The organism is Nonomuraea sp. NPDC049141 (assembly GCF_040648415.1).
In the GTDB taxonomy this organism is placed as follows: domain Bacteria; phylum Actinomycetota; class Actinomycetes; order Streptosporangiales; family Streptosporangiaceae; genus Nonomuraea.
In genome coordinates this window covers 1-57,268 of record NZ_JBEZDR010000019.1, presented here as the reverse complement: position 1 = coordinate 57,268, position 57,268 = coordinate 1, and the positions used below count along the sequence as shown (strand labels likewise).

48 protein-coding genes (1 of these 48 cut by a window edge) are annotated in these 57,268 nt (G+C 69.7%); 29 read left to right on the top strand and 19 right to left on the bottom strand.

Features of this window, described 5'->3' with window-relative positions:
• Positions 1–43, bottom strand: the start of a protein-coding gene (locus AB0B91_RS44045; RefSeq protein ID WP_358333779.1) for an amidohydrolase. It extends 1,241 nt beyond the left edge of the window; 43 of the gene's 1,284 nt are visible here — the first part of the coding sequence; its start codon is at positions 41–43; the stop codon falls past the left edge of the window.
• 146 nt (positions 44–189) lie between these two features.
• Positions 190–1,218, bottom strand: coding sequence for an Lrp/AsnC family transcriptional regulator (locus tag AB0B91_RS44040; protein WP_358333776.1), 1,029 nt, complete (start codon positions 1,216–1,218; stop codon positions 190–192).
• Positions 1,219–1,478: 260 nt separating this feature from the next.
• On the opposite strand from AB0B91_RS44040, the gene AB0B91_RS44035 reads away from it, so the two are divergent.
• The 6 genes from AB0B91_RS44035 (at position 1,479) to AB0B91_RS44010 (ending at position 8,743) form a co-directional block, all read left to right on the top strand.
• Positions 1,479–3,017 carry an ABC transporter substrate-binding protein gene (locus AB0B91_RS44035; protein ID WP_358333773.1) on the top strand — a complete coding sequence of 513 codons (1,539 nt, stop codon included), beginning with the start codon at positions 1,479–1,481 and terminating at the stop codon, positions 3,015–3,017.
• Between the two features lie 18 nt (positions 3,018–3,035).
• A complete protein-coding gene (locus tag AB0B91_RS44030; protein WP_358333769.1) occupies positions 3,036–4,091 on the top strand; it encodes an ABC transporter permease in 1,056 nt (351 codons plus the stop codon).
• The gene (locus AB0B91_RS44025; protein ID WP_358333766.1) at positions 4,078–5,781 is read left to right on the top strand and encodes a dipeptide/oligopeptide/nickel ABC transporter permease/ATP-binding protein; all 1,704 of its coding nucleotides are present in this window, start codon (positions 4,078–4,080) and stop codon (positions 5,779–5,781) included. The genes AB0B91_RS44030 and AB0B91_RS44025 overlap by 14 nt, the downstream gene beginning before the upstream one ends.
• A complete protein-coding gene (locus AB0B91_RS44020; protein WP_358333763.1) occupies positions 5,774–6,583 on the top strand; it encodes an ABC transporter ATP-binding protein in 810 nt (269 codons plus the stop codon). The genes AB0B91_RS44025 and AB0B91_RS44020 overlap by 8 nt, the downstream gene beginning before the upstream one ends.
• Positions 6,580–7,836 (top strand): amidohydrolase family protein, encoded by a 1,257-nt coding sequence (locus AB0B91_RS44015; protein WP_358333760.1) that lies wholly within the window; start codon positions 6,580–6,582, stop codon positions 7,834–7,836. Before AB0B91_RS44020 ends, AB0B91_RS44015 begins: the two co-directional genes overlap by 4 nt.
• 451 nt (positions 7,837–8,287) lie before the next feature.
• Positions 8,288–8,743, top strand: a complete 456-nt coding sequence (locus AB0B91_RS44010) for a hypothetical protein (RefSeq protein WP_358333757.1) — start codon at positions 8,288–8,290, stop codon at positions 8,741–8,743.
• Positions 8,744–9,087: 344 nt separating this feature from the next.
• On the opposite strand, the gene AB0B91_RS44005 is transcribed toward AB0B91_RS44010, so the two are convergent.
• Together AB0B91_RS44005 and AB0B91_RS44000 are read right to left on the bottom strand one after the other, a co-directional pair.
• A complete protein-coding gene (locus AB0B91_RS44005; RefSeq protein WP_358333754.1) occupies positions 9,088–9,342 on the bottom strand; it encodes a hypothetical protein in 255 nt (84 codons plus the stop codon).
• A gap of 871 nt (positions 9,343–10,213) precedes the next feature.
• Positions 10,214–10,588 (bottom strand): nuclear transport factor 2 family protein, encoded by a 375-nt coding sequence (locus AB0B91_RS44000; RefSeq protein ID WP_358333751.1) that lies wholly within the window; start codon positions 10,586–10,588, stop codon positions 10,214–10,216.
• A gap of 65 nt (positions 10,589–10,653) precedes the next feature.
• Here AB0B91_RS44000 and AB0B91_RS43995 point away from each other — a divergent pair, with 65 nt between their 5' ends.
• The 3 genes from AB0B91_RS43995 to AB0B91_RS43985 are packed head-to-tail and all read left to right on the top strand — an operon-like array spanning position 10,654 to position 13,162.
• On the top strand, positions 10,654–11,586 hold the full coding sequence (locus AB0B91_RS43995; RefSeq protein ID WP_358333748.1) for an ATP-binding cassette domain-containing protein: 933 nt from the start codon (positions 10,654–10,656) through the stop codon (positions 11,584–11,586).
• Complete coding sequence (locus AB0B91_RS43990; RefSeq protein WP_358333745.1) at positions 11,586–12,344, top strand: ABC transporter permease; 759 nt, start codon at positions 11,586–11,588, stop codon at positions 12,342–12,344. Before AB0B91_RS43995 ends, AB0B91_RS43990 begins: the two co-directional genes overlap by 1 nt.
• A complete protein-coding gene (locus AB0B91_RS43985; protein WP_358333743.1) occupies positions 12,344–13,162 on the top strand; it encodes an ABC transporter permease in 819 nt (272 codons plus the stop codon). The genes AB0B91_RS43990 and AB0B91_RS43985 overlap by 1 nt, the downstream gene beginning before the upstream one ends.
• 10 nt (positions 13,163–13,172) lie before the next feature.
• Here the strand turns inward: AB0B91_RS43985 and AB0B91_RS43980 are convergent, their stop codons facing one another.
• Positions 13,173–13,475 (bottom strand): DUF952 domain-containing protein, encoded by a 303-nt coding sequence (locus tag AB0B91_RS43980; RefSeq protein ID WP_358333740.1) that lies wholly within the window; start codon positions 13,473–13,475, stop codon positions 13,173–13,175.
• Positions 13,463–14,017, bottom strand: coding sequence for a GNAT family N-acetyltransferase (locus tag AB0B91_RS43975; RefSeq protein ID WP_358333737.1), 555 nt, complete (start codon positions 14,015–14,017; stop codon positions 13,463–13,465). The genes AB0B91_RS43980 and AB0B91_RS43975 overlap by 13 nt, the downstream gene beginning before the upstream one ends.
• A 328-nt stretch (positions 14,018–14,345) precedes the next feature.
• On the opposite strand from AB0B91_RS43975, the gene AB0B91_RS43970 reads away from it, so the two are divergent.
• On the top strand, positions 14,346–16,457 hold the full coding sequence (locus tag AB0B91_RS43970; protein ID WP_358333734.1) for a DPP IV N-terminal domain-containing protein: 2,112 nt from the start codon (positions 14,346–14,348) through the stop codon (positions 16,455–16,457).
• A gap of 484 nt (positions 16,458–16,941) precedes the next feature.
• Here the strand turns inward: AB0B91_RS43970 and AB0B91_RS43965 are convergent, their stop codons facing one another.
• The 3 genes from AB0B91_RS43965 to AB0B91_RS43955 all read right to left on the bottom strand — a co-directional run bounded on the left by AB0B91_RS43965 (position 16,942) and on the right by AB0B91_RS43955 (position 22,064).
• The gene (locus tag AB0B91_RS43965) at positions 16,942–20,157 is read right to left on the bottom strand and encodes a BTAD domain-containing putative transcriptional regulator (protein WP_358333731.1); all 3,216 of its coding nucleotides are present in this window, start codon (positions 20,155–20,157) and stop codon (positions 16,942–16,944) included.
• A gap of 182 nt (positions 20,158–20,339) precedes the next feature.
• On the bottom strand, positions 20,340–21,026 hold the full coding sequence (locus tag AB0B91_RS43960) for an SDR family oxidoreductase (protein ID WP_358333728.1): 687 nt from the start codon (positions 21,024–21,026) through the stop codon (positions 20,340–20,342).
• Positions 21,027–21,212: 186 nt separating this feature from the next.
• Positions 21,213–22,064: a helix-turn-helix transcriptional regulator gene (locus AB0B91_RS43955; protein ID WP_358333725.1), complete on the bottom strand. Its 852-nt coding sequence runs from the start codon at positions 22,062–22,064 to the stop codon at positions 21,213–21,215.
• A 125-nt stretch (positions 22,065–22,189) separates the two neighbouring features.
• Here AB0B91_RS43955 and AB0B91_RS43950 point away from each other — a divergent pair, with 125 nt between their 5' ends.
• The 3 genes from AB0B91_RS43950 (at position 22,190) to AB0B91_RS43940 (ending at position 25,290) form a co-directional block, all read left to right on the top strand.
• A complete protein-coding gene (locus AB0B91_RS43950) occupies positions 22,190–23,032 on the top strand; it encodes a helix-turn-helix transcriptional regulator (RefSeq protein WP_358333722.1) in 843 nt (280 codons plus the stop codon).
• A 107-nt stretch (positions 23,033–23,139) separates the two neighbouring features.
• On the top strand, positions 23,140–24,531 hold the full coding sequence (locus tag AB0B91_RS43945; protein ID WP_358333719.1) for an amidohydrolase family protein: 1,392 nt from the start codon (positions 23,140–23,142) through the stop codon (positions 24,529–24,531).
• Positions 24,532–24,561: 30 nt separating this feature from the next.
• Positions 24,562–25,290 carry an Atu4866 domain-containing protein gene (locus AB0B91_RS43940; protein WP_358333717.1) on the top strand — a complete coding sequence of 243 codons (729 nt, stop codon included), beginning with the start codon at positions 24,562–24,564 and terminating at the stop codon, positions 25,288–25,290.
• On the opposite strand, the gene AB0B91_RS43935 is transcribed toward AB0B91_RS43940, so the two are convergent.
• A complete protein-coding gene (locus AB0B91_RS43935) occupies positions 25,268–25,591 on the bottom strand; it encodes a multidrug efflux SMR transporter (protein ID WP_358334278.1) in 324 nt (107 codons plus the stop codon). The two genes, AB0B91_RS43940 and AB0B91_RS43935, sit on opposite strands and share 23 nt — an antisense overlap.
• 138 nt (positions 25,592–25,729) lie before the next feature.
• Here AB0B91_RS43935 and AB0B91_RS43930 point away from each other — a divergent pair, with 138 nt between their 5' ends.
• The 3 genes from AB0B91_RS43930 (at position 25,730) to AB0B91_RS43920 (ending at position 30,145) form a co-directional block, all read left to right on the top strand.
• Positions 25,730–26,659 (top strand): radical SAM protein, encoded by a 930-nt coding sequence (locus AB0B91_RS43930; protein WP_358333714.1) that lies wholly within the window; start codon positions 25,730–25,732, stop codon positions 26,657–26,659.
• A 69-nt stretch (positions 26,660–26,728) separates the two neighbouring features.
• Positions 26,729–27,940, top strand: a complete 1,212-nt coding sequence (locus AB0B91_RS43925; RefSeq protein ID WP_358333711.1) for a cytochrome P450 — start codon at positions 26,729–26,731, stop codon at positions 27,938–27,940.
• A 93-nt stretch (positions 27,941–28,033) separates the two neighbouring features.
• Complete coding sequence (locus AB0B91_RS43920; protein ID WP_358333708.1) at positions 28,034–30,145, top strand: transglycosylase domain-containing protein; 2,112 nt, start codon at positions 28,034–28,036, stop codon at positions 30,143–30,145.
• A 2-nt stretch (positions 30,146–30,147) separates the two neighbouring features.
• Here AB0B91_RS43920 and AB0B91_RS43915 read toward each other — a convergent pair whose 3' ends face one another.
• Positions 30,148–30,756, bottom strand: coding sequence for a TauD/TfdA family dioxygenase (locus AB0B91_RS43915; protein WP_358333705.1), 609 nt, complete (start codon positions 30,754–30,756; stop codon positions 30,148–30,150).
• Between the two features lie 431 nt (positions 30,757–31,187).
• Between AB0B91_RS43915 and AB0B91_RS43910 the strand changes: the two genes are divergently transcribed.
• From AB0B91_RS43910 to AB0B91_RS43900, 3 genes are all read left to right on the top strand, one after another.
• Positions 31,188–31,817, top strand: a complete 630-nt coding sequence (locus AB0B91_RS43910) for a class I SAM-dependent methyltransferase (RefSeq protein ID WP_358333702.1) — start codon at positions 31,188–31,190, stop codon at positions 31,815–31,817.
• Between the two features lie 42 nt (positions 31,818–31,859).
• Entirely contained in the window at positions 31,860–32,567 is a 708-nt protein-coding gene (locus AB0B91_RS43905) for a hypothetical protein (protein WP_358333699.1), read from the top strand.
• Between the two features lie 92 nt (positions 32,568–32,659).
• Positions 32,660–33,391, top strand: a complete 732-nt coding sequence (locus AB0B91_RS43900; protein WP_358333696.1) for a TetR/AcrR family transcriptional regulator — start codon at positions 32,660–32,662, stop codon at positions 33,389–33,391.
• Between the two features lie 7 nt (positions 33,392–33,398).
• On the opposite strand, the gene AB0B91_RS43895 is transcribed toward AB0B91_RS43900, so the two are convergent.
• From AB0B91_RS43895 to AB0B91_RS43885, 3 genes are all read right to left on the bottom strand, one after another.
• On the bottom strand, positions 33,399–34,580 hold the full coding sequence (locus AB0B91_RS43895) for an Ig-like domain-containing protein (RefSeq protein WP_358333693.1): 1,182 nt from the start codon (positions 34,578–34,580) through the stop codon (positions 33,399–33,401).
• Between the two features lie 160 nt (positions 34,581–34,740).
• Positions 34,741–36,954 (bottom strand): ATP-dependent RecD-like DNA helicase, encoded by a 2,214-nt coding sequence (locus AB0B91_RS43890; RefSeq protein ID WP_358333690.1) that lies wholly within the window; start codon positions 36,952–36,954, stop codon positions 34,741–34,743.
• Positions 36,955–37,398: 444 nt separating this feature from the next.
• Positions 37,399–37,953, bottom strand: coding sequence for a hypothetical protein (locus tag AB0B91_RS43885; RefSeq protein ID WP_358333686.1), 555 nt, complete (start codon positions 37,951–37,953; stop codon positions 37,399–37,401).
• 224 nt (positions 37,954–38,177) lie between these two features.
• Here AB0B91_RS43885 and AB0B91_RS43880 point away from each other — a divergent pair, with 224 nt between their 5' ends.
• The 3 genes from AB0B91_RS43880 to AB0B91_RS43870 all read left to right on the top strand — a co-directional run bounded on the left by AB0B91_RS43880 (position 38,178) and on the right by AB0B91_RS43870 (position 40,591).
• On the top strand, positions 38,178–39,332 hold the full coding sequence (locus tag AB0B91_RS43880; RefSeq protein WP_358333683.1) for an RtcB family protein: 1,155 nt from the start codon (positions 38,178–38,180) through the stop codon (positions 39,330–39,332).
• A gap of 559 nt (positions 39,333–39,891) precedes the next feature.
• Positions 39,892–40,206, top strand: coding sequence for a hypothetical protein (locus AB0B91_RS43875; protein ID WP_358333680.1), 315 nt, complete (start codon positions 39,892–39,894; stop codon positions 40,204–40,206).
• Between the two features lie 25 nt (positions 40,207–40,231).
• The gene (locus AB0B91_RS43870; RefSeq protein ID WP_358333677.1) at positions 40,232–40,591 is read left to right on the top strand and encodes a YbaB/EbfC family nucleoid-associated protein; all 360 of its coding nucleotides are present in this window, start codon (positions 40,232–40,234) and stop codon (positions 40,589–40,591) included.
• Positions 40,592–40,635: 44 nt separating this feature from the next.
• Here the strand turns inward: AB0B91_RS43870 and AB0B91_RS43865 are convergent, their stop codons facing one another.
• Positions 40,636–41,574 (bottom strand): hypothetical protein, encoded by a 939-nt coding sequence (locus AB0B91_RS43865; protein ID WP_358333674.1) that lies wholly within the window; start codon positions 41,572–41,574, stop codon positions 40,636–40,638.
• Positions 41,575–42,093: 519 nt separating this feature from the next.
• Between AB0B91_RS43865 and AB0B91_RS43860 the strand changes: the two genes are divergently transcribed.
• The 5 genes from AB0B91_RS43860 to AB0B91_RS43840 all read left to right on the top strand — a co-directional run bounded on the left by AB0B91_RS43860 (position 42,094) and on the right by AB0B91_RS43840 (position 50,756).
• Complete coding sequence (locus AB0B91_RS43860) at positions 42,094–42,462, top strand: hypothetical protein (protein ID WP_358333671.1); 369 nt, start codon at positions 42,094–42,096, stop codon at positions 42,460–42,462.
• Between the two features lie 109 nt (positions 42,463–42,571).
• Entirely contained in the window at positions 42,572–43,516 is a 945-nt protein-coding gene (locus AB0B91_RS43855) for a hypothetical protein (protein ID WP_358333668.1), read from the top strand.
• 116 nt (positions 43,517–43,632) lie between these two features.
• Positions 43,633–45,180 (top strand): hypothetical protein, encoded by a 1,548-nt coding sequence (locus tag AB0B91_RS43850; protein WP_358333665.1) that lies wholly within the window; start codon positions 43,633–43,635, stop codon positions 45,178–45,180.
• An 18-nt stretch (positions 45,181–45,198) separates the two neighbouring features.
• Entirely contained in the window at positions 45,199–46,548 is a 1,350-nt protein-coding gene (locus tag AB0B91_RS43845) for a serine hydrolase domain-containing protein (protein WP_358333662.1), read from the top strand.
• A gap of 320 nt (positions 46,549–46,868) precedes the next feature.
• On the top strand, positions 46,869–50,756 hold the full coding sequence (locus tag AB0B91_RS43840) for a BTAD domain-containing putative transcriptional regulator (protein ID WP_358333659.1): 3,888 nt from the start codon (positions 46,869–46,871) through the stop codon (positions 50,754–50,756).
• A 77-nt stretch (positions 50,757–50,833) separates the two neighbouring features.
• Here AB0B91_RS43840 and AB0B91_RS43835 read toward each other — a convergent pair whose 3' ends face one another.
• The 3 genes from AB0B91_RS43835 to AB0B91_RS43825 are packed head-to-tail and all read right to left on the bottom strand — an operon-like array spanning position 50,834 to position 53,490.
• A complete protein-coding gene (locus tag AB0B91_RS43835) occupies positions 50,834–51,643 on the bottom strand; it encodes an ABC transporter permease (protein WP_358333656.1) in 810 nt (269 codons plus the stop codon).
• Positions 51,640–52,587, bottom strand: a complete 948-nt coding sequence (locus AB0B91_RS43830) for an ATP-binding cassette domain-containing protein (protein WP_358333653.1) — start codon at positions 52,585–52,587, stop codon at positions 51,640–51,642. The genes AB0B91_RS43835 and AB0B91_RS43830 overlap by 4 nt, the downstream gene beginning before the upstream one ends.
• 48 nt (positions 52,588–52,635) lie before the next feature.
• Positions 52,636–53,490, bottom strand: coding sequence for a LysR family transcriptional regulator (locus AB0B91_RS43825; protein ID WP_358333650.1), 855 nt, complete (start codon positions 53,488–53,490; stop codon positions 52,636–52,638).
• 70 nt (positions 53,491–53,560) lie between these two features.
• Here AB0B91_RS43825 and AB0B91_RS43820 point away from each other — a divergent pair, with 70 nt between their 5' ends.
• Entirely contained in the window at positions 53,561–54,280 is a 720-nt protein-coding gene (locus AB0B91_RS43820; protein WP_358333647.1) for a hypothetical protein, read from the top strand.
• On the opposite strand, the gene AB0B91_RS43815 is transcribed toward AB0B91_RS43820, so the two are convergent.
• Complete coding sequence (locus AB0B91_RS43815; protein WP_358333644.1) at positions 54,228–55,265, bottom strand: hypothetical protein; 1,038 nt, start codon at positions 55,263–55,265, stop codon at positions 54,228–54,230. The genes AB0B91_RS43820 and AB0B91_RS43815 overlap by 53 nt on opposite strands.
• A 238-nt stretch (positions 55,266–55,503) precedes the next feature.
• Here AB0B91_RS43815 and ctaD point away from each other — a divergent pair.
• Positions 55,504–57,268: cytochrome c oxidase subunit I (gene ctaD, locus AB0B91_RS43810; protein WP_358333641.1), on the top strand; the 1,765-nt coding region annotated here is incomplete at its 3' end.

Genomic DNA, 57,268 nt, shown 5'->3' with positions numbered 1-57,268 from the left:
GGTGCAGTTCTCGCCTGAACGCCTTGAGCTGCGCGAAGTCCACGAGACCTCTTTCTCTTCCACGATGATCAGCGGCCCGGCGGTCGCCTCGCACATGCTAGGTACGGTGCCGCAGACCGGGGCTCATCGCGCGCGATCCTGCATGAAACACCCGATTTCCGAGCAGGGTCCGCATGAAGTCGCCCGGTGCTAGTCCTCGAACACCGGCTGGCCGCCGACCGGCACGTACCGAAGGCGCCGGCTGTCCAGGTCGAGGATGTAGCCCGTGCGCTTGGCGATCCTTGGCACGATCCACCGGTCCTTGACCAGCACCTTCGGGAACGCCGAGGCCACCCTGCCCTCGATCTCGTCCAGCTCCTGCAGGTTGTGCAGCCACAGGAAGACCGCCAGGTTCGCCTCGCCGGTCACCGACGCGCACATCCGCACGTGGTGGAGCGAGCGCAGCGAGGAGACGAGGCGTTCCAGGTCGTGGTGCTGGACGTCGAGCCACAGCACCGCCGCCGCCGACCAGCCCATCAGGGTGTGGGCGAAGTCGACGCGCCATCTGACCCAGTTCGCCGCGAGCAGCGCGTCGATGTCGCGGGAGATCACCGTGATCGAGCGGCCCAGCTCGCGCTGCATGTCGGCGGCGGTACGGCGCACGTCCGTGCTGAGCGCGGCGACGACGTCGCGGTAGGCGGGCTTGCGTTGTTCGGGCGGTTCGGAGGGCCGCAGCAGGCGCAGCGCCTCGGCCTGGTCGTCGGAGAGCATGTTGAGCCGCCAGCCCGAGCCTTCGAGGAAGATCCGCCGCAGGTAGTGGGTCCGGGTGCCGACGATGCCGGGGATCACGGCGATGTGCTCGTCGATGTAGCGATCCATGGACAGCAGGCTGTGCGTGGAGATCATGACGTAGAGGTCGCGGGGACCCGAGGTGCAGTGCACGCTGAAGATCGGCCCCTGCCGGCCGAGCTCGGCGATCACGTCGGCGCGCCGGCCCGGGGTGCACCGGATCTCCACCAGCGCCGAGATCTCCCGCTCGGCCGAGCGCGGCCCGTCGCCCTCGAAGCAACTCGTCCACGCCTGCCGCTGCTGCGTGAGCGCCGACCAGCGGCGGGAGATCGTCGACGGGTCGACCCGCAAGATCCTGCCCAGATGGGCCCAGGAGACCCGCGGATGGATCTGCAGTGCGTTGATGATCTGAAAGTCGAGCCCGTCCACCATGCCGTCTATCATGCACATAAAGGGACGATGTGCCCACAATCGTGCATACCGTCGCAGGTGTCGCCACCCGATCACCCGGCGGCAGACGGCCCTCCATCGTTCGCCACCTGTTCGCCGCCTCTTCCTCTTTTGGCAGACAGGCGGACTTGCCGGGCAGGATCGTGCGGGCAAAGCGCCCCAGCATCCAATTCCTTGCGCGGTGACCCTCAAAAGGCCCCTGACCGGCGCACACGACTAGGCTCGGCGCCATTCTTTCCGCGGTTGCACCTGGAGGATTGGTGTTTCGCAAAACGATTCTGGCGCTGACGGCCATCGCCGCAGCGGGACTGGGCGCGGCCGCCTGCGGCACGGCCGCAAGCACCACCGACGCCGTCAACATGTCCCTGAACACCGATCCCGCCACCTTCGACCCAGCACTGGCCAAGGGCGGCGACGACTTCACCATGGCCCGCCTGCTGTTCGACACCGTGGTACGCAAAGACTCAGGCAACGCCCTGGCAGGCGGCATCGCCTCCTCCTGGAAGGCCCAGGACGCCGCGCACTACACCTTCACCATCCGCAGCGGACTGACCTGCTCCGACAAAACCCCCATCACGCCGTCCGTGGTCGCAGCCTCCCTCACCCGGTTCGCGGCCAAGGAGACAGGCTCCTCCGCCCGCACCCTCACCCTCGGACCGGCCACCGCGACCTTCACCGCCGACGACAAAGCAGGCACCGTACAAGCCACACTGTCAGCCCCCTGGTCGGACTTCCTCACCGGACTCGCACTGCCCCAAGCCGGCATCATCTGCCCGGCAGGCCTCAAAGACGCCAAAGCCCTCGCCGCAGGCAAAGTCACCGGCGCCTTCTCCGGCCCCTACACCCTCACCGCATCACAACCCGCCGTCTCCTACCAGCTGACCCTGCGCGACGGCTACAACGCCTGGCCCACCTTCGCCAAACCCCTGCAAGGCGAACCCGCCAAACAACTCACCCTCACCCCCATCACCGACTACGCCACGATCGCCACCCAACTGCTCGCCGGCAGCCTGGACGTCGGCGTGATCATCGACGAGAACGTCGCCCGCTTCGACGGCAACCCCGCCTTCACCACCTCAAGCACCTCCAACACCACCACCTACCTGCTGTTCAACGAACGCCCCGGCACCGTGTTCGCCGACCGGCCGGACCTACGCGCCGCCGTCGCCCAAGCCATCGACCCCCAAGCCTTCAGCGACATCATCAGCGGCAAACGAGGCAGCACCATCCTGTCGGTCGGATCAGCCAAACTCGCCTGCGCCAACACCGACAAGACCCTGCTGAAAACCCCCGACCCCGCCGCCGCCAAGAAACTCGCCGGAGTCCGCTTCCGCATCGTCGGCACCACCCTGCTGCAAGGCGGCAACGACTACATCGCCGAAGCCCTGCGCAACGCCGGCGCCGACGTGAAAGTCGACTCCCTCGACAACGCCAACTGGGCCACCCTGACCACCGCCGGCGGCAAGGACTGGGACATCAACGTCCAAGGCGACAACAACCAGATGGGCACCCTCACCTCCTCCCTGCTGCGCGTCATGGGCCCCGCCACCGAAGACGGCGGCCGCAACAAGACCGGACAGATCAACAAGGAGGGCTACGGCTTCGTCACCAAAGCCATGGGCGAGATCAACCGCGACGCCCAATGCACCGCCCTGCAGTCCGCACAGAAATCCTTCCTGCAGCGCGTCGACGCCATCCCGCTGTCGACCCTGCCCAACACCACCGTCGTCGCCAAGGGATTCAGCATCCGCACCTTCGACGAATACCTCGACCCCGCCACCCTCCGCATCGTCAAATAGCCAGAAGGCGCCCCCGTCATGGCCTCACTCACATCCCCGCACGCTCCAGGCGCCCCGCCGCCGGAGCCCCCCACCGCATCCCGGTCAAAGCGGCTGCGGATCTCCTCCGCCTGGCTGCGGTTCGCCGTGCGGCGCCTGGCCAGCCTCGTGGCGATCTTCGCAGCCCTGCTCATCGTCTCCTTCCTCATCGTCCAGCTCATCCCCGGCGACCCCGCCGTCGGCATCGCCGGAGCCAACGCCGACCTCGCCGACATCCAGCGCATCAGAACCGAACTCGGCCTCGACCGCCCCATCTGGCCACGCTTCCTCGACCACGTCAGCGGAGTCCTGACCGGCGACCTCGGCACCTCCTTCATGTACCGCCAGCCGGTCGAGACCATCATCGCCAACCGCCTGCCCTTCACCGCCACCATCGCCACCACCGCGATGCTCGCCGTCCTGCTCATCTCCATCCCCCTGGGCATGGCCATCGGCGTCCTCACCCGCGGCGGCCGGCGCAAATGGCTCGACGTCGCCTTCGGCATGCTCACCGGATTCCTCGACTCCATCCCCGGCTACATCATGGCCTCCTTCCTCGTCGTGATGTTCGCCCTCGGCATCGGCCTGCTCCCGCTCTTCCCACCCGCCTACACCCCCCGCTTCGGAGCAGCCTCCTTCGTCCTGCCCGTCGCGGCCATCGCCATCGGCCCGATCTGCACCATCTCCCGCGTCGTCCGCCGCGAAACAGCCGTCGTCCTCGACACCGACTACATGCGCACAGCCCGAGGCTGGCGCCTGCCCGCCCTGCGACGCCACATCCGCTGGGCACTGCCGAACCTGCTCACCACCACCCTCACCCTCAGCGGACTGATCCTCACCGGCATGATCGGCGGCGCCATCATCATCGAATCGGTGTTCGCCCTACCCGGCCTCGGCAGCGGCATCATCAAAGCCATCCTCGACCGCGACTATCCCGTCATCCAAGGCATGGTCCTGGTCATCGGCATGATCGCGGCACTCGTCAACCTCCTCGTCGACATCCTGCTCGGACTCATCGACCCACGGACCCTCGGAGGACCCCATGTCTCCGCATAACCGGTCCCGCCACGTCAACCCCGGCCTCATCCTCGGCCTGGCCCTGCTCGCCATCATCATCCTCATCGCCGCACTGGCCCCCCTCCTGTTCACCACCCCGGCCAACGCACTCGGCCCCAGATTCGCCCCACCCTCACCCGAACACTGGCTCGGCACCGACGCCACCGGCCACGACGTCCTGCTCCGCAGCCTCGTCGCCACCCGCCTCACCCTGCTCCTCACCGCCGGAGCCACCGCCATCGCCGTCATCTCCGGCATCGTCCTGGGCACCGGCGTCTGGCTCCTACGACCCTGGGCCAGAGAAACCTTCCTGCGCGTCATCGACGCCATGGTCGCCTTCCCCGGACTCCTGCTCGCCCTCGTCGTAGCCGCCGTACTCGGCGCCGGCGGCTCCTCCGCACTGATCGCCATCGGCCTGTCCGGCATCCCCTACTTCGCCCGCCTCACCGCCAACCTCGCCGCGAAAATCTCCCAGCAGGAGTACGTCTCCACCGCCCGCCTGCTCGGCGTCAACAACACCCGGATCGCCATCAGGCACATGCTGCCGAACATGGCCGAACCCCTGCTCGTCCTGGCCGCATCGACCTTCGCGGCCACACTCACCGCCATCTCCGCCCTGTCCTTCGTCGGACTCGGAGTCCAGTCACCCGCCTACGACTGGGGCAAACTCCTCAACGAAGCCCTCCCATCCCTCCTGGCCAACCGCCCCTACCAAATGGCCGGCCCAGCCGCCCTCATCGTCCTGACCGGCCTGGCCGCCGTCCTCATCGGCGACGGACTCGCCAGCGCCGCAAACCCACGACGACACCACACACCCAGCCAGAACCGACCCCACCCCACCACCCCAGACCAAGCGGCAACCCCCAGCGAACACCTCGCCGACATCCGCGACCTGTGGATCCACTCCGGCGACACACCCCTGGTCAAAGGCATCTCCTTCCACATCCGACACGGCGAGATCCTCGGCATCGTCGGCGAAAGCGGCTCCGGCAAAACCCTCACCGCCATGGCCCTGGCCCAACTCCTGCCCGACGGCCTCACCTCCACCGCCACCCGCATGTCCATCAACGACCTGGACCTGCGCCGCCCCGCACCCCCCACCGCCATGACCGAAGCCATCAGCCTCATCTACCAAGACCCCGGCTCCACCTTCAACCCCGCCCTGCGCATGGGCACCCAGCTCACCGAAGTACTGCGCACCCACAAACACCTCACCACCAAAGCGGCCACCCAGCGCGTACTCGACGCCCTGCGCACCGTCCACATGACCAGACCCGAACACCGCCTCAAACAGCACCCCCACGAACTGTCAGGCGGCATGCGGCAACGCGCCATGATCGCCACCGCCCTCACCGTCCAGCCACGCCTGATCATCGCCGACGAACCCACCACAGCCCTCGACGTCACCGTCCAAGCCGAAATCCTGCGCGAACTCAAACGCGTCAACAACGAATACAACGCCTCGATCATGTTCATCTCCCACGACATCGGCGTCGTCCGCGCACTCTGCGACCGCGTCATCGTCATGTACCACGGCGAAATCGTCGAACAGATCGCCGCCCACGACCTCACCGTCGAATCCGCCCAACACCCCTACACCCAAACCCTCCTGCGAGCCACCCCCGACATCGACGGCCCCCCAGGCGACCTGCCCACCCCGCAGCCCGCGCAGGAGCACACCCATGGATGAACAGATCGCCGTCCAGGTCAGCGACCTGCGAGCCGGCTACGGCTGGGGCGCCAACGCCACACCCATCCTGCACGGCATCACCATGAACGTCGCCCGAGGCACCACCGTCGGCATCGTCGGCGAATCAGGCTCCGGCAAATCCACCCTCGCCAAAGCACTCGTCGGCATCATCCGCCCCACAGCCGGCAGCGTCACCATCGGCGGCGTACCCGTCTCCGCCGCACGAGGCGCCGACCGCCACGCGCTGCGACGCAAAGTCCAGATGATCCCCCAAGACCCCTACTCCTCACTCGACCCCCGCCGCACCATCGGCCAAGCACTCGCCGAAGCCGTCGACCCGCGCCGCGCGAACGTCAGCAAACACACCGACGAGATCATCCACTGGCTCGAAACCGTCAAGATGCCCGCCGACACCATCAACCGCTACCCCCACGAATGCTCCGGAGGACAACGCCAGCGCATCGCCATCGCCCGAGGCCTCATGATCGGCCCCGAAGTCGTGATCGCCGACGAGATCACCTCCGCACTCGACGTCTCCGTCCAAGCCGAGATCCTCAACCTCCTGGCCAAGCTACGCCGCGAACTCAACCTGACCATGGTCTTCATCTCCCACAACCTCGCCGTCGTCCGCCACGTCAGCGACGAAGTCGTCGTCCTCTACAACGGCGACATCGTCGAACAAGCCCCAGCCGCCCACCTCTACCAAAACCCCCAGCACCCCTACACCCGCACACTGCTCGACTCGGTCCCAGGCGCACCAGGCTTCACCATCGAACACCGCCCGCGGAAGGACGCTGCGTGACCCCCGACCGAAACCTCCGCCTCAGCAACGCCACGATCATCGACGGCACCGGAGCACCACCCCTCCACGACGGCGTACTCGACATCACCCCCGACGGCCTCATCGCCTACGTCGGCACCGCCGCCGACGCCCCCCACAACCACAACGCCGACGAACGCGACCTGCACGGCGCAACACTGCTACCCGGATTCATCGACTGCCACGTCCACCTGGGATTCACCCTCGCCAACGGACCCTTCCACACCCTCCAGAACGACCCAGCCCTCATCGTCCTGGAATCCGTCGCCCGCATCCGCGCCACCCTCGACGCCGGCATCACCAGCGCACGCGACCTCGGCGGCCTGTCCCAAGGCTTCCGCGAAGCCATCGACCAACAACTGATCCCCGGCCCCCGCCTCAAACTCGCCGTCAGCCCGATCAGCCACACCGCCGGCCACGGCGACATGCACCTGCACGGCGGCACACTCGCCCCCACCATCCCCGAACTCATCGAGATAGCCGACACCGTCGACGAAGTCCGCAAAGCAACACGCCGCATACTCCGCCAAGGAGCCGACCTCATCAAGATCTGCACAACCGGCGGCATGGGCAGCAGACACGACCACCCCGACGACGAAGGCCTGCGCCTGGACGAAGTACGCGCCATCCACGACGAACTCGACCGACACGGCGGCAAACCCATCGCCGCCCACGCACAAGGCCGCAAAGGCATCCTCACCGCCATCCGCGGCGGCGTGACCAGCGTCGAACACGGCTACGGCATCGACGACGAAGGCCTCGACCTCCTCGAAGAACGCGGCGCCTTCCTCGTCCCGACCCTGTCGACCGTGTTCTCGATCGACAAGAAGACCATGCAGCCCTACCACTACGCCAAAAAAGTGAAGTGGTCCGAGATCACGAAGAAGAACATCGGCCACGCCATCGCACGCGGAGCGAAGATCGCCCTCGGAACCGACGCCGGCGTCTGCCCCCACGGGCAGAACCTGCGCGAACTCGGACACCTCGTCGACCTCGGCATGTCCCCGATGAACGCCCTCATCGCCGGAACCCGGACCGCATCCGAACTGCTCGGCATCTCCGACCAAGTCGGCACCCTGGAAACCGGCAAACTCGCCGATCTCGTAGCCACCGACGCCGATCCGCTCCAGGACATACACGCACTGGCTGATCCCTCGCGCATACAGATCGTGATGAAAGCCGGCGCCTTCATGAAAGACCTCGCAAAGACCGCCCCCCAGACGACACCCGTCTGACCGAAACCGGCGGCAACCGACCGAACCAGCGGGAGACCGAGCCCCTGAGGCCGACCGCGCCGGCGGGGGAGAGGCCGGCCCCGCGACCGCGCAGCCCCACCTGCCCCCACTGGGCGATGAGGCAGCAGACGCTTCCACATGGCCGCGCAGCCAAGCGCCGCGAGACGAGGTCACGACGCTGCCCAAGACGACGCTCGACGTACGGGAACGCCGCGCGACCATCGCGCCGCAGGCGGAACTCGTACGGTTCGAGGACCGCGTGTCGCTGCGCGTGGGGGAGTGCCATACCCGGCGCCGTGGAAGTGCCCTTGGCCCTGGACGCACGCCTTGCCGCCGCCGTCGGACAACTCACCAGGCCTACGCCTGCATCGAACTCGGCGACGTGGCCACCAGCACACCCACCGTTCGCCGGCCCGGCTCAGCCGAACGACCCGTCCCGGAATACGACGTAGTGATCACAGACGACGACGATCGCCCGCAATCGGCAGGACAAATCGGACAGACCCCGAGCACAGTCGATCACCTTCAGCGGCGACGACGCCGCCACAGGGGAGTCCTGCGCGACGGATGGTTCAGGACAGAGGATCGGGGCCGGCTCGATGGGGACGGCTTCCGCTACTTCGCCGCTCGCCGCGCCGACGTCATCAGACGACACGGCGAGAACATCGCCACCTGGGACGTGGAGCAGGTGCCGGCCGCGATGCCCGGCGTCCTGGACGCGGCCGCGACACGCGTGCCCTCAGAGCTGACCGAGGAAGACGTGTTCGTGGCCGTGAGCGTGACACCCGAAAGCACGCTGACCGCGCCGCAGGCGCGTGCCTGGTGTCTCGAGCGGCTCCCACGCCACGCCGTCCCTCGATGCGTGCGGGTGATCGACGACCTGCCCAGGAACGCCGCCACAAAGTGATCAAGGGGGAGCTGCGCGTTGTGCCGTCGGACGCGTGGGACGCCTGTACATAGCCCGGGCCGCATCGCGGTGAACGGGCTCAGCAAGATCGGTCCCGGCTCGAGAGGACCCGCCGGGGTGATGGCCTCACCCCCACCGCCACCCGCATGTCCATCAGCGACGTGCGCGACGCCGTTCCTCAGGCCAATGAGCGCGTTGCCGAAGGCGGCCGCGTCGGCTTGCGGGTCATGTGTCGACGACGCCGTTCCTCAGTGGCCGCGTTCTGGCAGGCTGGGAACTATAGGCGATACCGAACAGAATCCACCTTCTGTCCGGTATCGGGTTTTTTGGGTGATTAGGGGTGGTTAGAGGCGGTTGACGAAGCGGGCGGCGGCGCGCTGGCTCATGCCGGTCTCGCCGCGTACGAGGAAGACGGCTTCTTGGAGCTGGCCGAGCGCCTTCATCTGGCGCGCCTGGTCGACCAGGTCGGGGCTGGGGCTGGGGCGGTTACGGGGGTTCCTGGTCAGCCGGGCGGCCAGGATGATCAGATAGATGATCAGGGCGGTGACGACGACGGTGAGCGCGACGAGGCCCCCGGTGGAGATCGCCAGGCTGTGCATGTCTCGATCGTAACGCGACTCGCTGGTGATCAGCGGCGTCAATCGGCTTCGCCGGCGGCGATGGGTGCGATGATCAGGGCCGCGACGCTGAGAATCATGCATCCTCGGTTCGCCATATTTGCGGGTGTAGGCGGACATGTCTGGTTGCTTGATAATGAACATTATGTCAAGTAGCACTCTTCTCGCTTGGGAGGGGTCCTGACTCCCGGGGTGGAGCGGCGTGCGCGTGTGGTGACGTTGGTCACCTTGGATGCCGCCCCGCCGGGCGGTGGCGGACACGTCCAGGTCCGGTGGTGTTACAGGAGGTGACGGCCGCCGCCGATGGCCTGGCCCGGCTCTTGATCATTACGGTGGGTGAGGCCGGAATGTTCTGACCAGCGGGTTGACCTTCGGTTGATTCACTGTCCTTGCTGGCCTGGGCGGCTTAGGGTGGGAAATCTGCTATCGCGCCGCGAGAGGAGCAGCACGTGGGGAACCAGTCGATGTTATGTGCAGTGTGTCAGGGAGTTCTGCCCGCTTCTGGACGGGAGTCCTATACGACCCTGCGGGGACGCCTGATCGTCACGAACGGTTACTGCGCAGGTGGTTGCGCCGAGCGGCGGACCGCGATGGAGCAGACGCAGCAGATGTCGCGTCCTTCGGCTCCGGTTGCGCAGTCCGCTCCCCCGGTGGCTCCTGAGGTCGTTTCCGCTGATGCGTATCTGGCCTCCGCCGTCGGCCCGATTCGGGCGCGGGTGGCGGGCTGACCGTTTGTGTGCCGGGGTTCGGGCCGGCGCGGCGTTGAGCGCCGTGCCGGTTTTCGTGCCGGTTGTGGGTTGGTGGGTGCCGTGTCACGCCGGGGTGGGGCGCGATGCGGTGGCCGGGCCGCCGGTCATTGGTGGCCGTTTGTGGTGTGCCAGTAGTCGCGGGTCTGTACGGCCAGGCCGTCGGTGTCGAAGCGGGCGATGACGCAGCCTGCGAGGGTGATGGGTGTGCCGTCGTCGGTGGCGTGGACGCGGAATTCGATGACCGCCTGGTCGCCGTCCACGATGGGGGTGGCGAAGGTGACCTGGGGTGCGGTTTCGGTGCTGAAGGACCAGCGGATGTAGTCGGTGATGGCGCCTCTCCCCCGGTGTGGTGGCCGGAAGGGCATGGAGGTGTGGACGGCGTCGTGGCTGTAGAGGGTGGCGATGCGGTCGGCGTCGTGGTGGGTCCAGCCGTGTTGCCAGGTGTCGGCGAAGTGCTGGGCGGCTGTTCGGGTGTCCATGGGTTCCAGTGTGGCGGCGTTTAACCGGTCGATTCTGTCGGTGGCGTTGGTTATGGTCTGGGCTCGTGTCTGGTGTGCTGCCGCTGGTTCACGCGCGTGGGCTGGTGAAACGGTTCGGGGATTTCGTCGCGGTTGACGGGATCGATATTGATGTGGCGCCTGGTGAGGCGTTTGGCTTCCTGGGTCCCAATGGTGCGGGTAAGTCGTCGACGATGCGGATGATCAGTTGCGTGTCGATGCCGTCCGCGGGTGAGTTGCGGATCTTCGGGATGGATCCGGCGCGGGAGGGGCCGCGGATCCGGGGGCGGCTGGGTGTCTGCCCGCAGCTGGATAACTTGGATCCCGATCTGACGGTTCGCGAGAATTTGACGACGTACGCTCGCTATTTCGGTTTGTCGCGGGCGCAGGCGCGGGCGCGGGCCGAGGAGCTGCTGGAGTTCGCGCAGCTGCGTGAGCGGGCCTCGAGCCGGGTGGAGCCGCTGTCGGGCGGGATGAAGCGGCGGCTGACGATCGCGCGGGCGATGGTGAACGAGCCGGATCTGGTGCTGCTGGACGAGCCGACGACGGGGCTGGATCCGCAGGCGCGTCATCTGCTGTGGGAGCGGTTGTTCCGGTTGAAGCAGCGGGGTGTGACGCTGGTGCTGACCACGCATTACATGGATGAGGCCGAGCAGTTGTGCGATCGGCTGGTGGTGATGGACGGCGGGCGGATCGTGGCCGAGGGGTCGCCGCGTTCGCTGATCGAGTCCTATTCCTCGCCGGAGGTGGTGGAGTTGCGTTTCGGCGGGCAGGAGCTGGCGGGTTTCGTGGCGCCGCTGGACGGGGTGGGTGATCGGGTGGATGTGCTGCCGGATCGGATCTTGCTGTATGCCAAGGACGGTGACGCGGCGGTGTCGGAGGTGCATCGTCGTGAGCTGGTGCCCTCCAGTGTGCTGGTGCGCAGGTCGTCGCTGGAGGATGTGTTCCTTCATCTGACGGGCCGGACGTTGGTGGAGTGATGGCGCATCCGGCGGTGGCGGTGCTGGAGCGGCACCTGACGTTGTACAAGCGGTTGTGGCGGGCGTCGTTGTTCTCGTCGTTCGTGTTGCCGGTGCTGTTCTTGGCCAGCATCGGGCTGGGGGTGGGCGGTTACGTCGGCGAGGTGGGTGGCGTGCCGTACGTGGAGTGGATCGTGCCGGGTGTGCTGGCTTCGACGGTGTTTCAGATGGCGGTCGGCGAGTGCACGTACGCGGTGTTCGGGGAGTTCCGGTGGAATCGCGGGGCGCACGCGATGTTCGCGACGCGGGTGTCGGTGTGGGACATGATCGGCGGCTGGCTGCTGTACATCGTGTTCAGGGTCGAGATCGCGGTGGTGGTGTTCCTGCTGGTGGTGGCGGCGTTCGGGGTGTTGTCCTCGCCGTGGGTGGTGGTGACGCCGTTGGTGGCGGCGTTGCTGGCGGTGGCGGTCGCGGCGCCGGTGACGGCGTTTTCGGCGACGATCGATCACGACAGTTATTTCGCGTTGCTGTTTCGGTTCGTGATGCTGCCTTCGACGTTGTTCGCGGGGGTGTTCTTCCCGGTGGAGCAGTTGCCGCTGGTGGTGCGGCCGCTGGCTTATGTCTCGCCGTTGTGGCATGGGGTGGAGCTTGCGCGGGCGGCGACGTCGGGGGCCGCTCCCCCGTGGCCGGTGTGGGCGCATGCCGGGTGTTTGCTGGTGTTCGCGGTGGGTGGGGTGTGGTGGGCGGGTTGGGCGTTTCGTAGGCGACTTCAGGACTGATGATGGTGACGTTGGCGGTGGCTCGGCTGGTGTCGGGCCGGGTTTCGGTGGGCCGGGTGGGTGCGGTCGTGGGCCGCAATGTGGGTGCGTTGCGTTCGGGTGCTTCGTACTGGCTGGTGCTGGTGTCGGGGTTCTTCGAGCCGTTGCTGTATCTGCTGTCGATCGGTGTGGGTGTGGGGGCGCTGGTGGGGCGGATCCCGGTGGGTGATGGCCGGGTGGTGTCGTACGCGGTGTTCGTGGCGCCGGCGATGCTGGCGGTTTCGGCGATGAACGGGGCGTTGTCGGAGACGACGTTCAACTTCTTTTTCAAGATGCGTTACGCCAAGACGTTCGAGGCGGTGCTGGCGACGCCGGTGCGGCCGATCGAGGTGGCGCTGGGTGAGTTGAGCTGGGCGATGGTGCGCAGCGGTGTGTACACGGCGTTGTTCTTGGTGGTGATGGTGGTGTTGCGGCTGGCCGAGCCGGTGTGGGCGCTGGCGGCGTTTCCGGCGACGATGCTGGTGGGGTTGTCGTTCGGGGCGCTGGGGATGGCGGTGTCGACGCTGCTGCGTGGCTGGCAGGATTTCGACCTGATGACGGCGGCGCAGTTGTCGTTGTTCCTGTTTTCCGGGACCTTCTCCCCCGTGGCGGATTATCCGGGGGTGTTGGAGGTGGTGGTGCGTCTGACGCCGCTGTATCACTCGGTGGAGTTGGTGCGGGGTCTGGCTTCGGGGGTGCCGCAGTGGGGGTTGCTGGGGCATGCGGGTTATCTGGTGGTGATGGCGGTGGCGGGGGTGTGGTTCGCGGCGCGCCGGATTGAGCGGGTGTTGTGCGCGTAGTGCGGGTGTGTCAGGTGTAGGGCTGTGCGGCGGTGACCGAGGTGGTGGGGAGCGGGCCGTACAGGTGGGGGAAGCCGTTTTCGAGGCGGATGTCGAGTCCGGTGGGGTCGATCTCGAGGATGAGCAGTGGTTGGGTGAGGTGGCTGTAGAAGGCGGCGTGTACACCGTGGAGTTGGTCGAGGTCGCGGCTGCAGTGGATGAAGCCTTCTTCTTCGAGGGTGCGGCCGAGGGTGGAGATGCGGTACTCCCCTGCCGGCTGGGCGGCGGCCCAGTCGGCGTGTAGGGCGAGGTGCAGGATGTTTATGGTGTCCATTCTGATTCGAGCATGGCGTAGATGACCTCGGAGGTCCATTCGCCTTTGACCTGTTCGTTGTCGATGAGGTGGGCTTCGCGGCGCATGCCGAGTTTCTCCAGGACGCGGGCGGAGGCGGAGTTGCGGGCGTCGATGCGGCCGGTGATGCGGTGCAGGTGGAGTTCTTCGAAGCCGAGGCGGAGCAGTTCGCGGGCGGCTTCGGGGGCGTAGCCGTGGCGGTGGTGGTCGGGGTGCAGGATGTAGCCGATCTCGCCTTGGCGGTGTTGCTTGCTGGTCCAGATCAGGACGCCGTTGCCGATGAGTTCGCCGCTTTCGCGCAGGGTGATGGCGATGTCGAGGGCGTCTCCTTCGTCGAGGAGGGCGACGCGGGTGATCTTCTTTTCGAGGAAGGTGCGGACGGTGTCGAGGTCGCGGGGTTCCCAGTAGAGGTAGCGGGCGACTTCTGGCCGGGATTCGTAGGCGTGCAGCGCGTGGAGGTCGTCGGGGGTGAAGGGGCGCAGCAGGAGGCGGCTGGTGATGATCGGGTAGTGGGGTTTGAGCACGTGGGCAGTGTAGAGAACCCCCCTTTGGGGCGCGAGGCGTTTTCGTCTGGTCCCTTGCTGGTGGTGGTCTTTCGGTGTGTCAACGATCTGTCAGCGGGGGCTCAAGGGGGTGTCAGCGGGGTGCGGGATGGTCGCGGCGTTCCAGTTTTTCGACGGGAGGCGACAGATGACGACGACGCGACTCGATGCCGGGGCTTATCGGGCGGCCGAGCGGTTGCTGCGGGACAACCGCGGGAGTCTGGTGCTCGGGGACAAGGTCAGTCCGCGGTGGATCGAGGGGGGTGCCCGGTTCTGGTACGCGGTGGACACCGCTGAGGGGCGCAGGTTCGTGCTGGTCGATCCGGTGGCGGGCAGCCGCGGAGCGGCCTTCGATCAGGAGAAGGTGGCGGCCGCGTTGGCGGCGGCGTCGGGGCGGCAGGTGGATGCGGCGGCGCTGCCGTTGAGTGGTGTGGAGTTCAGTGGTGAGGGGGTGGAGTTCGACGCGTTCGGCGGGCGCTGGCGGTGCCGGTTGGACGGCTCCGTGTGTGAGGAGGTCGCGGGGGTGGCGCCGGTCGGTCCGGTGGAGGTGGCTTCGCCGGATGGCCGGCTGGTGGCGTTCCGGCGGGGGCACGATGTGTGGGTGCGTTCGCTGGAGGATGGCCGGGAGTGGGCTCTGACGGCTGATGGGGATGCGGACCACGACTACGGGGCGAGTCCTGATTTTTTCATGTATTCAACGTTGTTGAAGAAGATGGGGCTCCCCCACGCGCCGCCTGCCGTGTGCTGGTCGCCGGATTCGCGGCGGGTGCTGACGCACCGTACCGATCAGCGGGGGGTGCGGCGGGCGCATCTGGTGGAGTCCATGCCGGACGACGGCGGCGTGCCCGGGCTGGTGACGTTGCGGCAGCCGTTTCCCGGTGATGAGCGGCTGCCGCTGGCCGCGTTCGTGGTGCTGGACGTCGCGGGCGGTACGGCGGTGGCGGCGCGGGCGGAGCCGGTGGAGATGCCGACGATTTCGCCGATCTTCATGAAGTGGGCGTGGTGGTCGGAGGACGGCTCGGCGGTCTACTACCTCGATCGCTCGCGTGATGGGCGGACGCTGCGGCTGCATCGGCTCGATCCGGTCAGCGGCGAGGTGGTGAGCGTGCTGGGTGAGACCGGAAAGACCCGGGTGGAGCCGGCGCAGCAGCTGGGGCAGGCTCCGATGGTCAGGGTTTTGCGGGGCGGGCAGGAGGTGTTGTGGTATTCCCAGCGTGATGGGTGGGGTCATCTCTACCTGTATGACGTGTGCGGTGGTGAGCCGCGCGGGCAGGTGACGTCGGGGGCGTGGGCGGTGCAGGAGATCCTGCACGTCGATGAGGTGGCGCGGGTGGTGTACTTCGTCGCTTCGGGGCTGGTGGCGGCCGATCCGTATCGCCGGTCGGTGTGCCGGGCCGGGTTGGACGGGTCGGGGTTCGAGCGGATCACCGATGATGATCTGGATCATGTCGTCATCGTGGCCGGCGACAAGGGCTCCTTCATCGACTCGGCGTCCACGACCGTGACGCCGCCGTCGGTGACGGTGCGCGGCTGGGACGGTCGGGTGCTGGTGGAGCTGGAGCGCGCCGATGTCAGCCGGCTCATGGCGGCGGGCTGGACTCCCCCGGAACGCTTCTGTGTGAAGGCGGCCGACGGGCAGAGTGACGTCTATGGGGTGCTGTATCGGCCTCATGGGTTCGATCCGGGCCGGAGTTATCCGGTCGTCGATCATGTCTATCCCTTTCCCGCGGTGCACCGGGTGAGCCCGTCCTTCGATGCCGGGTGGCATGGTTATGACGCCGAGGTGGTGGCCGCGCTCGGGTTCGTCGTGGTCGCCGTGGACGGGCGGGGCACGCCGGGGCGCGACAAGGCCTTCCATGACGCCTCCTATGGGCGGCTGGACGAGGCGGGGCTGGCTGATCACGTCGCGGCGCTGGAGCAGCTGGGGGCGGAGCGGCCGTGGATGGATCTGGACCGGGTGGGGATCTTCGGTCTGTCGGCGGGCGGGTTCGCGGCTGTGCGGGCGATGCTGGACTTTCCTGAGGTGTTCAAGGTCGGTGTCGCCGAATCGGGGATGCATGATCTGCGCTACGGCGATCCGGGCAGCGCCGAGGCCTATCATGGGCCGTTCGATGCGCAGAGGTATGCGCGTGCGTCGAATGTGGATCTCGCCGATCGGCTGGCGGGCCGGCTGCTGCTGGTGCATGGCGGGTTGGACACTCAGGTGTTGCCTGATGTGACGTTGCGGCTGGTCGATCGTCTCATCGCGGCGGACAAGGACTTCGAGTTGCTGCTCGTGCCGCGGGCCGAGCATGTCTATGTCGGGTTCGAGTATTACGTCAATCGCCGTAAGTGGGATTTCCTGGTGCGTCATCTGCTGGGGGTGGAGCCGCCGGAGGGTTATCGCCTGTCCAGGGTTCCCCTCGGTGCCGGGGATGCGTGAGCTGAGCGGGTGAGGCGACGCGCCGGGTCCGTCCGTTGCTCGGCGCGGTCGCGCGGGCGCAGGAGGTTTCGCCCCCGACGTCGCCCTGCGCAACCGGCGCGCCAGGGTACGCGCGAGGGCCGCGCCGGCACCTCTCCCTTGCTCGCCTCGCCTGAGGCGCTGGCTGGCTGGCAGGAAGGACGCGACCCGGCGTCTTGCCGGGGGTGACGAAGCGCAGCGTCTCGGAGATCACGCTGCGTTACTGGGCGCCTGGGGACACGTTCGGGAAAAGGCCCCGGCTCGGTGGGTGAGCTGATTCGGCGGGTGAGCCGAGGCCTGATCGGCTGGCTCGCGGTCGCGCTGCGTACTCGCGGCGGACCGACGGGCTGGCTGGCGGGCTGGCCGGACCGAAACAGTGACGGCGTCCCGGTTGGCTGAGCTGCTGAGCGGCGGGCTGGCCGGGCCGGCTGAGCCCGCCGATCGGCTTAGCCTGGCCGGCCGGGGTTCAGGGGGCGAGGGTGAGGACGGCGATTTCGCTGACCGTGGCGATGGTGGCGTCCTGGCCGCGCTGGGTCGCCTCGGCGTGTTCGTGGTCGCTGAGGGCGGCTCTGGTGGCCGCTTGGACGCGGCGGGCGTCGGGGTGGGACAGGTCGGGTGTGCCGCGTACCGCGTCGCCGGCCGCCAGCAGGCGGGTGGCTTGCCGCGGGTGGCCTTGGTGCAGGGCGAGGTTGGCGATGCCGACCAGTGTCTGGCTGATCGTGGAGGCGTTCATGGAGCGCAGGGCCCAGGTCAGGGCGTCGGCGTGGTGGGTGCGGGCGGCGTTCAGGTCGCCTTCCAGTACGTCGAGGTATCCGTGGGAGTCCAGGACCATGGCGCGGAATGGCCAGTTGACGGTGATGTGCTGGGCCAGTGTCTCGGCGTGGGTCAGGTGGGTGCGGGCTGTGGTGGGGTCGCCGTTCCAGCGGGCGAGGTCGGCTTTGAGGTAGGCGATGGCGACCAGTGTGTCGGGCAGGGCGATCTGCTCGGTGTCGCGTTCGACGTCGGCGATGGCGGCGGCGCTGCCTTCGGTGTCGCCGTGGAGCCAGCGCAGCTGGGCCAGTTTGAGGCGCATCAGCCATGCGTCTTGGCTGTCGACGGCTTCGGTGATGACGGCGATGGCCTGTTCGTAGCAGGTGATCGCGGTGGTCAGGTCGCCGCGCCAGGCGGCCAGGCCGGCCAGTGCGGTGAGGGAGGAGGTGATGCCCCATCGCTCGCCGAGGGCGCGGAACTCGGTCAGGGCGGTCTGGAGGTCGCTGTGCGCCTCGGGGTGCGGGCGGCCGACGTTGATGAGGGTGAGGGCGCGGTTGAGCCGGGCCATCGCCCGTACCCAGGGGTCTTCGTCGGTGAACAGCTCTTTCATCTCGGCCGGCGGGTCGGTGGAGGCGCGGGCGTCGGCCAGCATCCGTTCGAGGGGGCCGATGAGTCGTACGACGGGGTGGGGGTGCTTGATGTTCGCGGTGAGTTGTTGTGCGGTGGTGATCCAGTCTTTGGCTTGGTGTTCGTCGCCGAGGCCGTTGAATTCGAACTGGGCGGCGATCGCGCAGGCGGTCGCTCGTACGTTGTCGTCGACCGGGCCCGGCAGGGCGAGTGCTTGGGCGGCCAGGTGGGCGCCTTCGGCCTTGTGGCCGCTGAGGGCCCAGTGCAGCCACCAGTACCAGCCGGTCGCGGCGACCAGTCGCAGGGCGGTCTGTGCGTCGCCGGCGGCGATGGCGGCGCGGGTGGCGGCGTTGAGGTTGTCGTGGTCGGTGGCGAGCCGGTGGAGCCAGCGTAGTTGTCCGGCGCGGCGCAGGTGCGGGTCGGCGGTTTCGGCGAGTTCGGCGAAGTAGGTGGCGTGGGCGTGGCGGATGCGGTCGCGTTCGCCGGCCTCGTCGAGGCGTTCCTGGCTGTAGGCCTTGATGGTCTCCAGCATCCGGTAGTGCGGTGTGGTGTCGTCGGGAGGCAGCAGGAGGGATTTGTCGGTCAGTGCGGTGAGTAGGTCGAGTACGTGGTCGGCTGGGATGGTGGATTCGGGCGGTTGTGCTGTGGCGGGGTTGTCCGCGCATACGTGCTCGGCCGCCTCGAGCGTGGCGCCGCCGGAGAATGTCGTGAGGCGGCGCAGGAGTGCGCGTTCGTGTTCGGACAGCAGGTTCCAGCTCCAGTCGATCACGGCTCGCAGGGTCTGGTGCCGGGGTGGTGCGGTGCGGCTGCCGCCGGTCAGGAGGTGGAAGCGGTCGTGGAGCTGGCCGGCCAGGTGCTGGGGGGTCATGGTGCGTAGCCGGGCGGCGGCCAGTTCGATGGCCAGGGGTATGCCGTCCAGTGCGCGGCAGATGCGTACGACGTCTGAGGTGGTGTGTTCGGTGACGGTGAAGCCGGGGCGGGCGGTGCCGGCTCGGTCGGTGAGGAGTTGGACGGCGGCGCTGGACATGGCTGTGGTGAGGTCGGCGTCCTCGGGTGGCAGGGTGAGGGGTTCGACGGGCCACAGGGCCTCGCCGGTGATGGCGAGTGGTTCTCGGCTGGTGGCCAGGATGCGCAGGTGGGGGCAGGTGCCGAGGAGCTGGTCGGCCAGGGTGGCGGCCGGGCCGATGAGGTGTTCGCAGTTGTCGAGTACGAGGAGTGCGTCGCGGGTGCGTAGTGCGGCCGTGAGCCGGTCGATCGGCTCGCCCGCCGAGGTGTGGCCGCGGATGCCCAGCGCGGTCAGTATCGTCTGCGGCAGGTCGGTGTCGTCGCTGATCGGGGCGAGGTCGGCCAGCCAGACGCCGCCGGTCAGCTGGTGGAGCAGGGTGCGGGCGGTCTCGGTGGCCAGCCGGGTCTTTCCCGATCCGCCGGGGCCGATGAGGGTGGTGAGCCGGTGCCGGCCGATCAGCTGGCTGATCTGGGTGAGTTCGTGGTCGCGGCCGACGAAGCTGGTCAGTGGGGCGCGCAGGTTCGTGGGTGGTGCTGTGGCGGTGTCGTGTCTTTGCGGTGGGGTGGGGTTCATCTGTCCGCGCAGGATCGCGGTGTGCAGGGCGGACAGCTGTGGTGAGGGGTCGGCGCCGAGAGTCTCGGCGAGTGCGTGTCGTGTGCGTTCGTAGGCTGTCAGTGCCTCGGTGGGGCGTCCGGTCGCGCACAGTGCCCGCATCAGGGCGGCTGCCAGTCGTTCGCGCAGGGGGTGTTCGGCGATCAGTGCGGTCAGTTCGGTGGTCAGTTCGCCGGCGCGGCCTAGGTGGAGATCGGCCTCGATGCGGTCTTCCGTGGCGCTCAGCCGCAGGTGTGACAGGTGGGTGCGTGATGCTTGGAAGAAATCGGTGTCGGCCACGTCCAGCAGGGCTGGGCCGCGCCACAGGTTGAGGGCTTCGCGCAGGGTGCGGGCGGCTGTGGCGGGGTCGTGGGCCAGGGCGGAGTGCCCGGCGGCGGCGAGGCGTTCGAAGCGGGTCACGTCCACCGCGTCGGGGGTGAGTGCCAGCCGGTAGCCGGCCGGATGGGGTTCGATGCGGGCCTGCGGTAGTGCGCGGCGCAGGCGTGAGACGAGTGCCTGTACGGCGTTGACGGCTCCTGCCGGTGGGTGGTGGCCCCAGATGCCGTCGATCAGGCGGGTCATGGGGACGACGCGGTCCGCCTGGAGCGCCAGGACGATCAGGAGGGTCCGCAGGCGGGCGCCGGCCACCTCCACGGGGTTGCCGTCGTCGGCCCGGACTTCCAGCGGTCCCAGCATCGCGATCCACACGCAACCGATTGTGCCGGGCCGTGGGCTTGGCCAGGACAGGTGATCAAGGAGTGTGAGCGTGATCGCCTTCCTGGCGCCGGAATCCGGGGTGGAGAACCCGGTGGAGGGGTGTCCGGAATCGGAAAGGGGCTTGCCATGATGCGGTGGCGGCTACGCGTCGCGGGTGAGGTATTGCCATGTGGTCATGCGGTCGCGCAGGTCGATGGTGTCGGCGTTGGCGGAGAAGGTGCCGTTGCCACGATGGTGGAACTCGCCCGCTCCTCGTTTGCCGGCGTCGAACCAGGCGCGCTCGCCGCGCAGGATCCCGAGCTGGCGTCCAGGAAGTCGGTGCGCAGTACGCCCGGCTCGACGACCATGGACTGGATGCCGAACGGCGACATCTCCGCGGCGAGGGCTTCGCTGATCCCGGCGACGGCGAACTTGGAGGCGCTGTACAGGCTGACTCCCGGCTCGCCTTCGAATCCGGAGCGCGAACCGATGTTGACGATCTTTCCTGAGCCCTGGCGGCGCATGCCGGGCAGCACGGCTCTGGTCATGTTGATCAGGCCGAACACGTTGAGGTCGAACAGGGAGCGGGCCTCGTCGTCGCCGATCTCTTCCAGGGCGCCCAGCAGGCCGCGGCCGGCGTTGTTGACCAGGACGTCGATGCCGCCGAAGCGCTCTGTCGCGGTCTGGACGGCGGCGGGGATGGCGCCGCTGTCGGTGACGTCCAGGGCGACGGCGAGGACCTGGCCGGAGCTCTGCAGGTCATCGGGCAGCCGGTCGGGGTTGCGGACGGCGACGACCACGTTGTCTCCGCCTTTGAGCGCGGCTCGGGCGATCTCGGCGCCGAGCCCGCGGGAAGCGCCGGTGATGAACCAGGTAGTCATGATGTCGTCTCTTTCCTTTGTGTGCCTGTTGCTGACAGATTCGAGTCTGTGCAGCTCGCGGGCAGGGATGAAGGCCGGGGCTTTCCTGGGAGGCACACACCTAGGAGGGAAGGCCGGGCTCGGGAAAGAGGCGGTACGAGCTGGGCGTGTGTGGGCCACGCCTGTGATGCGGTGCGGTGGCGGCGGTCAGACAGCGTCGCTGTTGTGCGGCGTCCTTGCCGTCGCCCGCGCGGCTGAGGAGCGCAACTGCTCGAACGCGGCCGCGGTCGCCGAGGCGGGCTGGGCCTGGTAGACGACGAGTTGCTGGTGCGGGGCGCCGTTGACGGTGAAGGCGGAGAACTGGATGTGCAGGTCGCCCACGCGTGGGTGGCGCAGGTGCTTGCCCTCTTGCGACTTCGACTTCACCTCGTGGCGGGCCCACAGCTCGGCGAACGTCGGGCTGGCCGAGCAGAGCTCGTCGACGAGCTGGTTGACGCGCGCGGAGTGCGGGTCGTGGCCGTAGGAGGCCCGCAGCTCGGCCACGCAGGAGTGCGCGGCCCGCTCCCAGTCCCGGTAGAACTCCCGCCCTGCGGGGTCGGTGAACACCATGCGGGCCAGGTTGTCGGTGGCGGTGAATCCTTCGTGCAGGGCGGTGGCCATCGTGTTGGCGGCCAGGATGTCCAGTGCGGGGCCGAGCACGAACGCCGGGGAGGTGGGCCAGCTGTCCATCAGCTGCAGCAGGTGCGGGCTGACCTGGTCGTCGGCGGCGGCTCGGCGCCGGGCGGAGGGCCGGATCAGGCGGTGCAGGTGCTCGGTGGCCTCCTCGTCCAGGCTCAGGGCGCGTGCCACCGCCTCGACCACCTGCGGCGAAGGGCTCGACTCCCGGCCCTGCTCGAGTCGCACGTAGTAGTCGCTGCTCATGCCCGCCAGCATCGCCACTTCCTCGCGGCGCAGGCCCTTGACGCGGCGTCGCCCGTACTCCGGCAGGCCGACGTCCTGCGGTGTGAGAGCCTCGCGACGGGCTCGGAGGAACTCTCCCAACGGCGTGCTTGAGTGCATTGAGCCAGGCTAGATGTCAAATGCCCGATGGGCCACGATGCGATGGGTTGGAGGTGGTTTCCTAGGAAAAGTTCGCCCTGGCGGTGGTGATCCCTTTGCCGCCGCTCTCGCCTAGCCTCGGTGCCATGGACGGTGCCGACACGAGCAACGCCCTGGGGCGGTTCCTCCGCCGCCACCGCGCGTTGACACACCCTGACCAGGCAGGGCCGCAGACAGCCGGGCGCCGCCAGGTGCCCGGGCTGCGCCGTGATGAGGTCGCCCGGCTGGCCGGGCTGAGCACCGGCTACTACGCGCGCCTGGAGCAGGGCAGGCGGCGACCCTCACGGCAGACGGTTGCCACCCTGGTGCGGGCTCTGCGGCTGGACGAGCGGGCCGCGGCCGAGCTGTACCGGCTGGCCCGTCCGGTCGTTGGCCGCCAGGGCCCGGCGCGCGTGGAGCGGGTGGCGCCAGAGGTGCTGCGGCTCATGCACGGCTGGAGGGACGTCCCCGCCTACGTTCTGGGCTGGTCGCAGGACGTGCTGGCGCGCAACCCCCTCGCCGGCGCGCTGCACAGCCGCTTCGCCCATGACGACAACATGCTGCGCATGATCTTCCTCGATCCCGCGGGGCGGGAGTTCTTCCGTGACTGGAGCGAGACGGCCCGCGCGGCCGTGGCCGACCTGCGCGAGATCGCGCTCAAGGCGCCCGACGAACGGGGCTTGGCCGAGTTGGTGGGCGAGCTGTCCATCAAGAGCCCCCCGTTCCGGCGCTTGTGGGCGGAGCGAAGGCCTGGACAAGCCGTGCGCCGCACGATCCGGCTCTCCCACCCAGAAGTCCACGAGTTGCACCTGAGCAGGGAAGTCTTCCTGATCGCCGGCGCGCCCGGCCAGCGCCTGGTCACCTACCAGGCCAAGCCCGGCTCGCGCTCCGCGGACGCGCTGGCCCTGCTGGCGAGCCTGGCCGCGCCGGATCTCGGCGAGTCATCCTAGGTACGGCACTCCCAGGAAATCAGCGGCCTTCTTCGCCCTGGGCGAGGTGGACAGACTCGGATCTGTCAGCGGCGCGACCCCGCCGCCACTCACCGAGAGAAGGCCCCATGAACGCCGACACGACCCTCGACCAGCTGCGCCGCCAGGACGCCGATCCCGACCGGCGCGTTCTGCTGACCGGCGCCACCATCGTCACCATGGATCACGATCTCGGCGTCGTGCCCAAGGGTGATCTGCTCATCCAGGGCAGCGCCATCGCCGCCATCGCCCCTGACCTGCGCACCACCGGCGCTGCCGCGGGCGCGGTCGTCATCGACGCCACCGGCTCCATCCTGGCGCCCGGCTTCGTCGACACCCACCGCCATGCCTGGGAGGCGCAGCTGCGCCGGATCATGCCCGACGTGAACGACCTGGGCGAGTACGTCATGTCCACCCTGTCCGGCATCGCTCCCGCCTACCAGCCGCAGGACATGTACATCGGGACGAAGCTCGCCGCCCTGACCGCCATCGACAGCGGCATCACCACGATGCTCGACTTCTCCCACAACTCCCGCACCGCCGCCCACTCCGACAGCGCCATCGAGGCCCTGATCGACACCGGCATCCGAGGCGTGCACGCCTCCATGCGGCCGCACTTCGGAGACTGGGACGGCCAGTGGCCGGCCGACCTGACCCGGCTGCAGGACAAGTACTTCGCCTCCGGCGACCCGTTGCTCACGCTGCGCCTGGCCACGCTGGCCACCGACGAGATCGCCGGCCCCGACCTCGCCTACGGGCCCGAGCTGGCCCGCCTGGCCCGCGAACTCGGCATCGGCGTCAGCGTCGACGCCGTCTTCGGCCTCGCCTCCTCCCAGGCCATTGTGCGCTGGTCGGCCGAGGGGCTGCTCGGCCCGGACGTGACGCTCATCCACAGCACCGGCTTGACCGCTGAGGCCTGGCGGGCCATGGGCGACTCGGGCACCACGGTGTCGCTCGCCCCCACCTCCGAGGCGCAGATCGGCCTGGAGAGCGCGGTCCCGGCCATCGACGAGGCGCTGGCGGCCGGTATCCGCCCCGGCCTGAGTATCGACGTCGAAGTGGCGCTGGCCAGCGACATGTTCACGCAGATGCGCGCCCTGCACGCGATCCAGCGGATGCGCGCCGTCAACGCCGCCTACGGCACCGGCTCCACCGGAGCTCGGATCGGCGTGGCCGACGTCCTGGACTTCGCGACCCTGCAGGGTGCCAGAACCGTCGGCCTCGGCGACGTCACCGGCTCGCTCACCCCCGGCAAGCAGGCCGATCTCCTCGTCGTCGGAGCCGAGGACCTCAACAACATGCCGCTCAACGACCCGATCGGCACCCTCGTTCTCGGCTCGGACCCGCGCAACATCCAGGCCGTCTTCATCGCGGGCCGCGTGCGCAAGTGGGCCGGCACCGTCCTCGGCGTCGATCTGGCCGAGCTGGGCCAGGACGTGCGCGAGTCCCGCGACCGCGTCCTGCGCGCCGCCGGCCGCTGAACGCCTGTCACTGAAGGAAAGGGTCCCGACATGCGTACTCCGCAACAGCTCGACGTCATCGACAACGACAACGCCCGCCCCCTGCTGCTGACCGGCGGCACCGTCATCAGCATGAACCCGATGCTGGGTGACTGGGAACGAGCCGACATCCTGATCGGCGGTCCCACGATCGTCGGTGTCGGTCCCGGCCTGCTCACCGCCGCCGAGGACGACGGGATGATCATCATCGACTGTGCCGGCTGTCTCGTGCTGCCCTCCCGCGCCGACTTCACCGGCACGGACACCACCGGCACGCTGACCCCCGGCGACCGCGCCGACATCGCGGTGATCAGGATCGCCGACCCCGAGGGCGCCCCGGACGGCCCGGCCATCGCCCGCGACGGCCATCTGGACGTTCTCCTGCGCGAGGGCCGCGTGACGGTATGGGGCGGACGCCCGGCCGGTGACCCCCCGCCCGTCTGCGGGACCGCGTCGCCTGAGGCCGGTGCCGAGCACTCCTACCTCGGCCTGTGGGTGGATGACCACGACTTCGTCCGCCAGCGGCTCCTGCCCGACGGCCGCTACGACGAGGCACGCGGCGACCGTCCCAGCGCCTACCGGGGACGGTACTGGATCAACGGAGCCCGCATCGACTATCTCGACGACCTGGGTTTCTGGGCCTATGGAGAATTCCGGGACGGCGAACTGCACCACGCCGGCTACCGGTTCACCCGGGTTCAGGCATCGGGGGCGGCGGTCAGTGGGCGCCGGCGAGGTTGAGGACGATGACGCCGCCGATGATGAGCAGGATGCCGCCGATCTTGAGGGGGGTGAGGCTCTCGCCCAGGAAGACGGCGCCGATGAGGGCGATGGCCGCGGTGCCGGCGCCGGACCAGACGGCGTAGGCGGTGCCGACTTCGAGCTGCGACTTCAGGGCGCGGGCCAGCAGGACGAAGGAGATGAGGTAGCCGACGGCCACGACGGCGCCCCAGCCGAGGCGGGTCAGGCCGTCGCTGAGTTTGAGCGCGGTGGTCGCGATGACCTCGGCCGCGATGGCGAACGCGAGCAGCAGCCAGGCCATGGTGAAGCCCTCCCCCGATGTGGTGGTACGTCTGCCCACCTTAGGCAGGGGGCTGCTCCCCCGGTGTGGGGAAGCGCTTGAAAAGGGAGTCGAATACGTGTTCCACTGTGGGGTGTGGGTTGGGACGCGCTTTCGTTGGTGGACGCCGCAGACGACCGCCCGGTGATCGAGCGGCGGGCGGTGCTGCGTGACGGCTTCTACGAGACGCAGGCCCGCACGATGATCGAGCGGGTGCCGCAGACCGCGGGCATCGCCCAGCGGTGGGCCGTCTCCCCCTACCGTGGCTGCGCCCATGCCTGCCGTGGCTGCGGCGCCCGCGCGGGTCATCGCCGGCTGGGGCTGGACGCGGGGCTCGACTTCGACACGCGGATCGTGGTGAAGGCCAACGCGGTGCCGCGGTTGCGGGCCGAGCTGGGCCGCTGGGGTGGTGAGGCGCTGGCGGTCGGGGTCGGTGGTGACTGTTACCAGCAGGCGGAGGCGACGTACCGGTTGATGCCGGGCATTGTGGAGGCGCTCGGTGAGGCGGCTGTGCCGTTCACCGTCTACACCAAGAGCCCGCTGGTGCTGCGTGATGCCGCGTTGCTGGCGCGGGCGGGGGCGCAGGTGGCGATCTCGATCGCGTTCGTCGACGAGCGGATCCGGCGGGCGGTCGAGCCGGGTGCGGTGGGCGCGCAGGCGCGGCTGGAGCTGGTGTCGGCGCTGGTGGAGGCGGGGGTGTCGTGCCGGGTGCTGATGGCTCCGGTGCTGCCGTTGCTCAGTGACGGGGCCGATCAGCTGTCGGCGACGGTACGCCGGATCGCGGCCGCGGGGGCCGGTGCGGTGGAGCCGGTGGTGTTGCGGCTGCCGCCGGGGACGCGTCAGTGGTATCTGGCGTGGCTGGGTGAGGCGCATCCGCATCTGGTGGAGCGCTATGAGGAGCTGTATGACCGGGCGGGGCTGCCCGCGGCCGGTTATGAGGAGCGGATCACGGGGCAGATCGGGCAGTTGTGCCGGGTGTACGGCATGCGGGCGGGGCCGTCGGAGCCGCCGGAGCATGAGCCGAGGTTCCCGCAACTGGCGCTGGTCTGACCGCCCGAGGTTTAAGGCCGTTGCCTTAGAATCTTGGGTGTCCCGTCAGCCAAGCAGGAGGGCGCCGTCATGACCGCCGAATCCGTCTCCCGTTACCCCTTCGACCGGGCCGAGGCTCTGCAGCCGCCCGAGGAGTGGGCGCAGTTGCAAGCGCGGTGTCCCGTGGCGCACGTACAGCTGCCCAGCGGTGACACGGCCGGTCTGATGACCCGCTACGACGATGTGCGGCTGTTGCTGACCGATCCGCGCTTCAGCCGCGGTGGGGAAGGTGCCGCGCGGGTGTCCACCACGGCCGACGGCGGGATCTTCGCCCGCCGCATGGCCAGCGGGACCTCGATCGCGGGTGAGGGGCATCGGCGGTGGCGGCGGCTGCTCAGCCCTTCGTTCACCATCCGCAAGATCGAGGCGTGGCGGCCCCGGGTGCAGCGGATGGCCGATGAGCTGGTGGACGGCATGCTGGCCGGCTCCTCCCCGGCCAACCTGTCGCGTGAGCTGGGTCTGCCGCTGCCTGTGCGGGTCATCTGCGCTCTGGTGGGGGCGCCGAGTGAGGATCAGGACAAGTTCGCCTACTGGTCTCAGGTGATGCTGACCTTGACCCGCTATGAGCAGGCCGAGGTGGAGCGGGCGTATGCGGAGTTCGGGGCGTATGTGTCGAAGCTGGTGGAGGAGAAGCGGGCGGCGCCGGGCGACGACATGCTCAGCGAGCTGACGCAGATCTCCGACAGCCAGGACGGCCGGCTCAGCCACGAGGAGCTGATCGCGACCGTGCAGGCGCTGCTGCTCGCCGGGCACGAGACCACCTCGAACATGATCGCGATCATGGTGGCGATGCTGCTGGCGGAGCCCGAGCGGTATGCGGCCGTGGTCGAGGATCCTGACCTGATCGCGGGCACCGTGGAGGAGGTCCTGCGCCTGGACAGCACCCTCAGCGTGATCGGGATGCCCCGGGTGGCCACCGAGGAGGTCGACTTCGACGGGGTGGCGGTCAGCGCGGGCACGACGCTGATCCCGTGCCGGCCGGCGGCCAACCGGGACCCGCGCAAGTTCCCCGATCCCGACCGGTTCGACGCGCGCCGCGACAACGCCGGCCAGCACCTGGCCTTCGGCGCGGGTCCGCACTTCTGCCTGGGCCAGCCGCTGGCGCGGATGGAGCTTCAGGTCGTGCTGGGCACACTGGTGCGGCGGCTGCCGGGGCTGGGGCTGCGGGACGCTCCGGGTGATCTGCGGCTGCGCACGGGGCTGCTGTCCGGGGGGCTGCAGGACGTGTGGGTCACCTGGTAAGGCGCTGACCTGGTCTGATATCGGGACCGATATGAGTGGGCGATTCATATCGGTCTTGGACGTCATGAGGGCGGCTGTGCTGTCATGGCCGCCATGTCCAGCTCGCCGCCTCGTACTCGCATCTCCAGCATGGCCCGGTTGTCCGTGGCCGCCACCGCCGCCGGGGTGGTGGCGGCGGCGCTCGTGCTGCCCGCCGTGGGCGGGTCGGGCGCGGCGCTCGTCGCCTCGGCCGAGGCGCTGAACCTGCGGCCGCTGGAGCTCACCGAGCCGCCGCTGGCGCAGAAGACCATCGTGTACGACGCCGAAGGCAACCAGATCGCCCAGTTCTATGCTCAAGACCGCAAGGTCGTGCCGCTGGAGCGCATCGCGGCGGTGATGAGGACGGCCATCGTGGCGATCGAGGACGACCGCTTCTACCAGCACGGCGCCATCGATGTCGAGGGCACGGCCCGCGCCCTGGTCAAGAACCTGACCTCGGGTGGCATCAGCCAGGGCGGCTCGTCGATCACGCAGCAGTACGTCAAGCAGGTCCTGCTGAACGCCGCGGACACCGACAAGGGCAAGAACGCGGCCCTGGACGCCAGCTACGCGCGCAAGCTGAAGGAGCTGCGCCACGCCATGGCCGTCGAGCGGAAGTACACCAAGGACGAGATCCTGGAGAAGTACCTGAACATCGCCTACTTCGGTGCCGGGGCCAACGGCGTGGAGGCGGCGGCCCGGCGCTTCTTCGGCGTATCGGCGGCCCGCCTGAACCTGGCGCAGGCCGCCACCCTGGCCGGTGCCGTGCAGGACCCCAACGCGACCGCGCCCGACCGCGGGGCCAAAGCGCGCGAGCTGTTGCTGCGGCGGCGCAATGTGGTGCTGGACCGGATGGCGCAGCTGGGCCGGATCACCCGCGCGCAGGCCGAGGCCGCCAAGGCCGGCAAGCTCGGCTACAAGGGCGTCAAGCAGTCCAACGGCTGCCAGGAGAGCCGCTATCCGTACTTCTGCGAGTACGTCCGCCACGAGCTGCTGTCCGACCCCGCCTTCGGCAGGACGCGGCGGCTGCGCGAGCAGGCCTTCAGCCAGGGCGGGCTCAGGGTGCGCACGACGCTGGACCCCAAGGCGCAGCAGGCGGCCGAGGCGGCGATCGGCAAGCGCGTCTTCGCCGCCGATCGCGCGCTGGCCGCCGAGGCGCTGGTGGAGCCGGGCACGGGCCAGATCAAGGCGATGGCGGCCAGCCGCCCGTTCGGCGGCTCGGCCCGCAGGAACGAGATCTCCTACAACGCGGTGGCCGACAAGGAGCACGGCGGGCTGATCGGTTTCCAGCCGGGCTCGACGTTCAAGACGTTCACCCTGATCACCGCGCTCAAGCAGGGCATGAAGATCGATGACGGCATCACCGCCGGCGCCGGCTACACCGCGCCCGGCTATGCCGCTTTCACCAACTGCGCCGGGCAGAACGTCGGCGACCCGTCGTGGACGGTCACCAACGACGAGGGCTCGCCCGGCTTCAAGACGCTCGCCAGCGGCACCTGGGGCTCGGTCAACACCTTCTTCATGGCCCTGCAGGAGCGCGTCGGCCTGTGCGCGACCGTCCAGACCGCCCAGTCGCTGGGGATCAAGCGGGCCGATGGCGCCAGGCTGCGCGAGGTCGAGACGTTCACCCTCGGCGTCAACGAGAGCGACCCGGTGACCGTGGCCGGCGCCTACGCCGCCATCGCCGCGCGGGGAACCTACTGCCCGCCCATGGCCATCACCGCCGTCACCGGCCCGGACGGCAGGAGCGCCACCTACCGGCCGCGGTGCGAGCGGGTGCTGGACCCGCGGATCGCCGACGCGACCGCCCACATCCTGTCCGGGGTGTTCACCCGCGGCACGATGCGCGGCGTCGGCGGCATCAGCCGGCCGGCGGCCGGTAAGACCGGGACCACCGACGGGTACGCCAGCGCCTGGTTCGCCGGATTCACCCCCGACCTGGCCGGGGCGGTCAGCGTGGGCGACCCGCGCGGCTCGCAGCGGCACAAGCTCACCGGCATCACCATCGGCGGCCGTTATTACGGCGCGGTTCAGGGTGCCTCGCTGCCCGGCCCGATCTGGAAGGACACGATGATGTCCGCGCTGCGGGGTGTGGCGCCGGCCCGGTTCACGCCGGTGGACCCGGCCCGCTTCGGCGGCTGCGCACAGGACTGCGCCCCGGCCGGCGACCCTGTGCCCGATCGGTGAACTCAGCGCCTTTCCGGAGGCGTCAGCACTCCCGTCAACCACAGGCGCAGCAGATGGCGGCGGCGCTCCGGCTCCGGGTGGTCGGCATAGGCGGTACGGCCGTGCAGGACGACGTGGTTGTTGAGGAACTGCAGGTCGCCCTGGCACAGGTCCATGGTGAGCGCGAAACGCGGGTCGCCGGTCAGCCGGTCGAGCAGGTCCATCGCCTCCCGCTGCGCCGGGGTCAACGGCGGCACGTGAGCGCCGCGCTGGGCCGAGCGGATGTAGTCGGGCCCGTAGGAGATCGACACCCCGCCGTCGCCACGTCGCGCGCACAGCGGCTTGGTGAAGAAGCTGTCGGGGCCCTCACCGGTGCGCCGGTCGTGCCACCACGGCTGGTAGAGCACCTCGGCCAGGTCCGGGCGGGTGCGCACGACCTCGTTGTGCACCGCCACGGAGCTGACGACGGCGCTGAGCCCGCCCGACATCGCCGGGCGCAGGCACAACAGGGCGACGACGTCGGGGGGTCGCTGGCGCCGGTGTCTCGTACGTGCGTCAGCGGCGCCGATCCGGGTCCTTGCGTGGCGATCTCGCCGACGTGGGACCCGAGGCCGAGGGCGGCGATCTCGCACTGCCGCTCGCTCAGCTGCTCGACGGGCACCCCTTGGACCAGGACGAACCCGCGGCCGTCGGCGAGCTCGTCACGCACGCGCCGCAGGACGGGCCCGAGCGTGGGCAGCGGGAAGGCGCCGGGGGCGATCGCGTCCGACGCTTGTACGGCGTCGAGCACTTCTCGCCGGTGTTCGGCGGTGAGCGGGACCTTCCAGGCGTCACTGTCGCGCATCTCGGCTCCCAGCCACTGCCCCGGCCCCGAAACGTGCGCGACCACCATGACGTCACCACCCTTTCCCGGCTCCCACCCACCATGCCTGGCTCGCTCGGGTGTGACACCCCTTCATCGCGCACAGCGCAAACGCGCTCCTTTGCGGGTTCGGCAAAGGGATTTGCCTCACCGGGGAGCACGGGTGGAGCATTCCCGGTAAACATGAGGAGGGATGCGCAGATGGCCGATGACACAGAGCTCTGGGACGCTCGCTACCGTGAAGGCGACCAGATCTGGAGCGGGAACCCCAACGTCATCCTCGTACGTGAGGCCGCCGACCTGGAGCCGGGCAGGGCGCTGGATCTGGGATGCGGGGAAGGGGCCGACGCCGTCTGGCTGGCGCGGCGCGGGTGGCGGGTCACCGCCGTCGACATCTCCGGCGTCGCCCTGGAGCGGGCCGCCCGGCACGCGGCGCGCGAGGGCGTGGCCGAGCGGATCGACTGGCAGCGGCACGACCTGGCGGCCTCGTTCCCCGACGGCCTCTTCGAGCTGGTGTCCGCGCAGTTCCTGCACTCTCACGGGGACCTGCCGCGCGAGAAGGTCCTGAGGACGGCCGCCGCGGCCGTCGCGCCGGGCGGGGTGCTGCTGGTGGTGGGCCACGCGGGGTTCCCGCCATGGGAGCACGACCACCCTCACGACCTGCGCTTTCCCACCCCTGATGAGGTGCTGGAGGCTCTGGAGCTGCCACAGGGACAGTGGGAGGTGCTGCTCAGCGAGGAGCACGAGCGCAGCCAGAGCGGCCCCGACGGGCAGGAGATCGTACGGACGGACAACGTGGTCAAGGTACGGCGGGTGAGCCATCCAGGCTGAACGCCCACTAGAGTCGGAGCGTTTTCGGAGCCGGGGGGCGAGATGTCGTTCAAGGCCGAGCAGATCGCGAGACTGGCCGGGTCGGGGTGGGCGCGGTGCCCGTCGGTGGCCTCGGCGGTGACGGCCGCCGGGCTGCCGGCCGTGACGGCCGGATACCTGGCGACCGCCTTTCCCGACGGGCAGTGGCAGGCCGCCGAGAAGGCCGTGGCGGCCCTGGGCGAGCACTTCGCCGCGGCGCGGTTCGCCGAGGAGACGACGTACGGGGTCCTGCTCGTACCGGATCCGGGCCGGCTCGACACGCGGCGGCCCATGGCGGCCGGCACCAGGCGGGACCAGCTCGGTGCGGCCGTCGCCGACGTGTTCGACGCGCGGCTGCCCGCCGGCGTGCTCGGGGTGCGGCCCGGCAGGCCGTGGGCCATGGTCGTCACGGTCACCGGTGCGGCCGGGCCGTCGCTGGGCAGCTACGAGCAGATCGTGAACGGGGCCGCGCGGGCGTTCACGGTGGGCGGCGTCGACACCAGGGCGTTGATGATCCGCCAGATGTGGGGCGCCCGGGTGCTGCAGGGTGGCCGTGAGCTGCCTGACTGCGAGGCGAACGAGCGCTGGACGTTCACGGTGTTCCCGGGTGAGGGTCTGACCGATGGGCTCGCGGAGTCGGGGACCGTGCTGAAGGGCAAAGTACGCTTCCGGCTGGGCAAGGCGGATCGGGGCATCGGTTCGGCCCGCGCGGCCCCCGCCATAGTCGTCTGAAGGGCCGCTGCGAACGCTGTACGCATAAGGCTGATCGTTCGCAGGAGCGCACGATGTACGCTACGGTGGCCGGAAAGCAGAGGAGGCCCCGCATGCCAGCCGACCAGCACCCCATCCCCTCGGTATGGGCCCGCCCGCGCGCCAAGCGGGAGCAGCCGGCGCTGAGCCGCGAACGGATCGTGGCCGAGGCCATCCAGTTGCTGGACGCCGAAGGCATCGACGCCCTGAGCATGCGCAGCCTCGGGACCCGGCTGGGCGCCGGGGCCACCTCGCTCTACCGGCACGTGGCCAACAAGGACGAGCTGATCGAACTGGTCGTGGACGAGGTCTACGGCGAGATGCGGGTGCCCGAGGCCGGCGATGCGGCCAGCTGGCGGGCGGGCATCGCCGCCGGCGCCCACAGCCTGCGCTCGATGATCCTGCGCCATCCCTGGCTGGTGTCGGTGCTCGGCCAGGTCGGGCTCGCCGACCTCGGGCCGAACCTGACCCGGCAGTCCGAGCGGCTGCTGGCCGTCTTCCGGGCGGCGGGTTTCGATCCCGCCGAGGCCGACCAGGCCATGAACACGATCATCGCCTACGTCATCGGGATGACCCTCAGCGAGGCGGCCTACCTCGCCCTGCTCGCCCGCAGCGGCCAGAGCGAGCAGGACCTGCTGGAGAGCCTGCGACCGGCCGCCGAGCAGGCCGTGCGCGAGCATCCGCTGCTGCGCGACGGCTACGCCGCGCGACAGGGCCAGGACCCGCGGCGGCTGCGCGAGGACAACTTCGCCTACGGCGTCGAACGCGTCCTGGACGGCTTGCAGGCCCGGCTCACCCGATCGTGACCCGCTTCTACAGGGCGCTGCCCTTCTTCCACTTGGAGAAGGGCAGCTGCCAGAAGCCCCAGCCGTTGTTCCACTCCAGTTCGCGGGTGGTGCCGGTGATGTCGACGACGTCGCCGCGCTGGAAGTGGTTGTAGAACCACAGGGCCTGGTCGGGGCGGGAGTTGATGCAGCCGTGGCTGACGTTGGAGCGGCCCTGCGCCCAGACGTTGTCCTTGGCGTGGACGTACTCGCCGGAGTTGGAGATCCGCACGGCGTGGTTGATCATGACGTCGTAGTAGCCGGGGTCGCCCTTCTCGCGGCCGGGCGAGATCATGCGGACCGGGTTGCCGCGCTCCATGGTCAGGTGGACGCCGGAGGTGGTGGTGTACTCGCGGGTGGTGGCCATACCGGCGCTGATGCGCATCGTCTGCACGCGCTTGCCGTCGCGGTAGACGTACATCATGTGCTTCTTGGTGTCGACCTTGCTGATCACCCTGGCGCCGATCTTCAAGGAGGTGTCGTAGTCCTTGACCCCGTACAGGCCCTTGCCGCCCTTGACGCCGGCCAGGCGGGCGTTGAACGTGACCTTCTGGTGGGCGGGCCAGTACTTGGCGGTGCGGTAGATGACGGTGGTGTCGTTGATCCACCGCCAGGCGCCGTCGACGGGCTTCTGCGCGTCGACCTCCAGGGCGCGCTCGACGGTGGCCTTCTCGCTGACGGGCTGGTTGAAGGTGACGATGATCGGCGCCCCCACGCCGACCGTCTCCCCCTTGGCGTTGGGCGTGACGTCGGCGACCTGCAGTTCGCGCTCGGGCGTGAGCGTCTTGAACGTGCTGGCGGCGCTGGTCACGCCGGCCTTGGCACTGACGTTGTACGAGCTGGAGGGGCGCAGCGTGCCCTTGGAGACCCATTTGGTCTTGTCGGCGTTGAAGGTGCCCTCGACGCTCTTGCCGCCGCCTTCGGCCGTGACCTCTTCCAGGGTGCCGCCGGCCGCGGTCACGACGATCTTCTTCTCGGGACTGACCTTCGAGCTGCCTTCCGCGGGCGAGATCTTGATCGTCGGCGCCTCGGGGGTCGCCGAGGTGGTCGCCTTGGCCGCCTCGGCGTTGCGCTCGGCGGTGGGGGCGCTCGAGCAGGATGCGGTCAGTGCCGCGGCCGCGAGCAGGGCCATGCCCGCGACGGGCATCCTCCAACCGGGCGTGACGTTCAAGTCAGTCCTCTCCCCCATAACAGCAAAGTCAATGCCAAAGACCTTAATGCTCCTGCATGTAAGACGCGGATGAGTTTGGGATAGTTCGGTAACGTTTAAATCACTTGTTGCTGAGAACCCCAGGTCAACCGCGAGCCACAGGGGTAAAGAGGAAAAATCCTCAGTGCTGGGCCAGGCGGTGGGTCAGGCTGGTGTGCCGCCGCCCGGCGCCCTTGGTCCGTACGGCCTGCGCCAGCGCGCGCCGCGACCCGACGATGACGACCAGCCGCTTGGCCCGGGTGATCGCGGTGTAGAGCAGGTTGCGCTGCAGCATCATCCAGGAGCTGGTGGCCAGGGGGATGACCACGGCCGGGTACTCGCTGCCCTGGGAGCGGTGGATGGAGACCGCGTAGGCGTGGGCGAGCTCGTCGAGCTCGTCGAAGGCGTACTCGACCTGCTCGTCCTCATCGGTCAGGACGCTCAGCTTCTGCTCGTCGGGACGGATGTCGACGACGATGCCGACGGTGCCGTTGAACACCCCCGCCGCGCCCTTTTCGTAGTTGTTGCGCAGCTGGGTGACCTTGTCGCCGACGCGGAAGACCCGCCCGCCGTAGCGGCGTTCGGGCAGGTCCTCGCGCGAGGGGGTCAGGGCCTCCTGCAGCGCGATGTTGAGCGCGCCGGCCCCGGCGGCGCCGCGGTGCATGGGGGCCAGCACCTGTACGTCGCGGCGCGGGTTGAGGCCGAACTTACGCGGGATGCGCCGGGCCACCACGTCGACGGTCAGCGCCGCGATCTCCTCCGGCTCCTCGCACGGGAACAGGAAGAAGTCCGTCATTCCCTCCAGCTTCGGGTGAAGGCCGGTGTTGACGCGGTGGGCGTTGACCACCACGCCCGACTCCTGGGCCTGGCGGAAGATCTGCGTCAGCCGTACGCGGGGGATGTCCTCGGCGGCCAGCAGGTCCTTCAGCACCTCGCCCGCGCCGACCGAGGGCAGCTGGTCCACGTCCCCCACGAACAGCAGGTGGGCGCCGGGCGCGACCGCCTTGACGAGCTTGTTGGCCAGCAGCAGGTCGAGCATGGACGCCTCGTCCACCACCACCAGGTCGGCGTCCAGGGGGTTGTCGCGGTCGAAGGTGGCATCCCCGCCGGGCCGCAGCTGCAGGAGCCGGTGCACGGTGGTGGCCTCGTGGCCGGTCAGCTCGGCGAGCCTCTTGGCGGCCCGGCCGGTCGGCGCGGCCAGGATCACCTTGGCCCGTTTGGCGCGGGCCAGCGTCACGATGGAGCGCACGGTGAAGCTCTTGCCGCAGCCCGGCCCGCCGGTCAGCACCGCGACCTTCTCCGTCAGCGCCAGCCGTACGGCCTGGCGCTGCTCGGTGGCCAGGTCGGCGCCCGTCTGGCCGCGCAGCCACTGCTCGGCCCGCTCCCAGTCGACCTCGGCGAAGGCGGCCAGCCGGTCGTGCCCGCCGCGCAGCAGCGACAGCAGCGCCGAGGCCAGCGACAGCTCGGCGCGGTGGAAAGGCACCAGGTAGACCGCCGGCACGATGTTGTCGCCGGCCGGGATCTCCTCGCGTACCACGCCCTGTTCGCCGACCAGCTCCTCCAGGCAGTCGGCGACCAGGGCGGCGGGCACTTCGAGGATCTTGACGGCGTCGCCGATGAGGTTGGGTGCGGGCAGGTAGCAGTGGCCGTCGTCGGCGGCCTGGGACAGGGTGTAGCGCAGCCCGGCCTTGACGCGCTCGGGACTGTCATGGGGGATGCCGACCGCCTGGGCGATGGTGTCGGCGGTCTTGAAGCCGATGCCCCACACGTCGTCGGCCAGCTGGTACGGCCGGCTCTTGACGACGGAGATGGAGCCCTCGCCGTACTCCTTGAAGATGCGCACCGCGATCGAGGTGGACACGCCGACCCCCTGCAGGAAGATCATCACCTCTTTGATGATCTTCTGCTCCTCCCAGGCGGCGGCGATCAGCTTGGTCCGCTTGGGGCCCAGGCCCGGCACCTCCACCAGCCGCTCGGGCGCCTGCTCGATGACCTCCAGCGTGGCGGTGCCGAAGTGGTCGACGATCCGCTCGGCCATCTTCGGCCCGATGCCCTTGATCAGGCCGGAGCCCAGGTAACGGCGGATGCCCTGGACGGTGGCCGGCAGCACGGTGGCATACGACCACACCTCGAACTGCTTGCCGTACTTGGGATGGGAGGTCCAGCGGCCGCTCAGCCGCAGCGACTCGCCGACCTGCGCGCCCAGCAGCGGTCCTACCACGGTCAGCAGCTCGGCGCCCGACCGGTCGGTGGCCACCCGCGCGATCGTGTAGCCGGTCTCCTCATTCGCATACGTGATGCGTTCCAGGACCGCATCGATATGCGCAGCGAGTGGACCATCCGCGCCAGGCTTCACCCAAACCTCACTTCCGACAGTTCCCGGGCCAGAGTAGAGCAGCATGGGAGCCGCCGAGTGGTCCGCTCGCCCCGGCCGGGTCCCGCTGGAGCGCGAGCTCGCCGAGACGCCCTCTGCCCGGACGAGGCCGCACGAGCCGCGTACGTGCCCGGTGGACAAATTGGCGGCCGCAACTCGCCGGGCGCGTTGTTCGGCCGGCAGGGCGGTTTTACCGGCGGTGCAGGAAAATCCTCGCTGTATGTCCTGCTAATGACCGGCTGCTGCCCTGGATTGCTTTTCCCGCTGGACAGCGGTCGCCATCTCGATCTGGCAGGCATGCGCGATGACACGCCAGGCTTTCCAGCCCCGGGATCCGGCATGGTTCGCGGCTCGGGATTACATCTTCGAGCGCCTGGTTACTCGTGCTCGAGCACACCCAGCCGCCAATATCCGTCGTGCGCTACGTCACTGCTTGTACAGCACATACTGCCCGCCGCCGGTGTTGACGATGGTCAGCTTCTTCTTTCCCGCGTACGTCGACAGTCGCCATTGCCATGCATAGGAACTGGTACGGCCCTGGAAGACGATGGTGCGGCTGTCTGCCTCGAAAACGCCCTCGTCATTGGTGGCGCCGCCGGCGAAACTCAGCCGGAACTCCGCAGCGGCGGTCAGCGTCACATCCACCTCGTGGGTGTAGCTGTCATAGGCGTACTGGTTGCCCCTGCCGGTCCAGTGGCCCACCAGTGCTTCCGGCACCGATCCTTCGGAGGTCGGAGCTGTTGCCGGCTTCGTCTTTCGGCCGTCTGCCGTCTTGGTCGGCGTCGGCCGGGGCTGTGGGATTGATATCGAGGGCGTCGGGGACACCGATGGAGGCGGCTCGGCCAGGATGTTGAAGTAGTCGCGTCCCAGTGCGGCTCCGCTCACGACGACCCCCACGATGGCGACCAGGAGTCCCCCAAGCCCCAGGCACACGCTCGACCAAGCGGGATCCCTGCGCAACCATTCACGGAAACGTTTCACGAACGGCTCCCTCGCCATGCCCTTTTGCGGCAATCTCGTCCGCCATTTTGGCGTAATCTCAATATCACGGAGGGTGAGTATGAGATTTGCCGCCGGGAGCGCGGGCACGTGGCGGCTGGAGGAGCTGCTTCCTGAGTCTGGCGTCTTCTGACAAATCAGTAGCGATCACCACACTGCCGTCCCATACGCTGCTACGAGATCATCAAGCAGAAGGGCGGTCCCTCATGCCGCAGCGAGTAGCGCCGGGCCTCATCTCCTGGGCGAGCGACATCGAGCCGGGCACCATCGAACAAGCCGCCCGCGCCGCCCGCCTGCCCTTCGTCCCCGGCCACGTCGCGCTGATGCCCGACGCCCACGTCGGCATGGGCGCCACCGTCGGCTCGGTCATCCCCACCCAGGGCGCGATCATCCCCTCGGCCGTGGGCGTGGACATCGGCTGCGGCATGGTCGCCACCGAGACCGACCTGACCGCCGCGGACTTGCCCGACACCCTGGCCTCGCTCATGCCGCTCATCGAGCAGCGCATTCCGGCCGGCGTCGGCCAAGGCCATGACGACCCGTCCACCGACGCCTCGCTCCAGGCGATCGGCACGCCCAGCACCTCGCTGACGGGCAAGCAGGAGCACACGGTCATCGCGCAGTTCGGCACGCTCGGCTCCGGCAACCACTTCGTCGAGGTCTGCCTGGACGAACGCGATCACGTGTGGACGGTGCTGCACTCCGGCTCGCGCGGCATCGGCAACCAGCTCGCCACCAAGCACATCAGCCAGGCCAAGAAGCTGATGAAGCAGTGGTTCATCGAGCTGGAGGACCCGGACCTGGCCTACCTCGTGCAGGGCACGCCGCACTTCACCGCCTACATCGAGGACATGCTGTGGGCCCAGCGCTACGCCATGGCCTCACGCGCCCGCATGGCCGAGGTGCTGGTGGCCTCCCTGTTCCAGGTCGTCGGGCACGGTAGCGCGTTGCGCACGATCAACGCCCACCACAACTTCACCCAGATGGAGCGCCACCACGGCCGCGACATGTGGATCACCCGCAAGGGAGCGATCAAGGCCGCCAGCGGCGACGAGGGCATCATCCCCGGCTCCATGGGCACCCGCTCCTACATCGTGACCGGCCTGGGCTCCACCGCCTCCTACAACTCCTGCTCCCACGGCGCGGGACGGCGCATGTCGCGTACCGAGGCGCGCAAGAAGCTCACCGCCGCCTCGCTCACCGAGGCGATGGGCGACCGCACCTGGAACGCCGACCGCGCCGGGGCTCTGGTGGACGAGCATCCGGAGGCCTACAAGTCGATCGACCAGGTCATGGAAGATCAGAAGGACCTTGTCACCGTTCAGCACACGCTGCGCCAGGTCTTCAACTACAAGGGCTGATCCAGATTCCCGACCAGCGCGGGCCGGTCGGGTCTGGGACACTTCGACGACCGTCCGAAATGTGATCGGGTGCGTAGGGTGACCGCTGTCCTGCGCTCGCGACCATGTGACCGGCAGCACCGATAAGGAGAACGTCATGCCTCCGGCGGATTCCACCACCCCATCCCCGTCGCCCACGGTCACCTCTTCGCCCAGCCCATCTCCTGATCCTTCGCCGACGAGTCCGTCACCCTCGGAGTCACCGACCTCGTCGGCAAGCCCCTCGCCCTCCGACTCGCCGTCTCCGTCGGGCAGTCCGTCGCCTTCTGACTCGCCGTCTCCGTCCGCGAGCCCGTCTCCGTCCGGATCTCCCTCTTCGTCGCCGAGCCCCTCGCCCTCCGACACGCCCACTCAGCCGGGGAGCCCGTCGCCCTCGACGTCCCCCAGCGCGCCAGGGCAGCAGATGCCTCCCACGGCTCGGCCATCGGCGCCGCACTATCCCCTCCCGACGCCGGAAGGGCCTGGCAGCGGCAGTTCTGGTCAGCCGGAGACGCTCACCGACAAGACCAACTTCAAGAACGTGGTCGGCGCGTTCAACGACGAGCACACCGACCTCTTGCGGGACGCCCGCAAGATTCTCGACGACCTCGCCGGGCTGGGCGACTTCGCCGGCACCGACGAGGCGGGAAAAAGGTTCAGAGAGGGCTACTCCAAAGGGCTCGAGAAAGCCGGCGACTACACCGGAAAACTCGGCGCCGTATATTCGGAGATCGCCGACAAGCTGGCTAGCATGAAAACCGCCGTCGACATCGCGAACTGGGCCACCGTCCAAGCCCTGCCGAAGGTGTCCGACCCGCCCAAGTTCTCGCCGACGGACGGCACTATCAGTTCCTGACGTACGCACACCTGTTGGAGCTCTGATGACCACACCTGATGACGGCATTCCCATTGTCGACGCCGAGATCAACCGGCTCCTGGCCGAGTTTCAGGCCGAAACCCGGCCCCTGGAGGCACTGCAGGAGAACCTCAACGCTCTTCGCGGCAGAGGCGAGTCGGCGAATGGTGAGGTGGAGGTCGAGGTGCTGCCGAGCGGGGCGCTGAGCGGCCTGAAAATCAACCCTCGTGCGCTCAGGCTCGGCTCGGAGGCCCTGGCGGAAGCCGTTCTCGCCGCCGCGAACGACGCCGCGACGGACGCGGCCAGGCAGATGAGCGAGATGATGATGGGCGGCTTGTCACCGTTCGCGGAGGAGGCCCGGCGCTTCAGCCGGGAACAGGGCTGAGCGGCCGGTCTCCTTCTGACGATCCCCCACCGGATGTCGACGAGCTACTTGCCCGGAGTCGACGGATAGTAGCCCTGCCAGCGCCTGAACTGGTCCTGGCCTCCTGCCACCGTAAGTTTGGCGAGCATCTGCTGCCACGTGGGCAGGAGGCTCTTGGGGTCATCGACCACGGCACTGGGGTTGTTGAGCGCATTTCCCGTCAAGCTGAAGACGGTGGATCCGGTCATGAACACGACGGCGTTCCTTGCCGCCTCGTTCTGCGGCAGGTACCTGATGACGGTTTTCCCGACATTGGCCGGGTCCGCTTTGTAGAAGAGTTTCCCGAAGTTGGCCGGGTCCACGTTGTAGAAGACCATGCACGCCGCGAAGTTCTTCAGCATGTACTCGCCGCGGTCGCCCCACGACCCCATGTCCTCGCCCCTCGCCCCCTTGACCCCGTCGACGATCAACTGGTCGAGGACCGTGTAGGCGGTAGTGCCCCCGGTGGCGTACAGGAGCCGCTTTCCCACGGCATGCTCGAATATCTTCGTCAGCAGTCGCGCCTGCGCTTTGCGCTCCGCCCAGTCGATGAAAAGCCGGACCTTCTTGTCGATCGCCGGCCAGCAGAAGAACATCAGCAGTTCCAGCCATTGGGTGATCGCCATCGAATGGAGTGCGTGCTGGACTTGGGCCAGCATGTCGGCGTAGTCGTCCACCGCGTCGGCCAGTCCGCGCAAATACGCCGACAATCGCACCGGGTAAGGGGCGATCTCGGTCCAGAAATATTTTTCGAAGGCAGTGACGCCGGCGCCCAGATTATGTTGCCCAAGGCTGTTCGCGGCGCCTATGGCCGTTTCCTCGCTGGCATCCACCCGCGTCGCCAACTGCCGTAACAACTGCGCTGCCTGGCGTGCCTTTTCCGGATCCCCGTCAGGAAATGTGACCGCCAGCATCTGCCAGACGATCGCACTCATGCCCGCGGCGGACAGGAGGAATCCTCCCACCGGGAGCGCCTTGCCGGACGGCATTGGACTCACGCGCAAAAGCCTTTCTCCAGGTCGGGGATGAAGATCCGCCTTGCCCTTCCGTGAACCAGGAAGCGGCAGGCGACCGGCCGGGACCCGCACACGCGGGCCTTCGTGAATTGCCCCGGAACCCCCATCATCGCTGCGGGATACCTTAGCCCGCTCCCACCATGGTGGTCATCATTTCGCAGCCCTCTTTCCATGGACGGGAAGCCCGTGCCGACGGCAGAAGATACGCAGGATTTACTCGATCGAAACCCGGAATGCGACCAAAGAGCACTCCCGGCACTGTCCGTGCCGCCACGACCACGAACGGCGCCGCGCCGCCTGCCGCTTGCGAGGCGTCCGCATCTCGAACATGATTCCCCATCGACACTCACGGTAGTGGTATGGATACTCTTCGTGTAAGCCCTCTGTCTCCCCGATCACTTCCACCCCGCGAGTGGCTTCACGCTGCCCGCGGACGGCGGTGAGCCGGGGAACAACGTAAGGAGAGCGATGCACAAGAAGTCCCTCGCCCTGGCCGTCCTCCTCACCGGCGCATGCCTGACGACGGCCACCGCCGTCACCGCGGCCAACGCCACCTCCGCTCCCGCCAACGCCGCACCCGCGGCCGCGGTTCACGCGCTGCCGCCCGGCTACCAGCTCGTGACGCTGCCCAACGCGAACGTGCCCAACTTCCAGCGCCGCACCCTCTACTGCCCCGGCGCCAAGAAGGTCCTGGGCGGCGGCGCCGAAGCCCGCGGCAACGGCGCGATCCTGGTCGGCTCGTTCCCCACCGATGACGGCCGCGGCTGGATCGCACTCGGCCGCCAGATCGGCTACAACGACGTCGGCATCAGCGTCTTCGCCATCTGCGCCGACTGACGTTCCGCAGTCTCCGGCCCCGGTCGCTCGCCGACCGGGGCCGTCCGCGTGAAGGAAACGAGCAGGGACACTACGAGGGGGACTTTCTGCCGCCGACCCGGGAGGCGCGATGCTCAAACGCGTGATCATGCTGGTGCTGCTGCTGGCCGGTTGCACCGCCGCCCCCGTCTCCTCGGCTCCCGTCTCCTCGCCGCCCGCGTCGCCCTCCGCCGGCGGCTGCTCCAAGAGCGCCCGGCTCGGGCCGGGCAGCCACACCCTGACGTTCGGCGGCCTCAAACGCCGCTACCTGCTGTCGGTGCCCAAGGGCCGCGGCCCGCATCCGGTCCTGCTCAATCTGCACGGCCTCGGCTCCAGCGCCGCCCAGCAGGCCGCCTACAGCCGCCTGCCCGAGGCCGGGTCGCGGCGCGGCTACATCGTGGCCACCCCGCAGGCCGCCGAGGGCCGGCTCGGCTGGACGCTGCCGCACACCTACGGCCCCGACGACACCGGCTTCCTCACCGCGCTGCTCGACCACCTCGAACAACGACTGTGCGCCGAGCGGCGTCGCGAGTTCGCCGCCGGCATGTCCTACGGCGCCGGCATGTCCACCGGCCTGATCTGCGCCATGAACGGCCGCCTGGCCGCGATCGCGCCCGTGGCCGGGATCAACATCGTCCAGCCCTGCGCCGAGGCCGTGCCGACCACGATCATCGCCTTCCACGGCACCGCCGACGACATCGTCCCCTACCAGGGCGGCCACCCCTTGCAGAACTCCTCCGGCCGGCTGCGCGTCCTGGCCGGCATGGTCGTCCTCAAGCCCGTCGAGCAGGTCGTCGACGCCTGGGCGCGCGTGCTGGGCTGCACCGGCCGCACCACCTCCGCCGTGTCCTCCCAGGTACGGCTGCGCGGCTGGAAAACCTGCCGCGACGGCGTGTCGGTAGGCCTGTACACGGTCAAGGGCGGCGGCCACACCTGGCCGGGACCCCTGCGTGTGCAGCGGCTGGGCGCCACCGCCCGCGGCCTCGACGCCACCGACGTCATCCTGGACGCCTTCGACCGCACGCCGTCCCGCTGAGCCTTCGGACCGCCCACCCGCGCCCGTCCCGCTGAGCTTCCGGACCCTCCAGGCGCGCCTGCCCCGCTGAGCTTCTGGGCCTTCCGGCCGCGTCCGCCACCCTGTATGACCCATGCATGAGCGACGACGTACGCGTCATCATCGAGGCCGTCCCCCGCGCCGGGCTGAGCGCCGAGCAACTGCGCCAAGCCGTGGCCCGTCACCCGGGCGTGCTGTCCGCGCTGGAGGTCGCCGATCCCGACCGGCTGACCATCGGCCCCGCCGCCGCGCTCGGCCACGACCCCGGCGAGAACGCCCCCTTCCGCGCCACCGTCTTCGATGCGGTGGGCAACCGCGCCGTCGAACTGCGCGGCACCCTCGACCGGCCCGAACGCGCCGAGATCCGGCCCAGCGCCCACCGGCCGCCGCCCAGCCACGACGAACTGGTCGAGGCCGCCGCCATCCTGCGCGCCGACCCCCACTTCCCGGCGGACGGCGACGCGATCGTCTACCGGCCCATGCCACCGCTGGCCGACCTGGAAAACCCCGACGGCACCACCGTGCGCCGTCCCACCCTCGGCATCTACACCCCGAACGAGCCCACCGGGGTACGCCACCGCATCGTCGCGGTCGACACCGCCGCCCACACCGTCGACTGGACCCCGGCGGGCATCGACGTGCGCATGCACCACGACTGCGAGCACACCGTCCCCGAAGGCATCGACCCCCTGGCCGACCGCGGCGGCCCCGACCAGGTGCGGGTACGCGTCCTGAGCGGCGCCACCGAGCTGTGGAACCTGCTGGTCGTACGGCCGCGCGCCTCCGCCCCGCAGAATCCCGGCGTCGGATCGGGCGTGGAACTGCGCGAGGTCCGCTACCGGGGCCGGCTGGTGCTGCGCCAGGCGCACGTACCCATCCTGAACGTGGAGTACGAGCACGGCACCACCTTCCGCGACGACGCCTCCACCGAGACCCGCTTCTCGGCCGGCGGCACCGACCCGGTCGGGTGGGGCTGGCGGCTGTGCGACAGGCCGCCGCGTACCATCCTCGAACGGCCCGACAGCGACTCCGGCGGCTTCCAGGGCGTCGCCTTCCACCACGACGGCGACGAACTGCGCATCGTCAGCGAGATACAGGCCGGCTGGTACCGCTACGCCAGCGACTGGCGGCTCGGCGACGACGGCACCATCCGGCCCCGCTTCGGCTTCGCCGCCACCGCCAACCCGATGACCTGCATGGTGCACCGCCACCACGCCTACTGGCGCTTCGACTTCGACATCGAAGGCGCCGCCAACGACGTCATCGAGCAGATCGACCAGGGGCCGATCATCCCCGACCCGGTGCCCATCATCCGCGAGACCACCCGCCGCCGCGCCCCCGGCCGCTACTGGCAGGTATGCGACAAGTCCTCAGGCCGCGGCTACCAGATCCACCCCGGCCCCTTCGACGACACCGCCGACGCCTACGGGGTCTCCGACCTGTGGTTCCTGCGCCACCACCCGGCCGAACTGGAAGACGGCAACCCCGGCCCGCGGGACCGCGCCGCCCTCGGACGTTTCCTCGACGGCGAGAGCATCGACGGCGCCAACGTCGTCGTCTGGTACGCCGGCCACTACTACCACGACCAGGCCCACCCGCAGCCGCACCAGGGCGAGCTGATAGGGCCGGAACTGGTGCCGATCTGACGGCTACGCTTGGCGTCCATGAATCAGGTGGGTGAGACGACGGCGCGGGCGCTGCTGCGCAGGCTGGCCGTCGAACAGGCCGAGTGCAGGGTGCCGTCGCTGACGGCTGCGATCGTACGGGAGGGGAGGCTGGCCTGGTTCGGCGCGCGCGGCTTCCACGACTCCGCTGGTGAGGGTGACAGCAGGGTGCCCACCGTGGACACCCAGTACCGGCTCGGCTCGATCACCAAGAGCATGGTCGCCACCGTCGTCATGCGGCTGCGCGACGAAGGCCGCCTCGACCTGCTCGACCCCCTGGCCAAACACCTGCCGGACACCCCGTTCGGCGAGGTGAACATCGCGCAGCTGCTCTCCCACACCGGCGGCCTGACCGCCGAGCCGCCCACCAGCTGGTGGGAACGCACTGCCGGCCTGCCGTCCGACGAACTGCTCGCCCTGCTCGGGCCGGAGCACACCAAGCACCGGCCCGGCCGCCGCTTCCACTACTCCAACCTCGGCTTCGCCCTGCTCGGCGAGCTGATCACCCGGCTGCGCGGCGTGCCCTGGCTGCGGGCCGTACAGCAGGAGGTTCTCGATCCGCTCGGCATGACGGCCACCACCGAGCGGCCGCGCGCCCCGCACGCCACCGGGTACGCCGTCCACCCGTGGGCCGACGTGGTGCTGCCCGAGCCCGAACACGACGCCGCCGCCATGGCGCCCGCCGGGCAGCTGTGGTCCACGACCGCCGACCTGGCCCGCTGGGCGACGTTCGTGGCCGGTGACACCGGCGGCGTCCTGTCCCCCGCCACCCTCGCCGAGATGCGCGAGCCCGCCACCGTCGACGACGGCGACGCCTGGACCTCCGGGTACGGGCTCGGCCTGCAACTGACCCGGCACGCCGGCCGCCGCCTGGCCGGTCACACCGGGTCCATGCCCGGCTTCCTGGCCACCGTCTGGGCCGACCCGGCCGACCAGGTGGGGGTGCTGTTCATGGCCAACACCACCAGCGGCCTCACCTACACCCTGCTCACCGACCTGCTGGACATCCTCGACGAACACGAACCCCGCCTGCCGCGGCAATGGCGCCCCGCCCCCGCCGACCCCGCCCTACTGGCGCTGACCGGGCTGTGGCACTGGGGGCCCAAGCCGTACTCGCTGCGGCTGCTGCCCGACGGCGGCCTGGCACTGACGCCGGTGGGCGGCGCGGGCCGGGCGTCCCGGTTCGTGCCGCAGGACGACGGGACCTGGCTGGGGCTGGACGGCTACTACGCCGGCGAGACGCTGCGGGTGGCGGCCGATCACCTCGACATCAACACCTTCATCTTCACCCGCGACCCGTACGACCCGGACGCGCCCGTCCCCGGCGGCGTGACGGACTGGCACGCCTGACCGCACTGCTCGGTCACGCTCAGCCGACCTCGCTGGAGCTCGTCCGGTTGGGCCCCTCCGGCTGGGCCAGTTCGTGTGAGCCCGTGCGTGTGGGCCCGTGCGTATGGGGCTTGCCCTCGGAGGGGCGCTCCCCCGGGCGTCGGCCGGGGAGTGGCCGGTCAGCCCAAGGGTGTCGCCGACGGCGGCTGAGGCCCTCGAACGCCGGCGCCAGGGCCGCTCGCCCGCTTGGGACCGCGCCTTTGCGGGCGGTCCCAAGCGGTGCGCTCTTGGCGGGAGTCGTGGCGGCGAGGGAACGGCGGTCGAGGTGGCAGCATGGTCGTGTGCGTGTGGCAATCCTGGGGCCGCTGGAGGTCGAGTCCGCCGCCATCAGCGGCGCCCGGCTACGTTTGCTGCTGGTACGGCTGGCGCTGTCGGCCGGGCGCACCGTCGCCGTCGAGGAACTGGCCGAGGCGTTGTGGCCGGACGAGCGGCCCACCGACCCGGCCAACGCGCTGCAGTCGCTGGTCTCCCGGCTACGGCGAGCCCTGCCGGATCCGTCGGCGCTGGCCCTGGTACCCGGCGGCTACCGGCTTGACGCTGTCACGGACGTACGGGAGTTCGACCGGCTGACGGCGCAGGCGCGACGCGAAAGCGACCCGGCGGCCACGGCCAGACTGCTGAGCGAGGCGCTGGCCCTGTGGCGCGGCCCAGCACTGGGCGAGGTCGCGACGGCCCCCTTCGCGATCGGCTACGCGGTACGCCTTGAGGAGGCCCGGCTGACGGCCATCGAAGACCGCGCGGAGGCCGACCTGACACGCTTCACGCAGGAAGGCACGGTCCCCACGAACCCGTCCCCCAACGGCGCCACCCGAGACCACCCTGACCAGGACCGCACCACTGATACCACCCCGGGCAGCAACACACGGGACCGCGTTACCAAGGTCAGCACGACCTACGACCGGCCCGGCCGGGACCGCACCCCTCAAGCCACGCCGACCGCACGGACCGGCGGCTCGACGGACGATACGACACACCCAAGCGGCCCTACGCTCGGCGCGACCACCCCGACCACCCCGACCACCCCGACCACCCCGACCACCCCGACCACCCCGACCACCCCGACCACCCCGACCACCCCGACCACCCCGACCACCGCAACCGGAGGAACGTCGGGACGTGGCTCGGCCACGGGAGGGGGCGAGAGCGCGACGGGCGAGAGCGCGGCGGCGGGCTTTGGAGGCACAGCAGAAGGCGCGGACAGAGGCGGGGGTGCGGACGGAGGCGGGCGGGGGGATGGAGAGTTGGGCGGGCTGTTGGCGGAGCTCGGTGAGCTGACGGCGCGTCATCCTCTGCGCGAGCGGCTGCACGCCACCCGACTCAAGGCGCTGCACGCCGCCGGACGCCGAGCCGAGGCGCTGGTCGCGTACGAGCACTTCCGGCGGGGGCTGGCCGACGAGCTGGGTGCCGACCCGGGCCCGGAGCTGCGGGAGATCCACCTGAAGCTGTTACGAGCCGATCCCGTCAGCCGTCCGCGCACCAACCTGCGGACCCCGCTCACCAGCTTCGTCGGCCGCGCCGCCGAGATCGCCCAGGTACGCGCCCAGCTGGGACGGAGCCGCCTGGTGACGCTCGTCGGCCCGGGCGGCGCCGGCAAGACCAGGCTCGCCACCACGATCGCCACCGCCCTCCTGAACGAGGCCGGCCACCGAGGCAGCCCTGACAACGGCTCCCCGCACGGCGACGGCCGCGACAGGCCCGACAAGCACGACGACGTGGGCGGGCACGACGGCATGGGCAGACGCCCAGGGCATGCGGGCCGAGACGGACGGCCGACGTACGAGAGACCGGATGGACGGCCGACGTACCAAGGACTGGACGGACGGCCGGCGTACGAGGGACCAGACGGACGGCCGACGTACGAGGGGCAGGCGGGCCCGGCGTACGGCGAAGGGTATCCGCGGCGGATGTACAACAGCGGGCCGGCGTACAACAGCGGCCCCGCGAGCCTCGGCGGACAGCCGGCGTACGAGGGGCCGAGTGCGGTGTGGCTGGTGGAGCTGGCGCCCGTCAGTGATCCGGCCGACGTGCCGCAGGCGGCGTTGGCCGCGCTCGGGCGTGCGCCGATGCCGGCCGGTCCCGCCGCGCCGACCGACACCCTCGAGCGGCTCGTCGAGGCCCTGTCGGCGGGCCGGGTGCTGCTGGTGCTCGACAACTGCGAGCATCTCGTCGACGCCGCCGCCCGCCTGGCCGAAGAGCTGCTCGGCCGCTGCCCGCGGCTGCGCGTGCTGGCCACCAGCCGCGAGCCTCTGGGCATCGTGGGCGAGGTCGTCAGCGCGGTCCCGCCGCTGCCGGTCGTGCCGGCGGTGGAGTTGTTCGCCGATCGGGTGGCGGCGGCGTGTCCGGGGCTGGTGCTGGATCAGGGGCTGGTGCGGGAGGTCTGCCGCCGGCTTGACGGGCTGCCGCTGGCCATCGAGTTGGCCGCGGCTCGGTTGCGCGCGTTGAGTTTGGCGGAGCTGGCCGTACGCCTGGATGACAGGTTCGTGCTGCTGACCGGAGGCAGCCGTACGGCGCTGCCCCGGCATCAGACGTTGCGCGCGGTCGTGGCGTGGAGCTGGGATCTGCTGGAGGAGCCGGAGCGGCGGCTGGCCGAGCGGCTGGCGGTGTTCGCGGGCGGGTTCGATCTGGCCGCCGCCGAGCATCTGGGCGGCACCCTCGACCTGGTCGCGGCCTTGCTGGACAAGTCGCTGCTGCAGGCGGCCGACGGTGGCCGTTACCGCATGCTGGAGACGATCAGGGAGTACGGCCTGGAACGCCTGGCCGAGACCGGGCGGCTCGGCCCGGCCCGTGCCGGGCACGCGGCCTACTTCCTGCGGCTGGCCGAGCTGGCTGAGCCGTATCTGCGCGGGCGGGAGCAGCTCACCTGGATCGCGCGGCTGCTGGCCGAGCATGACAACCTGCTGGCCGCGCTGCACTTCGCCGTCGGCCGCGGCGACGCCGACACCGCGGTACGGCTGGCGGCGGCGATGGGCGTGTTCTGGACGATCCGCGGCAACCGGCAGGAATCGGTGGGCTGGATGAACCTGGCGCTGGACGTGCCGGGGGTGGCGCCGTGGCAGGCCAGGCTGATCGTCTCGGCGACGTTGCTCATCAACGGCGCGCTGGGCGGTGATGACTCCATGGTGGAGTCGGATGTGCGGGAGCTGCGCCGCCTCGCCGAGCTGGCGGAGCGGGAGCCGGGTCACCCGGTGCTGGCGATGATCGGGCCGGCGGTGGCGTTGTTCACCGATGACAAGGCGCTGGGGCTGCGGGAGGTCGAGCGGCGTCTGTTCCATCCCGATCCGTGGGCTCGCGGGATGCTGCTGATGGTTCGGGCCGCCATCAAGGAGAACGACGGTGACATGGGCGGCTCACGCCAGGACCTGATCGCCTCCGCCGCCGAACTGCGGGCGGTGGGTGAGCGGTGGGGGCTGGCGATGACGCTGATGTCGCTGGCCGAGGCGCACGCGATGTTCGGCGACTTCGATGACGCGCTCGCCTCGATCCAGGAGGCCACGGCGTTGATGTTGCAGCTCAATCCCGATCTCGATCCCGGCCACCAGGTGTGGCAGGCGACGATCCGCATCCGCAGGGGCGAGGTGGAGCGGGCGCGCGCCGAGTTGCGCGCCATGACGGAGCAGCCGCACCGCGAACAGTCGGCGCGCAACGCCGCCTTCGCTCACGCCGGGCTCGGCGACCTGGCGCGGCTGGAAGGTGATCTCGACACGGCCGCGCGTGAGTATGAGCTGTCGGCGGCGACGATGGAGCAGTCGCCTTCGATCGTGCCGCAGTTCCGGGCGCTGGTGCTGATCGGCTGGGCGCATCTGGCGCTGGCGGTGGGCGATCAGGTGGCGGCCGAGCGGCATATCGGCCAGGCCGCCGAGCTGAGTGTGTCGGCCAAGGACATGCCGGTGCTGGCCCGGGTGGGGGTGGCGGTGGCGGAGTCGCGGGTGCTCGGCGGCGATGCGGCGGTCGCGGCCCGGACGCTGGGTGCGGCCGAGCAGTTGCGCGGCGCGCCCGACGCGTTCAACCCCGATGTGGCGCGCCTGTCCGCGTGGCTGCGCGCCGAGCTCGGCGACGCCTATGACGCCGCCTACGCGGCGGGCCGGGGCCTGGACCGGCCCGCCGCCCTGAAGCTGGTACGCGCCCCGGCCGCGCCCTCAAAACGACCGGGACCGGCCCCGCCCTCATAACGGCCGGAACCGGCCGCCGCCGGTGCGCCGACCCGCGTGGTGAACTTCAGAACACCAGGCGCCGCACCACAGATGTCTCAGGCGCGGCGCCGGTAGGCGGCGACGGCCAGCGGCGCGAAGATCGCCAGGAACACCAGCCCCGACGCGACCGTCCACACCACCGAGGCGGCGGTCGGGCCGCCGAGCATCAGTGCCCGTGCCGCCTCCATCGCGTGGTTGACCGGGTTCACCTCCAGCCAGGCCTGCAACCAGCCGGGCAGCGTGTCCTTGGGGGTGATCATGCTGGTGCCGAACGTCAGCGGGAACAGCACCACGAACGAGGTGCCCTGCACCGCGCCGGGCTCTCGCATCAGCACCCCCAGCAGCACGAACGCCCAGCTCAGGCAGAACGAGAAGAAGATCGTCAACAGGCAGGCGGCCAGCGTGGGCACCAGCCCGGTCCGGACCCTGAAGCCCAGCGCGGCCCCCGTCCCCATCAACACCACGATCGCCACCACATAGCGGATCAGATCGCCCAGCACCGATCCGATCAGCGGCGCCGAGCGGGCGATCGGCAGGCTGCGGAACCGGTCGAAGACGCCCTTCTTGATGTCGGTGTTGAGGTTGACGCCGGTGGCCATGCCGCCGAACATCACCGTCTGCACCATGATCGCGGGCAGCAGGAACTGCAGGTACTCCTCGGTCGAGCCGGACACGGCGCCGCCCAGGAGGAAGACATAGATGATCAGGAAGAGGATCGGCTGCAGGGTGACGTCGATGAGCTGTTCGGGGGTGCGCAGGGTCTTGACGACGCTGCGCCCGGCCAGGGCGAGGCTGTGGCGGACCAGGCCGAAGGGGCGCTGCTCCAGGCGGGCGGGGGCCGCGGTGCGTTCGGTGGTGAGGGTCATGCCGCGTTCTCCTGGTCCGCGTGGTGGCCGGTCAGGGTGAAGAAGACCTCGTCGAGGCTGGGCAGGCGCAGTGACAGTTCGGTGACCGCGATGCCGGCGGTGTGCAGTCGCGCCACGATCTCGGTGAAGGCGGCGTCGCCCTCGACGGGCACGGTGGTCACGTCGCGGCCGGGTGATTCGGCGGGGCGGCCGGCGACGGAGGAGATGATCTCGGCGGTCTCTCGCAGTCTGCCGCGGTCGGCGGGCCGCACGAGTACGGTCTGGCCGCCGACGACGTGCTTGAGCTCGGCCGGGGTGCCGTGCGCGATGACCTTGCCGTGGTCGATGACGGAGATGTCGTCGGCCAGCGCGTCGGCCTCCTCCAGGTACTGGGTGGTCAGCAGGACGGTGACGCCATCGGTGACCAGGCGGCGGATGATGTTCCAGACGTCTTCGCGCTTGGCGGGGTCCAGGCCGGTCGTGGGCTCGTCCAGGAAGATCACGTCGGGCCGGCCGACCAGGCTGGCGGCCAGGTCCAGGCGGCGGCGCATGCCGCCGGAGTAGGTGGAGGCGCGCCGGTCGGCGGCCTCTGCCAGGCCGAAGTCGCTCAGCAGTTGCGCCGCTCTGGCCTTGGCCTCACCTGCGCGCAGGTCGAGCAGCCGGCCGATGAGGACCAGGTTCTCGGTGCCGGTCAGGTCCTCGTCGACCGAGGCGTACTGGCCGGTCAGGCCGATCATGCGGCGTACGCGGGCGGGGTGGCGTGCGACGTCGACGCCGCTGACGCGGGCGTGGCCGGCGTCGGCGCGCAGCAGGGTGGCCAGGATGCGTACGGCGGTGGTCTTGCCGGCGCCGTTGGGGCCCAGGACGCCCAGGACGGTGCCTTGGCGGGCCGACAGGTTGATGCCGGCCAGGGCCGTGGTCTTGCCGAAGCGTTTGACCAGCCCTTCGGCTTCGAATGCGTTCATGGCGGACAGCGTGGACGGCGGTGCTGACAGGCCGCGCACAGATCGCTGTCATGGTGCCAGGCGCGCTGCCAGGTCGGCGGCGGGGCCGGGTGGGAGGCTGCCGTGCAGCAGTTCGACGCGGTGCACCAGCCGGGGCGACACCAGCGGAACGCCGCAGGCGGCGGAGGCGGGCAGCAGGGTCAGGCCGTGACCGGCGGCGACCAGGTTGAGCACGGTGTGCACGTCGTCGCCGGTGTAGTCGAGCGCGGGCCGGAAGCCGTCGCCCAGCAGGTCACGCAGCCGCTCCAGCGGGCACAGTGTCGTCTGCAGCCAGTGCGCGTCGACCAGGTCGGCCAGCCGCAGCCCTGTCCGGCCGGCCAGGGGGTGGTCGCCGGGCAGCGCCACAACCAGGCCTTCCTCGGCCACGCCGACCGTGGTCAGCGGGCCGACGTCGGGCAGGCGCAGCGGGTCGTTGGGCGCGGTGATCCCGTCGGCCAGGCCCGCCTCGGCCGTGCCGTCGGCCACCTGCCTGGCCACCTCGTCCCGGCCGCAGGTGCGTACCGTCACCCGTAGCCGCGGCTGCGCCGCCCTTGCCGCCGCCAGTCGTACGGCCAGGACCGAGTTGAGCGCCAGGGGTGTGGCGGCCAGGGTCAGGCGGTGGGCGGGCAGTGCGGCGGTGCGCAGCACGTCGGCCCGCGCGGCGCGGATGCGCAGCAGCAGCGGCCCGGCGTGCTCCAGCAGGCGCAGGCCCGCCTCGGTGGGTGTGACCGGGCGGCGGTGCAGCAGCGGCAGGCCCAGGTCGCTCTCCAGCGCGGCGACCTGCTGGGAGATGGCCGACTGGGTGTAGCCGAGGCGTTCGGCCGCCGCGGAGAACGAGCCCGTCTCGGCGACGGTGACGAAGGTACGCAGCAGATGAGGGTCCATCAGTGTTTCTTATAGCACGTACAGACATCATCGTTGGCGCTTAAGGAGGGGTTCGCCGCACCATGGAGGCATGAGAATCGCCCTGGTCGGAGACCGCTCGCCCAGCGTGCGCGCGCACGTCCGCATCCCGCTGATCATCCAGGCGCTGCGCGAACGTGACGGCATCGCGCTCGACCCCTACTGGATCCCCTCCACCGACGCCCACGACGACGCCCTCCAACGCTTCGACGGCATCTGGATCGTGCCCGGCAGCCCCTACCTCAGCGAGGAGGGCGTGATCAGCGCCGCGCGGACCGCGCGCGAGCACGGCATCCCCGTCCTGGGCACCTGCGGCGGCTTTCAGCACCTGCTGCTGGAGTACGCGCGCGGCGTGTGCGGACTCGACGTGGCCCACGCCGAGAACGACCCGGGGGCGCGCGACTTCCTGCTGCTGCCGCTGCAGTGCTCGCTGGCCGGCCACGAGGGGCTGGTACGGCTGGCGCCCGGCACGCTGATCGAGCAGATCATCGGCTCGCCCACCACGATGGAGGCCTACAGCTGCTCCTACGCCCTCAACGACGCCTACAAGCAGCAGCTCGTCGAGCACGGCCTGGTCTTCTCCGGGCACGCCGACGACGGCATGGCGCGGGTGGCCGAGCTGCCCGGACACCCGTTCTACCTGGCCACGTTGTTCCAGCCGGAGCTGTTCGGCGACGGCAGCCGCCCGCACCCGGTCATCTCCGCCTTCGCCGCCGCGGTCAGCCGTAGGACGGCTCGGCGTGCCGTAGCTCACGCAGGCCGGGCAGAGTGAGGGTGCCCAGCCGCGCGCCGGTGCGCGGCTGGAGCCGCAGCACCTGCTCGCCCGCGCCGGCCAGCAGCTCGCCGTTCAGCCAGGCCAGCCCCCGCGCCTGGCCCGGCAGGTCCCAGGCGCCGGCCAGGGCCAGCGTCTGGCCGTCGGCCGACAGCAGCCGCTTGCCCGCCGCCAGGTAGACGCGGCCGTCGGCGGCCACCGCGTAGGCCTCGCCGCCGGGCTGCTCGCCCAGCAGGGCGCCGCGTTCGATCCGCAGGTAGTCGGTGGAGGCGACCACGACCCGGCCGGTGGAGGCGTCGACGACGTACAGCCGCCTGGCCTGGGCGTCCAGCGCCATCGCGTGCGAGAGCGGCGGGCCGAGACCGAACGGCTCGGGCAGGTCCAGGCAGTAGGCCCAGCGCTGGTCCAGGCTGAGCACGTGCACGAACGCGTGCACGCCGGGGCTCAGGTCGTGGCCCGCGACCAGGTCGCGGGTGTGCAGGTGCTCGTCCTGGTGGGTGTAGAGCGTGTAGAGGGTGGCCAGGTCCGGGTCGTGGACGGCCTGGCGGCCCGTGCCGCGCATCTCCTCCTCCTTCGACAGCGGCACGGGCTGCTTGGCGCGGGTCAGCAGCGGCGTCATCCGGCCGGCGGCCAGGTCGTACATGCGGACGCGGTAGCGGTCGGGGTGTTCGGGCGGCAGGTGGTCCAGGACGTACATGACCTGGCCGTCGCCGGAGAACGCCTCCGGTTCGATGTTGCCGTCGAGCTGGAGCGTCCGGGTGCCGTCGGCTCCGGTCAGGGTGATCGAGGTACGGCTGCGCGGGCCGGGTTCGGGGCCGAGGGCCACGACCCGGTCGGAGACGGCCTTGATCCGTTCGCCGGGGGCGACGGCCTGTTCGACGAGGTGGCCGGTGGTGGTGTCGTAGGTGCGCAGGTGGCCGTGGTCGAGCTGGTACAGGCGCAGCCAGCGGGCGCCGGGCACGGCCCCGGGGTAGGTGGCCGTCACCGCGCCGGTGGACAGCTCGACCAGGGACAGCCCGGCGGCGGTCTCGGCGAGCAGCCGGCCGCGCGGGGCGGGGGGCGCCGCCCGCCGGCCGGTGACGGGAAGGTCGTCTGGGCCATACTGCCCGCGAATTGACCAGATTTACCACTCTCGCCTGAATAACCGCTGTCGCCTGGTTTCATGGGCTGTGGGGCGGGTAGCCGCGCCGTCCTATCTGTCGTCATGGCGGGGTGAGAGTCACATGCCCGAGCGGGTAACCACGGAACCACGCGACCGGGGGCCGGCGATCCTGGCGCCGGCACGCTTCGGCGGCTATCCCGGGCCGCTGCGCAAGGCGCTGCCCGGTGGGAAGCTCACCCGGTTCCTGGCCACCACCGACCACAAGCAGATCGGGCTGCTCTACCTGCTGACCTCGTTCGGATTCTTCCTGGTCGCCGGGGTCCAGGCGATGCTGATGCGGGCCGAGCTGGCCCGGCCGGGCATGCAGTTCCTCTCGGCCGAGCAGTACAACCAGCTCTTCACCTCGCACGGCGCGCTCATGCTGCTGCTGTTCGCCACGCCGGCGGCGTTCGGGTTCGCCAACTACATCGTGCCGATCCAGATCGGCGCGCCGGACGTGTCGTTCCCCCGGCTCAACGCCCTCGCGTACTGGCTCTACCTCTTCGGCGGCCTGATGGTGCTCGGCGGCTTCCTCACCCCGGGCGGGGCCGCCGACTTCGGCTGGACCGCCTACGCGCCGCTGAGCAGTTCGGAGCACTCCCCCGGCGTCGGCGCCAACATGTGGGTGATCGGCCTGGTGATCTCGGGGCTGGGCACCATCCTCGGCGCGGTCAACCTGATCACCACGATCCTGACCCTGCGCGCGCCCGGCATGACGATGTTCCGGATGCCGATCTTCACCTGGAACATCCTGGTCACCGGCCTCCTGGTGATCCTGGTTTTCCCGCTGCTGGCCGCCGCGCTGATGGCGCTGGCCGCCGACCGCCTGCTGGGAGCCCACGTCTACGACCCGGCGACCGGCGGGCCGATGCTCTACCAGCACCTCTTCTGGTTCTTCGGCCACCCCGAGGTGTACATCATCGCGCTGCCGTTCTTCGGCATCATCTCCGAGATCATCCCGGTCTTCTCCCGCAAGCCGATCTTCGGCTACAAGGGCCTGGTCGCCGCGACCATCGCCATCGCCGGCCTGTCGATGAGCGTCTGGGCGCACCACATGTTCGCCACCGGCCAGGTGCTGCTGCCGTTCTTCAGCTTCCTGAGCTACCTGATCGCCGTGCCGACCGGTATGAAGTTCTTCAACTGGATCGGCACGATGTGGCGCGGCCAGATCAGCTTCGAGACGCCGATGCTCTTCTCGATCGGCTTCCTGGTTACCTTCCTCTTCGGTGGTCTGACCGGTGTGCTGCTGGCCAGCCCGCCGCTCGACTTCCACCTGCACGACTCGTACTTCGTGGTGGCCCACTTCCACTACGTGCTCTTCGGCACGATCGTGTTCGCCGTCTTCGCCGGCATCTACTTCTGGTTCCCGAAGATGTTCGGCCGGATGCTCGACGAGCGGCTGGGCAAGGTGCACTTCTGGCTGACCATGATCGGCTTCCACACGACGTTCCTGGTGCAGCACTGGCTGGGCAACGAGGGCATGCCGCGTCGGTACGCCGACTACCTGCCCGGTGACGGCTTCACCACGCTGAACATGGTCTCCACGATCGGCGCGTTCATCACCGGCATCTCGACCCTGCCGTTCATCTGGAACTGCTGGAAGTCGTACAAGGCCGGCCCGGTGGTCGAGGTCGACGACCCGTGGGGCTTCGGCAACTCGCTGGAGTGGGCGACCACCTCCCCGCCGCCGCTGCGTAACTTCGACCGGATGCCGCGGATCCGCTCCGAGCGGCCGGCGTTCGACCTCAAGTTCCCGGAGCTGGCCGCCGGCGGCCAGAGCCTGGCCGGCCCGCCGGAGGGCGGCGCCAAGCCGCTGACCAGCGAGTCCGACGGGGGAGCCAGCTACC

What these genes read in the sequence shown, in the direction of transcription:
- AB0B91_RS44040 (WP_358333776.1), bottom strand. Translation starts at nt 1,218, where the DNA reads ATGTGCATGATAGACGGCATGGTGGACGGGCTCGACTTTCAGATCATC.
- AB0B91_RS44030 (WP_358333769.1), top strand. Translation starts at nt 3,036, where the DNA reads ATGGCCTCACTCACATCCCCGCACGCTCCAGGCGCCCCGCCGCCGGAG.
- AB0B91_RS44025 (WP_358333766.1), top strand. Translation starts at nt 4,078, where the DNA reads ATGTCTCCGCATAACCGGTCCCGCCACGTCAACCCCGGCCTCATCCTC.
- AB0B91_RS44020 (WP_358333763.1), top strand. Translation starts at nt 5,774, where the DNA reads ATGGATGAACAGATCGCCGTCCAGGTCAGCGACCTGCGAGCCGGCTAC.
- AB0B91_RS44005 (WP_358333754.1), bottom strand. Translation starts at nt 9,342, where the DNA reads ATGCACAGCCTGGCGATCTCCACCGGGGGCCTCGTCGCGCTCACCGTC.
- AB0B91_RS44000 (WP_358333751.1), bottom strand. Translation starts at nt 10,588, where the DNA reads ATGGACACCCGAACAGCCGCCCAGCACTTCGCCGACACCTGGCAACAC.
- AB0B91_RS43990 (WP_358333745.1), top strand. Translation starts at nt 11,586, where the DNA reads ATGGCGCATCCGGCGGTGGCGGTGCTGGAGCGGCACCTGACGTTGTAC.
- AB0B91_RS43985 (WP_358333743.1), top strand. Translation starts at nt 12,344, where the DNA reads ATGATGGTGACGTTGGCGGTGGCTCGGCTGGTGTCGGGCCGGGTTTCG.
- AB0B91_RS43980 (WP_358333740.1), bottom strand. Translation starts at nt 13,475, where the DNA reads ATGGACACCATAAACATCCTGCACCTCGCCCTACACGCCGACTGGGCC.
- AB0B91_RS43960 (WP_358333728.1), bottom strand. Translation starts at nt 21,026, where the DNA reads ATGACTACCTGGTTCATCACCGGCGCTTCCCGCGGGCTCGGCGCCGAG.
- AB0B91_RS43955 (WP_358333725.1), bottom strand. Translation starts at nt 22,064, where the DNA reads ATGCACTCAAGCACGCCGTTGGGAGAGTTCCTCCGAGCCCGTCGCGAG.
- AB0B91_RS43950 (WP_358333722.1), top strand. Translation starts at nt 22,190, where the DNA reads ATGGACGGTGCCGACACGAGCAACGCCCTGGGGCGGTTCCTCCGCCGC.
- AB0B91_RS43945 (WP_358333719.1), top strand. Translation starts at nt 23,140, where the DNA reads ATGAACGCCGACACGACCCTCGACCAGCTGCGCCGCCAGGACGCCGAT.
- AB0B91_RS43940 (WP_358333717.1), top strand. Translation starts at nt 24,562, where the DNA reads ATGCGTACTCCGCAACAGCTCGACGTCATCGACAACGACAACGCCCGC.
- AB0B91_RS43935 (WP_358334278.1), bottom strand. Translation starts at nt 25,591, where the DNA reads ATGGCCTGGCTGCTGCTCGCGTTCGCCATCGCGGCCGAGGTCATCGCG.
- AB0B91_RS43925 (WP_358333711.1), top strand. Translation starts at nt 26,729, where the DNA reads ATGACCGCCGAATCCGTCTCCCGTTACCCCTTCGACCGGGCCGAGGCT.
- AB0B91_RS43920 (WP_358333708.1), top strand. Translation starts at nt 28,034, where the DNA reads ATGTCCAGCTCGCCGCCTCGTACTCGCATCTCCAGCATGGCCCGGTTG.
- AB0B91_RS43910 (WP_358333702.1), top strand. Translation starts at nt 31,188, where the DNA reads ATGGCCGATGACACAGAGCTCTGGGACGCTCGCTACCGTGAAGGCGAC.
- AB0B91_RS43905 (WP_358333699.1), top strand. Translation starts at nt 31,860, where the DNA reads ATGTCGTTCAAGGCCGAGCAGATCGCGAGACTGGCCGGGTCGGGGTGG.
- AB0B91_RS43900 (WP_358333696.1), top strand. Translation starts at nt 32,660, where the DNA reads ATGCCAGCCGACCAGCACCCCATCCCCTCGGTATGGGCCCGCCCGCGC.
- AB0B91_RS43880 (WP_358333683.1), top strand. Translation starts at nt 38,178, where the DNA reads ATGCCGCAGCGAGTAGCGCCGGGCCTCATCTCCTGGGCGAGCGACATC.
- AB0B91_RS43870 (WP_358333677.1), top strand. Translation starts at nt 40,232, where the DNA reads ATGACCACACCTGATGACGGCATTCCCATTGTCGACGCCGAGATCAAC.
- AB0B91_RS43860 (WP_358333671.1), top strand. Translation starts at nt 42,094, where the DNA reads ATGCACAAGAAGTCCCTCGCCCTGGCCGTCCTCCTCACCGGCGCATGC.
- AB0B91_RS43855 (WP_358333668.1), top strand. Translation starts at nt 42,572, where the DNA reads ATGCTCAAACGCGTGATCATGCTGGTGCTGCTGCTGGCCGGTTGCACC.
- AB0B91_RS43850 (WP_358333665.1), top strand. Translation starts at nt 43,633, where the DNA reads ATGAGCGACGACGTACGCGTCATCATCGAGGCCGTCCCCCGCGCCGGG.
- AB0B91_RS43845 (WP_358333662.1), top strand. Translation starts at nt 45,199, where the DNA reads ATGAATCAGGTGGGTGAGACGACGGCGCGGGCGCTGCTGCGCAGGCTG.
- AB0B91_RS43835 (WP_358333656.1), bottom strand. Translation starts at nt 51,643, where the DNA reads ATGACCCTCACCACCGAACGCACCGCGGCCCCCGCCCGCCTGGAGCAG.
- AB0B91_RS43830 (WP_358333653.1), bottom strand. Translation starts at nt 52,587, where the DNA reads ATGAACGCATTCGAAGCCGAAGGGCTGGTCAAACGCTTCGGCAAGACC.
- AB0B91_RS43825 (WP_358333650.1), bottom strand. Translation starts at nt 53,490, where the DNA reads ATGGACCCTCATCTGCTGCGTACCTTCGTCACCGTCGCCGAGACGGGC.
- AB0B91_RS43820 (WP_358333647.1), top strand. Translation starts at nt 53,561, where the DNA reads ATGAGAATCGCCCTGGTCGGAGACCGCTCGCCCAGCGTGCGCGCGCAC.